Source organism: Caulobacter sp. SSI4214 (assembly GCF_012184455.1).
GTDB classification, from domain to species: Bacteria; Pseudomonadota; Alphaproteobacteria; order Caulobacterales; family Caulobacteraceae; genus Caulobacter; species Caulobacter vibrioides_E.
Genome location: NZ_SZWJ01000016.1, coordinates 1 through 57,671 on the forward strand (window position 1 = coordinate 1; position 57,671 = coordinate 57,671).

Here is a 57,671-nt window from a genome sequence, read left to right on the forward strand (position 1 = left end):
CGCCAAGGCCCTGGGCGTCGCGTCCGACGTCCAAGCGGTGGTCGCCGCGCTGGGCGACGCTGATCCCAATCACGCTCAGAAGCTGGCCGCCCTGTTCGAGCGCGGCGAGGCCTGCGCCTTCGAGGCGCGCGGCCAGACGGCGTCCGTGTCGGTGGAAGGCCGCGCGTCCGGCGCCCTGGCCTGGCTGCGCCTGACGGCCGTCAGCGGCGGCGACTCCGGCCTGCCCTCGGCGGCCCGTTTCGCCGCGTTCGTCGACAGCGTGGTCGAGCCGTGCTGGATCGCCGACGCCGATGGTCAGGCCCTGTGGGGCAATGGCGCCTTCGTCCGCGCCGTGGGGGCGAGCGCCGCCTCCGGACCGGCCCTGTCCGGCAAGAGCTTCGACCGCGCCGCCGACGCCATGGTGGCCGAAGCCGCCAGCAAGGGCGAGCGACGCGAGGCGGTCCGCTGGATCAATCTGGAGGGCCGCCGCCGGGCCTTCCGCCTGTCGGCCCAGCCGCTGGACGGCGGCGGGGTCGGCGTGTTCTGCGCGGACATCACCGAGATCGAGGACGTCCGCGACGCCTTCAAGAAACATGTCGCGGCGCACGACGAGACCCTGAACCATATCGCCGAGGCCGTGGCGATCTTCAGCGCGACCCGGCGGCTGTCATTCCACAACACCGCCTTCGCCGAGCTCTGGGGTCTGGAGCCGGCCTGGCTGGCGGACCGTCCGACTCACGGCGAGATTCTCGACCGCCTGCGTCAACGTCGGCGCCTGCCCGAGACGATCGACTACGCCAGCTGGAAGGCCGCCGAACTGGCGCGCTACGAAGCCTTGGGGCCGCAGGCCGACGACCCCTGGCACCTGCCGGACGGTCGCACCCTCAAGGTCGTGCGCCAGCCGCACCCCCTGGGCGGGATGCTGCTGATCTATTCCGACATCACCGGCGAGCTGCGCCTGAAGGCCCAGTACAACGCCCTGATCCAGGTGCAGCAGGCCACGCTGGACAAGCTGAACGACGCCGTCGCCGTGTTCGGCTCGGACGGCCGCCTGCGCCTGCACAACGAGGCCTTCGAGACCTTCTGGAACGTCAGCGCCTTCGCCCTGGAGGCGGCCGGCGACTTCGAGGGGGTGGTCGAGCTTTGCGTGCCGCGCCTGCACGACCTGGCCTTCTGGCGCGAGCTCAAGGGTCGGGTGGCCGATCCCGATCCGCAGATGCGGGCGCCGACCTCGGGCGAGGTCCGCACCTCCGACGACCGCATCGTCGTCTATCAGAGCCGGCCGCTTCCGGACGGCGCGACCCTGATCGCCTTCGCCGACGTCACCGACACCCGCGACCTGCAGAGCGCGCTGGCCGATCGCTCCGCCGCCCTGGCCGAGGCCGAGCGGTTGAAGCGCGATTTCGTCGGCAACGTGTCCTACGAACTGCGCACGCCCCTGACGACGATCATCGGCTATTCGGAGCTGCTGGAGCGCGCCGACGGCATTTCCGAGCGCGGCCGCAACCACGTGGCCGCCGTGCGCGCCGCCGCGACCCAACTGGCCCGCTCGATCGACGACGTGCTGGACATGGCCCAGATCGACGCCGGCGAGATGGCGCTGGAAATCGAGGACATCCGTGTCTCGGACCTTCTGCTCAACGCCCAGGAACGCGCCCTGAAGGACGCTCAGCTGGGCGCGGTGACCCTGGCGGTCGAGTGCGAGGAGGATGTCGGCTTGATCCGCGGCGACGGCAAGCGGCTGGCCCAGACCCTCGATCACCTCGTGGAAAACGCTTTGCGCCAGACGCCGCCCGGCGGCCGCGTCACCCTGTCGGCCCGGCGGGCCTTGGGCGAGGTGCGGCTGGACGTCTCCGACACCGGCCGCGGCGTGCCTTTCCACGTCCAGGCCCACATCTTCGACCGCTTCGTCGGCCGCGATCGCGGCGGACCGGGCCTGGGCCTGGCCTTGGTCAAGGCCCTGGTCGAGCTGCACGGCGGCTGGGTGGCGCTGGAGAGCGAACCCGGCGCCGGCTCGACCTTCACCTGCCATCTGCCGGAGAGCCAGCAGCCCGGCGCGATGCAGCCCGAACTGGGCTTTTAGAGCGAAGGGGCCCGCTGAGGCGCCGGCGCTGTCGCCGTGGCGCGAGAGGCAACATTCGACCGCGCGCCGCCCAATCCGCTAGCCTGGGTTGGCGCGTTCACAGCGGCCGGCGGGCTTGTTGGCGTTCTCGTCCAGCCCATTCTGATGCGTCGGATCATCGACGGCGCGTGGGGCTTGCGGTTCAACTTCGATCCGTCGGCCATCACCTTGGGGCTGATCGGCATGATGCTGATCATGGTGTCGCGGTTGTGGGTTCAATCCGTATGAGATCGACGCGACGCCCGCTGAAAGACCCCGAAGCCGACTACTTCGAGGAACCGTACGAACCCGCTCTAAATATGGGACTCTAGGCCTCTTTGGTCGCGTCGCGCGCTTCCAAGAGCTCGGCGGGCAGGCGCTGGGCGAGCAGAGCGGCCAGGAGCGTCATGCCCGCGTTGAGGACGACCAGCGTCTCGAATCGCAGATGCACGTGATCGATCAAGGCCGAGCCTAGCCAGTCGGACCCGAACAGGAAAAAGTTGCGCACGGCCATGAAGACCGCGAAGCCCAGCGCCTCGCTTCCGCGTGGGGTCGCGCGCACGGCCGCATGGATGATGACGATTTCGCAGAGCGCGGCGGCGAAGCCATTGATCGTCTCGATGATGAGAGCGTGGGCGAAGCTGTCGTAGAGGCGATACAGCAGAATCCCGCCAGCGCCGAACGCCAGGCAGACCCTCATCAGCCGCCGCAAGGCGAAGCGATGGGCGGCGAATAGGCCGTAGACGGCGGCCGCGGCCACCCCGCCGACGCCGCCGCAGAATGTCAGATAGCCCTGGTGCGGCGTGTCCAGGCGCAGACTGTTCTGCTGCAGGTAGAACAACGCCGTCTGGAGGCCCGGCGCCAAATAGTAGAGCGTCGCGAGCAAGGCGACGCTCCACAGGCCGCGGGCTCTGATCAGGGCGCCCAGCCGGCGGGCGATTCCGTCGCGCAGGGGCGTCGCGCGTGGCGGTCGCGGCGGCTCGCGCATCAACCAGGCCAGGGGCGCGATCAGCAGGGCGACCGCGCCGCCCGCCAGGGCGGTCCAGCCTATCGATAACGCGCCGAGATAGCCGCCCGCCAGACCCGAGATCAGCCAGCTGGATTGGTAGCCGGCGTTGCGAAGCGAGGTCAGTTGACCCGGGCGATCCACCGCCTGGGCGATCTCGACCATGTAGCCGCCGATCGCGGTGCTGGCGATGACGATCGCCAGATTCAGGGCCATGCAGACGGCCAGTAGAGCGCCGTAGTCGTGGGCGGCCGGCGCCAAGGCCGCCCAGGCCGCCGCCGCGATCAGGCCGCCAAGCGCCAGATAGCTCGCGCGTCGACTGCCGAGCAGCGGATAGGTGTCCGACAAGGCGCCGATCAGCGGCTTGAGGTACCAGGGCGCGCCGATCCAGAAGAAGAAGGCGGCGGCGGCGCTGCGATCGCTCTCCAAGGTGTTCTTGAGCAGGTTCTGCAGCGGTATGCGGCCCAGAACATTGGGCTGCGCGAGGGTCGTGGCCCAAAAGCCGATGAAAACCACCAGCCGCGTGGCGCCGAGCGAACGTGCGCTGGTAACAGCGAAGGGAGCGGCCAGGCGCTTGAACATGCGCCAGTCTAACGCGATGCGCGGGCCGCGCATCCGCTGTTTGACGGCGGGGGGCGGCGGATCGGGAAGCGCGCTCCCGATCCGCCTGGCAGGCCTAGAACTTGGCCGTGATCTTCGCGTAGATCCGCCGCGGCTGGTTGACGAACCAGTCATAACCCACGGCGTTGGATAGTCGTGGCGCTATGTAGCGGTTGTTGGTCACGTTATTGGCGTACAGGTCGAATCTCCAGGCCCCCAGCTCGTAGAACAGCCGCAGATCAAGTTCCTTGTTGTCGTTGATCAGGCTGGAGAGATCCGCGCCATTGTTGAGCTTGTAGGGCGCCCGCTTCTTGTAGATATAGCCGCCGCCGAAGCCAAAGCCCTTCAGGGGACCGTCCAGCAACTTGTAGGACGAGAATACCGATAGGCCGAGCGGCACTCCGAAGGGCGACTTCAGACCCTTGAGCGGCCCGGCGGTGTATTCGTTCTTTGTTGAAGAGGCCGAGGCGGTCAGGTCCCAGCCTGGCGCCAGCTTGCCTTGCCATTCCGCCTCGATCCCCCGCGCGCGCTGGGCGCCGGTGGACATCGAATACCGTGAGTGGTCCGGGTCCTGCTGGAAGGAGTTGGTGATCGAGGTCTCGAACACGTCGAGCGTCCAGTTGACCAGCTTGTTGGCGGACTGGCCCTTGACGCCGGCCTCCTTGGTCTCGCCCTTTTGCGGGCCCAGGAAAATGCCCGCGCCCGTCGGCGCGGCCGGATCATAGCCGTAGCGGTTCGCCGCCTCGAAGGTAGTGCCATAGCTCAGGTAGGCATGAAGACCGTCCCTGAGGGCGTAGTTGGCGCCCAGCTGATAGGTCCATTTGCTCTGGTCGGGGCGCGGGGTGGTCTTCGGCGCGTCGTCGACCGAACCCAGCGGCAGGCTGCAGCAGACCCGGCGCTGGCGCTGGGTGTCGTTGGACCAGCGCGCGCCCAGATTGAAGGTCAGTCGGTCGCTGGGGCGCAGGATGGCGCCGGTCTCGAACCCCGAATTGACCTCCTTGCGATTGTAGGCGACCGCGAAGCTGGCCGGGGCGTAGACCCCGCCGCTGGCGAAGCCCGAGACGCCGCCCGGATCGGGCAGCACCGACCAGTTGCCCTTGTAGATGTTGAAGCCGCTTGTCGCGCCGTCCCAATAGCGACCCAGGTAGGGGCTCACACCCAGCACGGACTCGGTATAGTCGGCGCCGAAGAACAGCGTCTGCTTGTGGCCGAACGCCTCGACGTCGCCAAACAGATTGACCTCGCCCGCCCACTGGTGGTCGCGCTCGGTGTCGAAATAGAGATAGACGTTGGTCGGCTGCGTCTTGTCGGTGGGCAGGGCGCTGAACGCGCCGACCCACAGGTACTTGTTGTCGTAATTGGCTTCGTTGTGCTCGGCCGCGATGCTCAGCCGCCAGTCGTTGTCGAAGCGGTGCTCGTACTTGAGCGAAGTGTCCAGCCAATGGCCCGCGTGCTTGGACCAGGGGGGCTGCAGGAAGCCGAGCTTCTTATAGGAAAGGTCGGGTACGGAATAGTTTGCCCCGTTGGCGGCGCCGCCCGGGCCGCTGGCGTTGAAGGCCAGCGGAATGCCAAAGCCCGCGCCGTCGTTGAGGTGGGTGTAGTTGAGCAGCCAGGTCAGGGTGTCCTTGTCGCTGATCTCGAACTTCAGGCTGGGGGCGATGGTTTCGTGCTTGCGCTTGAAGGTCTCGAAGCTGGCGCCTTCGTTGACGGCCGAGACCACCAGGCGGCCGTACAGGCGCTGATCGGCGGTCAAGGAACCGTAGACGTCGGCCTGTCCCTCGACGTGGTCGAACTGACCAAACGAAAGGGAGGCCGAGCCGCCGAAATCCTTCTTGGGTTGCTTGGAATTGACCAGCAGCGTGCCCGAGACGAAGCTTTGGCCATAGACGCTGGAGGACGCGCCCTTCAGAACATCGACGCTCTCGTAGGGCGAAAGATCGGCCGGCATTTCGCAGTTCGAGCGGAAGCCATTGATCTTGATGGGGAAGTTGCCGCAGGTATTGACCCCGCCAAAGCCGCGGAAATAGTTCTGGGTGACGTAGCCGCTGCCAATCGGCGTCGTGTACTGGCCGGAGTCCAGCTTTCCCAGGTCCGACAGGTTGTTGATGCCCGCGAACGACAGCTCGTCGGCGCTGAAGACCTTGATGCTCTGGGAGGTGTCGATGATGGCCTGGGGGGTCTTCGAGACCGAGGTCACGGTGGTGTTGAACCGCGTGGCCGTCACCGTCACCGCGTCGACCGCGTTATTGGACGGACTAGAGCTGGCTGCCGGCGTGGGAGACGCCGAGGCCGGCGCCGTCTGGGCGTGAACGGCGGGCGCGATCAGGGCGCAAGTCGTGCCGAGCAATAGGTCTCGAAGTAACGCCCTTTTACGGATGCTGTTCCTTAGTGCAACCATCGCGGTAATCACCCCCGGGGTAAGACTTTTGGGCGCCAAATGTCCGCGAACAAAGCAATGGCCGCAGTTTGGCAATTCCATTCCGCGATCAACGGCATGGGGGCCGCAAGTTCATTCTCGGGCTGATGCATTCTTTGCATGGCGCGCCTTTTGGACCCGTGCTGAAACCATGTGAAAGTGGTCGAGCAATGCAAATCACGTCGCGGGCGCGACCGGCTTGGGCTTGGCATGGTCGGCCGGCGGCAGGGCGGTCAGGCGCGGGTGGGGCATGCTGAATTCGGTGAAGCCCGTGACCTTGCCCGAGGCGTCGCGCTCGAAACGCACCAGATCGGCCTTGCTGCCGTCCTCCCGCAGCCGTCGGAAGGTGTCCTTGCCCTCCGGCCGCAAGATGTCGAGGCTCTCGGCCGGATTGGCCGATGGCAAGCTCATGAGCGCCAGCCCCCCGCTCCAGGGCGCCACGGCGATTTCGGATATCCACGGCTGACCCGAATAGACCCCTGAATAGGCCTCGAGCTCCGCGTCCGGCAGGCTCGGACCGCTGGTCGGCGCGGCCTTGCGGCGATCAAGCAGATCGAAGATCGCGCCGCTGTGGCCCCAGGCGTCGCCCATCCCCGCCATCATCACGACCACGGCGGTCTCGGTGGCCGGACGAAGACTCAGATTGGTCTTGTAGCCCGGACAGGCGCCGTCATGGCCCACATAGGTCGCCTCGCCCTTCTTCCAGACGTGAAAGCCCAGCCCCCAGCTGTCCTTCCAGTTGGGATCCAGGAACTGCACGCGTTGCATCTCGCGCAGGGTCGAGGCCTTCAGCACCTCCGTCTTTCCGGTGCGCAGCAGGCGAAACTGCCAGCGGGCGAAGCGGCTCAGATCCTCGGCCGACGAAACGAGCCCGGCGGCGGGCAGGACGCCGCGCGTGTCGAAGGGCGGCAGCGGCTTGATCTGGCCCTGGCGGTCGGGCGAGCCCCAGCCGACGGCCAGCCGCTGTCCGTAGAGCGCCATGGGCAGGCCGACATAGGTGTCCTTGAGGCCCAGCGGCGCCAGCACATTGGCTTTTACATAGTCGGCATAGGGCTGGCCGCTGACGGCGGCCACCGTGTCGCCCACCAGCGTCAAGCCGACATTGCTGTACTGGAAGTAGCGCGACGCGGGCCAAAGGGGCTGTTGCTTGGCCAGGCCGGTCTTGACCTCCTCCTCCGTCGGGAAGGTGAAGTCCGGACCGGACCAGTAGGGTTTGTCGAAGTCGCGAGGCAGGCCCGCCGAATGGGTCAGCGCCCCGCGCAGGGTGATCGGCACGCTGTCTTCGTCCAGCGGCTTGAGCTTGGCCCAGGGCAGGTAACTGGTCAGCGGCTCGTCAAGCCTGACCTTGCCGGCCTCCCACTGCTGCATCAAGGCCACCGATGTGAAGAGTTTGGAGATCGAACAGATCGAATACAGCGTATCGCTGGCGGCGGGCGTCTTGCGCGCGGCGTCGACGGTCCCGTAGCCGGCGGCGAAGACCATGTCGTCGCCCTGGGTGATCGTCGCCGACATCGCCGGAATACGGTGAAAGGCGCGTTCGCTTTCAAGCCAGACATCGACGACGCGCAAGACGTCGGCCGGGAGCGAAGTCTTGGTCGCCTCGGCGGGCTCCCGAGCCCAGGCCGCTAGTCCGGGCCACGCGGCCTGGGCCAGGATGGTCAACGCGGCCGCCGCGGTCCTCAACTTCATGCCCGATCCTCTGTTCGTTTCGCGGGAGCCGCCGATGAGCGGTCCCTGGCGAAGCTCACGATTAGGGCGGCGCCAAAATCGAAGGCAAAGCCTTTCAGGGCGTCATGCAATCTTTGCATAGGGCGTGGCGGGCGCCGCCTAGCCGAGCGCGCGAAGACGATTCCACACCGCTTCGATCCCCGGCAGGACGGACTCGATTTCGCGGGCGTTGGCGCGCCACTTGTCCGCCGCCGGAGCGGTTTGGGTATAGCGCGAGGCGGGCAGGGGCCGGCGCAGATGGGCGGCCAGGGACTCGTCCAGCGGCAGTCGCGCGAAGTCCATTAGACGCGAGACGGTTCCCAGCGGATCGGCCAACAGGTCGGCGTAGTTGACGCTGGTCCAGCGGTCGCGATCCAGGCCCTCGAGGTCGTCCAGGGCGATGGTGTTGGTCGAGCGCCATTGGAAGGCCGCGATCTCCTCCAGCCGCTGGCCCGCCATCGTCTCGTGGGCGGGCGGGAGCAGCAGCGACCAGGGATCTTGGAAGCCGTCGAGGCCGCGATAGGTGACGAAGCGTCCGGAGCGCCAGGCCTCCATGATGCTGCTGATGTTCTCGCGCGGATCGCGCCACAGGAAGATGAAGCGAGCCTGTGGAAAGAGCGCGTTGAAGAACGGAATGCGCAACGCGTTCTTCGGCGTCTTTTCCAGGAAGACCTCTCCGCCATCGCCCCGGGTTCGCGCGCCCGTCGCGTCGACCAGCCGCGCGGCGATCTGCTCGACCATGTGACGTCGGACCGTGGCGCTGGCGTGCCGAGCCGTCAGCCGGTTGGACGTGACGTCCGGCGCGCCGGGACGCAGGCTTGGCAAGCTCTCGACCAGCCAGTGCGCTTCGCCGCCCACCGTGCACAGGCCTTGGCTCTTGGTCAGGGTCTCGAACAGCAGCGTGCTGCCCGAACGGGGCGCGGCGACGATGAACAGCGGTCGCTCCAGGGCCGAGGGCGTCTTCGAGCCCGCCGCGCGCGCGGGTTCGCGCGAGGCCGGGGCGGGCGGGTCTCGGTCCTCGCTCCCCAACAGCTCAAGCAGCGGGGTCATATGGCGCTCATAGCGCCGCCAGCGGCCGATCGAGGTCTGATAGAGCGGCTGGCGCACCTGCCAGCGGCTGGGGGTCTGGACGGTGCGTTCGGTCTCCTGAAACGCCAGGCAAGCGGGATCCCAATCGAGTCCGCAATAGGTCAGCAGGTCGCGGATGACCGGTTCGGGATCGGCGACCAGCGCCTCGTAGCGCAACTCGTGGATCGGCATGGGTAGCACCGCCCGCCAGTGATCCATCAGCCGCTCGTGCTCCAGGAAATACCGGCCGAAATCGTCGAACCGGGTGGTGAAGTCATGGTCGAGCTCGAACAGTTCGACAAAGCACGACAGGGCCACGTCTCGCGGGTCTCGGCGGCAATGGATGATGCGCGCCTTGGGAAAGAGCTTGGCGATCAGCCCCAGATGCAGCGAGTTCAGCGGCATCTTGTCCGTCACGCGCGATGGCGCGGGACCCGCCAGTCGGTCGAGTTCGGCCAGATAGTCGCCGGCGAGTTCGGCCAAGCCGTCCAGGTCGGTGAGATCCTCGGGATAGTCGGGCGCCAGCATCTTCACCAGACGTGGAATGTCAGGCAGCTCGCCGGCCCCGAACACCTGGGGATGGCTGGCCAGGATCTGCTCGGTCAGGGTCGTGCCCGAGCGCGGCAGGCCGACGATGAACACCGGCCTTTCGGAGTCGCTGAGCGGCGCGGCTTCGGAAAAGGTCGCCGCGGTGAAGGCGGCCTTGAGGCGGGCCATCTGATGAACCACGGCGTCGAAGTCGAAGGCTGGGCGCGTGCGCGAGAAGGTCGCCTTGGCGCCGCTGAAGTGGTGGAAGGCCCGTTCGTGGTCGCCGGATCGCTCGTAATGCTTGCCCAGGCCGCGGTGCAGCTTGATGCGATCCTCGTCGCGCCCGCCTGGCGTCTTCAAGAGGTCCTCGGCCTGGCGCACCATCGCCGCGTCGGGAACGTAGTCGCGCACGCCAAGCACATTGGCCAGGGAAGGGGCGTGGCGCGGGTCTAGGCGCCGCACGGTCAGGTATTGCTCGATGGCCTCGGCGAACTGGCCGCGCTGCTCGAGCAGCAGAGCCAGATTGTGGCGGGCCGGGACGTGCGCCGGATCCAGGGCGATGGCCCGGCGGAACAGGGCGACGGCCTCGTCGAAGGCGTGATCCTCATTCAGGGCCTGGGCGAGATTATAGGCCGCCGCGGCCGAGTCTGGCCGTAGCTCGAGCGCGCGGCGATAGAGGGCGATCGCCTGCTGAAGGTCCCGCGTCAGCGTGACGTTGGCCAGGTTGTTGAGCGTGTCGGCGTGGTCGGGGGCGATGGCCAGGGCCCGTTCGAAAAGCTCGGCGGCCGCGCGCTTGTCGTTAAGCCGCGCATGGATCTGGCCCAGATGGTTGTAGGCGCGCGGATCGGTGGGGTCGCTCGCGATCGCGCGTTCCAGAAGCTCCACGGCTTGGCGCGAGTTGCCCGTTTGCTGGGCGATCAGGCCCATATAATGAAGGGCTCGCGCATGATCCGGCGTTCTGGCCAGCACCGCGCGATATACGCTGGCCGCGTGGGCGAGATCGCCGCGCTTGTGTCGATCGAAGGCCTGCTCGACCTGGCGATCGATCTCCGAGGGCGAGTACGTTGCGGTCTCAGGGTTCACGGCGAAGGTCACGAGCGAGGTTGAAAATGCGTGGGGCGTGGCGATGATCGCGAGCGAGCCGACCGTTCCATTGGGCAGGTTCGATTGCTCGGCCTTGACGCGCAAGGTGTTGGCGCTGGACGAGGCCGCTTGGCTGGCCGACGCGCGCCGCCAGAACGACTATGATGTCCACGCCCAGACCCAGTCCATCATCCTGACCTTCTGCGAAGGCTGGCCCGACGTTCGGATCTTTCGCGCCGCCGGCTGGGATCTCCTGGCCGAGGAGGCCCAGGATCTGATGGACCGCGTGATCGCCAAGCGCTACCCGCCGGGCGGCACGGTGCTGCGAGCCATAATGGCGCGCCTGCCGGCGGGCTGCCGCATCGCCCGCCACACCGACGGCCATCCGTCGTTCGCCGCGGCCCATCGCATCCACGTGCCGCTCGTGACCAATCCGGATGTCGAGTTCATTGTTGGCTCCGAGCGCATCCCGCCCAGGGCTCAATATGCGTTCGAGCTGAACAATCTGATGGCGCATAGCGTCGCCAACCGCGGCGACGCCGCCCGCATTCACTTCATCTTCGACTATGCGCCGTCTCTGAAAGCGGTCTGACGGGCGCGTCATCAGCTGAGGTGTTTCCAGCGGGTGGGCTCGTTGGCGGCTGGCAGGCATCGAAGAGCCGCGCCCCCGACGCGAGCGGTCGCCCCGCCCCGCCCCCCTGGCGACAGCAGCGACCAAAGTTCGGCCACCGCGGTCGATGTCGACCGGCGGTCGCGATGGGCGATGATCTTGAGATCCGCGCTCCAGCCTTCGATCTCGACCCGGCGCAGCGCGCCGCGCGGGGCCTCGTTGGCGACGCCGATCGGCAGCCAGGCCACGCCATGGCCGGCCATGGCCATGGCGCGCAACACGGCGGTGGACTCCGCCTCGAAGATCACCGGGCCGCGTGGGCGGGTCGGGGCGGCGTCCAGAAGAGCCTCGACGACCCGGGCGAAGGTGGAGGTCGGCGTGTAGGCCAGCAGCGGGACCGCGCGGCCTGACCGCTCCAGCCGTTCGGTGACCCAAGGGGCGGCGTAGGGAGCCAGGACTTCCTCCCCGATCTCGACACGCTCGTACTGGTCCTCCGGCAGGGTCACGCCGACAATCGCCGACTGGTAGGCGATAAGGATGTCAATGTCGGCGGTCATCAAGGCCGCGACGATGTCGTTGACGTCGCCGCTCACGATGTTCCAAGCGACGTCCGGGCCCACCGCGCGCTGCCAGGCGCCCCACCAAGCCGGCAGGCGCCCGGTGGCGAGGGAGTGAGGAAGAGCCAGGCTCAACTCGCGCCGCGGCCCGCTTGTCGGATCGTTCGACTGGGCGTCCGTGATCTGCTGAACGATCGCGGCGGCGCGCTGGCGGAAATTCTCGCCATCGGGAGTCAAGCGCAATGGGCAGGATGCGCGATCGATCAGCGACACCCCCAGCCACCATTCCAAGCCCCGAATGCGGCGGCTGAACGCCGCTTGGGAGATGTTGCGCAGGCGCGCGGCGCGGGTGAAGTTTCGGGTGTCGGCGACCGCCAGAAAGTCTTCCAGCCAACGCATGTCCATGGCGCCGACAAGGTCGCGTTGGGCTTCGGTTTCCATGCTTCAGAACGCCCTGGATCCCGCGACCGCCATCGCGGGCGCTCGGTTTTCCCGACCAGACCGCGATTGGCTCCACAGGCGATCGAGCAACGGAATCCGGGCCTGGCGATCACGGTAGGCGACAATGTTGAGCCGGGCGCTCCACTCGCCGGCGTCCAGGCGCCTCAGGGCGCCTGGCGGCGCTTCGCGCGCCACGCATTCGGGCAGCCACGCCACGCCGTGGCCGGCCACCGCCATGGCGCGAAGCACCGCCGAAGTCTCGGCCTTGAAGACAACGCGGCCGGGCATCCGGTGCGGCGCGTTGGCGATGATGGTCTCGACGGCGCGCGCGAACGATGAAGGCCGCGCATACATCAGCAGCGGCGCGGGCTCGCCCCGCTGGCCCGAGAGAAGGCCCGGACCCGCGAGCGCGGGCGCGGCATAGGGCGCCAGGATGTCCTGGCCAATCGCGAGCTGTTCGTAGAGCTCGGCCGGCGGACACATGCCCGGCGTGTCGGGCTGATGGCAGACGACCAGATCCGCGTTGCCGGTCATCAAGGCCGCCAGGCAGTCGGAGGCGTTGCCGCTGATCACGCTGTAGAGGACATCGTCGCCCGCCTCGGCCGCCCAGTCGTTCCACCACTGGGGGAGGGCCCCCGAGGCCAGGGAGTAGACCAGCGCCGCCCGCACCGGCTTCCGGCGGACCGTCCCGGTCTCGCCGATGCTCAGCCGCGCCTCGCCGATCTGCCGCATGATCTCCATGGCGCGTTCGCGAAACCGCTGGCCGTCGCGGGTCAGCCGAATGGGCGTGGTGGTGCGATCGATGAGCTGCGTGCGCAGCCACGATTCCAGCGTCTTGATCCGACGACTGAAGGCGGCCTGCGAGACATTGCGCAATTGCGCCGCGCGCGTGAAATTGCCGGTTTCCGCGACGGTGAGAAAATCTTCCAGCCAACGAGCGTCCATGAAGGCGCAGACCCCATAGCGCGTTTCGAAAGACGACACGCGACCCGACTTCGCGATTTGCTGGCTTGGGGAGTCAAGTTTGACCAAGGCGGCGGCGGCGGCTTTTGGCCGGATGCCATCTTAATCGGCGGGCTCGTCCATGAACCTGCGCGCGGGTTGATCCATTCCGTTGCACAGGGCCCTTCGGGAAATGCGAGCGGCGGGCGTAGGGATCACCCCGCGCATCCGGCGCAATCGCATCCAGATCATGTTCGGCGGGCTGAAGGGCTGGCGACGCGTCGCCACCCAGTACGACCGCCGCTCGACCGTCTTCCCCGGCGCGCGACACTCAGCGCCGGTGAACCCCACAGGCCATAATTGATCGAGATCAATTATGGCCTGTGTTGTAAATAATATTTCAATTGATGAATTTATAAATTTAGTACATTTCTAAATAATGTTCTTAAATTCCGCGTTTTTGGTTGAAATTAATCTAAAAGGAATTTTCGAAATGGCAAGTGAACTCAATAATAGAATTATAAACATATGCGAATACGGTTCATTTGTTCATTTCTGGGTGGGTGGTCAGAATATGCCATTCAAAGTATTTGTGGATGGTGTTGAGGGGGGCGAGGTTGCTGATTTTTCGGAGGCGCTTACGGGCCTCCCTCTGGAGAGTCAGGCTGCATTGACGTCGTGCTTCGAGGAAGCCGCCAAGCACCGCTCCGCTACCGGGGTTGAATTCATCTACAGATCGGTGGCGGGCAAGGATCGCTGGTTCCTTGCCAGGTTTCTGCCGTTACGGCCCGAGCGCGTCCTGTGCGCCTTTATGGACATCAGCGCGCTCAGGGTGCGTGAAGAGCGCACCGGGCTTATTCTCCAAGAATTCGCGCATCGTATCAAAAATACGATGACAATGGTTCAGTCGATCGCCCGTCTAACGCTTAAGGTGGACAGTTGGGATGCTCACGCGCTGCAGGCCTTCCAGGCGCGACTGATCGCGTTGGCGGGCGCCCATGATCTTCTGCTCCGCAACGATTGGCAGGGAGCTTCTTTGGGCGATGTCGTCAGAGAAGCAATCGGACCTTTCATAAGGCAACCCTCTTCTATCCATGTGGAGGGAAAGCAAGTGATCATATCGGCCCGCTTAGCCAAGATCATGATCTTGGCTATTCATGAGCTATGCACGAACGCGGTAAAATATGGCGCGCTTAGCGCGCCAGACGGTGAGGTGAGCATTTCCTGGAGGATTCACGAAGAGCAGGGCGTAACCATGATGCGTCTTCTTTGGCGTGAAACGAAAGGTCCAGTCATTAAGGCGCCCCCCGCGCGTCGTGGATTTGGGGCGAGGATGATCGAGGAGGTGCTTGGGCGTCAGACCGGGGTGGCGAGCCGTTTAAACTTTGCGCCCGAGGGCTTATGGTTCGAGCTGGCGGCCCCGCTTGTCTCCCCAGAGGACGCCTTGCCTCAGGCGATATTCGATAAGTTGAATGATGTTGACCTGACGGCCTGAAACTCCTGCAGCAATGACTGGAGTCCGTTCCTGCCAAAGGGCGGCCCGATGAAGCGACCGCGCTTCACCGAGGCCCAAATTATCGGGATCCCGCGGGGGCGGGAAGCCAGCGTGAGGGTGGCGGCCCGGCGCCGCGGGCGCGGGCTGAGTTCGCCGATCTTCTGCAATCGGCGGGTCAGGTGCGACGGGCCGGAGGTGTCGGAGGCGAGGCGCTTGAAGGCGCCGCGGGACGATAGCGCCAGCTCAAGCGCATGTTCGCCGACGCCATGCTCGACAATGTCGCGCTAAACTGGAAGCCTGGAGGCGCGGTCACGTCCGCGCTCGGGTCTAGGCCGGATGGCGCGCCACGGGGACGGATAGCGCCGCGCGCCGGCCTTTTGCCGACCACTCGACGAGGTCTGAATCAACCCAAAATAGATATAGTTTAGATTGCGGTGAATGTGGCGATTATTCAATTTAATCGCTTTGGATGCGGGCGATGCATAAAATGTAGAGGTAATAATGTCAAGCAATGGTGTAAAAATTGAGTGTTATGGCGACACTGATATAGAGCATTTTGTTTCAGGTTTATACGCGCCGGTAAAGGTTGTAAGTCGGGACGTTGTCGGATCGTCTGGGATGCGGGGATCCGTGACGAGGGTGGGCGGTAGTCGTATAGAGTATCATGAAATATTTGGGAATTTCGATTTAGTTTCCAGGGACTCTTTGGACGACACCATCTTTCTTATGGTTTTACGCGGCGGTCTCGAATTAAGTTTTCAGAATTCTGATTTACATCTAGAGACGGAGATGGCGGCCATCTACCGAGATCCGCGGAGCGTGAGGATGCGGGAGGGTGGGCGCCAGCTGTCTCTGATTATCCCCACCGCCCAGTTGCAGGCGGGTGTTTATCGGCTGCTCGACGGCAAGGCCGGGCGTCCCTTGGAATTTTCCAAGGCCGCGCTTTCAGCTTCGGCTTTGAGTAGCTTTGCCTCGGCTCTTCTGGGCTTGGAAAGCTCGCCACTTGTTCATCTGGCGGAGGATGTGCCCGGCCGGCGCAACGGCCTTGAGGAATTGATCATAGACTCACTAATATCAAAATTCCCAAATAACAACTCAGATCTGCTTGAACATGTTCCACACATCTCGCCACGCCAAGTAAAAAAAGCTCTGGAACTGATACATGGATCCCCTCGCCGTCAGAAGAGCCCCTATGAGCTTGCTTCGGCCAGTGGTGTAAGTACACGAGCGCTGCAATATGCCTTCAGAAGGAGTACGGGAAGGACGATCTCGGAGTATCAGATATTATTGAGATTAAAATATGCTAGGGATGATATCCTGAGAGACAGATCAAATAGTATCGAAGCGATATCGTCATATTGGGGATTTAAATCTCCATCGCATTTTTCGCAGCTTTTTAAGAGGGCGTACGGCATCTCGCCCTCTGTCCTTCGCCAGAAGCATTTCTAGGCGGCGTGGACGGAGTGCGCGACCGCGGCCGTCTGGGGTGCGACAGGGATAAAGCCGACGACGCGCAAGCGGCGGTGTTGTCGTGCCCGGCAACGAGCGTCCAACGCCGGAACTGGCGGCGGACCCGCGCCAGATCGACGCGCGATAGCGAGCCGCTTTCCGCCCCCGACATCGCCGGACGCGTTAGTCTGGTGCGGGACCGTCCCCGCTTCGCTCCGCCCCGATAGCGAGGGGGACTCCACAGGCGACGAGCATCGAACCTCGGCGGCCAGCCCAGGCTGCTCGCCCGTCGTGGCGATGCAAGACTGTCGTGCTGACGCACATTTCGCCTTCCCTCGCGCCAATAAGGACTATGCGAGGGTTAGTCGCCATTCCAGATGCTCGCGATAGTGGGGATCAGGTTCGCTAGCCGCGGCCTGGCCGGTGAATGAGCCGCGCGGGCCGCTTTCCCGCGAGCGTCTGGCCGCTCCGGAACGCCAAGAGCCGCCGCGTCCCCGTATCGGACCGAGGAGGTCGTCAGACGTTGACTTGGACACACATGGCTCGAAACGCTCCAGATTCTTTTACCTCTATCGAGCGCAGCTACATAAAGGCTGGCGCATTTTGTGGCCTCGCGGAGTTGCTTGAGGCGGATCGAGGTGTTTTCGAGGCGACGTTCCAGGAGGTTGGTCTGAGTCTCGCGGCGCTGACCGAGCCGGATCAGTATGTCAGCGTTCAGTCATTTGGGGCCGCTTTGCAACGACTCGCCGTGCGGCTCGACAAGCCGTCACTGGGGCTGGAGTGGGCGGCGTGGAGCAGGCCTTACTTTCCCCAGTTGGGGCCGATGATGCTTGCCGGCGCCGACGCCGCTACGTTGAACGAATGGATTGACATTACCGCGCGTTATTGGCCGTGCCATACCAATGCCTATCGCACACGCCTTGTCTGGGGCTCGGGCCGCACCGAGGTCGCCTACCGGTTCGAGCCTAGCGCCCTGACGCTAGAGCGTCGCCAGTTCATCGAGCATTTGGCCGCCCTCACCAGTCTGGCCTTCGAAACGCTCACCGGGATCAGGGATAACAAGCACGTCATTGTGCGATTCCGCCATGCTCGCCCGGTCGATACGACCCCGCATGAATCGATCTTCAACTGTCCGATCGAATTTAACGCGCCGCGCAACGAAATCGTGCTGGCCAGCGCCCAACTCCAGCTGCCGATTGTTCTTACGCCGCAGTGGAAAAAAAATTGCGCCATGCGGCGCATCACCGAGCGTATCGCCGAGTCCGCTGAAGTCCACAGCGATACCGTTAGCGCCCGCGTCGCTGTCGGCATTCAAGCAATGCTCGGCGTTGGATTTGTCAACCTTCAACGCCTCGCCGAGTGCATGAACTTTAGCGCCAAGACGCTTCAGAGAAGGCTTGCCGAGGAGGGCGCGTCCTATGGCGAGATCCTTGATGAGGTCCGTCGCGCCAAAGCCCTACGCCTTTTGGCGGAGACGGAGCTTTCGATGTGTCAGATCAGCTCTCAACTCGACTACTCCTCCGCGCCCGCGTTCAATGCGGCGTTCAGGCGCTGGGCCAACATGCCGCCACGCGCCTTTCGCCAATCAAGCAAGTGCGCCAATGGCGGCAAGTCACCGATTGGGCCGAGCCTCGCCCAGCCTTTGGCGGCGCAGATTGCGGAGTATGTGTCTCCAAAAATGAAGAATATTGTCTCAAAATAATAAAATGTAGGTACGGCTATATTAATTGGCATTATGGGTAACGGATGATGCATATTTTATGACAACGCCATTGTTGTCAGATTTGGGCGCGCCAACCTTCTCGCGAAATCCGAATCTCTAGGATTTTGGGCGTCGGGGTCGAGGGGGACGGAAGGGCGGCGGCGATTTCGCCGGCTGGGCGCGCCAAATCTCGCGTTTCTGGCCTGGCGCCTTCACGCGCTCGAGGCGTGCCACCGCCCGTCAGTCGCGGGCTTGGCCGAGCAAGGACATGAAAATATGGATGAACGGAGTCCGCAGGCTTCAGCCGAAATTGACCAGATCGAGGCCATTCGGCGTCGGCTTGAATTCATGCTCCTCACGCCGCAAGATCAAGCCGCTATCCGGACGCTGAAGGGTCTTATCGATCGAGAATTGCCGGTGGCGCTCGATCGCTTTTATGTTGAAGTGCGGCGTCACTCCGAAACCCGCCGCTTTTTTCAGTCCGACGAGCACATGGATGCGGCCAAAGCGGCGCAGACAGGCCATTGGATCAACATATCGAATGGCGACTTCACGGGGAGCTATGGCGAAAAGGTCCGTAAGATCGGTAGCGTGCATGCCCGCATCGGCCTAGAGCCAAGATGGTATATCGGTGGCTATGCGATTGTTCTCGACCATTTGATTAGAACAGCAATTTCCGAGAATTTCCCTACTGGCGGTTGGCTATCTAGCAAGCCTCAAATGACGCCGGCCGAATTTGGCCGTGCGCTTGGCAGTCTTGCCAAGGCTGTGCTTTTAGACATGGATCTAGCGATCTCGGTTTACCTTGAAGAGGCCGAAAAGGCCAAGCAAATCGTCCAGGCCGAGGCAATAGCGAAAGAACAAAACTCCGTTTGTGAAAGTTTTGGTTCGGTGATAAAGCGTATTGCTGAGCAAGACTTGACTTCTCGCGTTAGGGTGGACGTGCCGGAATCCTATCATGGATTGCGCGATGATCTTAATTCCGCGGTTGTAACATTGAGAGACGCCCTTGATGAAGTTGGGCGCAGCGCATCGTCGATCAATATCTCGGCCAGCGAGATACGCAACGCCGCGGATGATTTGTCTCAACGCACCGAGCAGCAAGCCGCCTCGGTTGAGGAGACCGCCGCCGCGCTCGAAGAAATCACGACAACGGTACGGGAGACGGCCAAACGCGCCGAGGCCGCGGGCTTGGTCGTCGAGCGCTCTCGGCAGAGCGCTGAACAGTCCGAGGCGGTCATGCGGAAATCGATCAACATGATGTCGGAGATCGAACGCTCATCGCGTCAGATTGGCAACATCAACGACACGATGGATGAGATCGCTTTTCAGACCAATCTGCTAGCGCTGAACGCCGGGGTGGAAGCGGCGCGCGCCGGTGAAGCAGGCAAGGGCTTCGCCGTGGTCGCCCAAGAGGTGCGCGTGCTCGCGCAACGAGCGTCCGAGGCCGCCAAGGAAATCCGCGGACTTATCACTGCCTCGGACCGGCAAGTTCAGGAGGGTGTCGCGCTGGTCGGCGAAGCAGGCATCGCCCTGCAAAACATTATCGCCGATGTACAGGAGATCGATCTACACGTCTCCGCCATTGTCGACGCCGCTCGCGAACAGTCACTGGGCCTTCAGTCCGTTAACAGCGCCCTCTCGATGATTGATCAAAATACTCAACAGAACGCGGCGATGTTTGAGCAGTCCTCCGCAGCAAGCCAAAATCTCGCTATGGAGACCAATCAACTCGATCGTCTCTTGAGCAGGTTCAAGCTGGGTGGGCAAAGCCGCCCACAGGTCACCGCGGAGAGCGAAACGCGCCTAGGGGCCCCCGTCAGGCTGCGCGCGATATGATCGAGCGGACGTCCGCCGCCAGCGCCAATGCGACAGCTTGGGGGCGCTAGAAGAAGGTTTTGGTCTCGTCGAAGTATCGCAGGAACGAAGATGAGACCAAAACCTTGCCGCGAAGGCGCCGCCCCGTCGGCGGGCGGTGAAGGATAAGGTCCTCGACGAGCGCGAGGAATGAATCGAGCGCGGACGCTCGCACGCCGGCGAGCTACGCAAGCGCCCGAGCCGGGGCGGCGATTGAGACGCTTGGACCGATGATCACGTCCGAGAGCATCGAGCGCATGGCCAGCGCCACCCGTGATGCTCTACGCGACCCCGAAGGGAAGTATCGCCGCGGCCAGGTGCGCGCGGTCGTTCAGCGTCGGGGCGCTCTCGACGACGGAGATCAAGGTCATGGGGGAAGGACCGAACGTCTCAGAACCATGGCCGCCTCGGCGGGCCATCACTCGGTTCTTAAGGAAGTTCGCGGTTCTAAACCGAAATGGCGCACCCGACACGATTCGAACGTGTGACCTTTGCCTTCGGAGTGGATTTTGGAGCTTTTCGCCACCATTCTCCAGGGCCGCTAGACGCCCTATATCGCATTGAATATGCTGGACAAAATGGCGATTTAGGCACACCATTTTCTCGCTATCACACGCCACGATTTCCGGAAGCATGCTGCCGCTGGGCTTCCGGATTTTCGAAGGCAAAGGTCAGCGAGGAGAGTAGAGGTGAGGCTGTCCATCCGAACCGTCGAGGGCCTGGAGCCAAGCGACACCGACTACTTTGTCTGGGATGACGAACTGCCGGGCTTTGGGGTCCGCGTGTACGCCTCGGGCCGCAAGACCTATCTCGTCCAGTACCGGTCGAGCCGGCGCACACGGCGCCTGACGCTCGGCATCCACGGCGCCCTTACGCCCGAGATGGCGAGGCGCGAGGCCAAGATTCATCTGGGTGACATCGCTAAGGGCGGTGACCCGGCCGAGGAGAAGAAGACCAACCGTAACGGCATGACCGTCCGCGAGCTCTGCGAACGCTATATGGAGGACGCCGAGATCGGCCTGGTCCCTGGCAAGCGGCGGATGCCGAAGAAGCCATCCACCCTCCAAGCTGATCGCAGCCGCATCAGCTCCCATATCGCGCCGTTGCTCGGCACGCGCCTGGTCAAAGAGGTCACGCGGGCCGACATCCATCAGTTTATGCGCGACGTCGCTCTTGGAAAGGCGCGCCGCGATCGCAAGACCAAGCTGAGGGGGCGTTCGATCGTGCGCGGCGGCCTAGGCACAGCCGGGCGAACCTTGGGACTGCTCGGCGGCATCTTCACCTACGCTCAGCGGATCGGGGTGATCGAGAACAATCCCGTCCGGGGCATCCCCAAACCGGCGGTGAACAGCCGCTATCGCCGCCTCAGCGCAGCCGAGTACCGGACCCTGGGTGAAACGCTGCGCGAGGCAGAGGAAGAGGGGCACAACGAGAAGGCCCTGACGATCATCAAGTTGCTGGCGCTGACAGGATGTCGGCGGGGCGAAATCGAGAAGCTGCGTTGGGAAGAGGTTGACGAGGCCGGCCGCTGTTTCAGGCTGGCGGACACCAAGGAGGGGCGTTCAATCCGGCCTATCGGCCCCGAGGTCTTTGCCTTGCTCAACCATCGCCGGCCCGCCGACGCCAGGGGTTACGTCTTTGAGGGCGACGTCGCCGGCAAGGCCTTTGACGGCGTGACGAAGGTGTGGGGCAAGACGATCCGCAAGCAGCTGATGGATGTGACGCCCCACGTGTTGAGGCACAGCTTCGCCAGCATGGCCAACGATCTCGGCTTTACCGAAGCGACGATCGCCGCGCTCCTTGGCCACGCCGCCGGCACCACGACCAGCCGCTACGTCCATAACCTCGACACCGCCTTGATTTCGGCGGCGGAGAAGGTCTCAGGGCATATCGCCGGTCTGCTGTTCCATGCCGACGAGCAGCAAGGTCTCAAGTCGCTGTTTGAAAAGTTCGGTGAAGCGACAGGGTCGTGGGGCAAGGCCGCTTAGGCCCTGGACGGCCTGTTAGCACCCTGTGGATCGGGTCGTGCTTTCGGGCGCAAGGATATCGGGATATCGGGCGCAGGTCGTGTCGGGACATCAGGCGCAGAGATTGCACCTAAGTCCTTTAGTGGCATGGGAAAATTCGACGTCTAACTTAAGAGTCTAACTATCTAACTTGTTGGTAGAGGGCCAAACGCCTGCACCAGGAGTGGAGGGCAATTGCTCGCCAACGACCTGGTCGAGCCATTCGCGCGAAGACCAGGTTGTAAAACGGCGCGAGAGCGCAGAATTACTGCGCTGGGCCCTTGCGCGAGCAGCAAAGGTCGTTGTTTGAGCCAGAAAAATCCTAGCGCCTTGGGTCCCGGAAGGCCCTGCGGCCCAGTTCAAGAACGGGCACAAGCGCAGCCAACAGCCCAACATCGCCGAGCGGCAATTTTCCTTGACTCTCTATTTTTTCCTTGTTTTGACGATTCCTCTTTTGTACTCTCTCTGCACCGAAAAGTGCCTCTCCGTTTGCCCGGCGAGGCGCTTTTGATTCGCGGGGTTGAGCTATGGACAAGGGCATCAAAAAGCTCCCTGAGGACCAAGCTGGTCGCGTCGAACTCGTCGAGCAAAACGAAATCGAAAAATTTACGCTGCGTCCTTCGCCTCGTGCAGTTGAGGAGATCGCTCGACTGGAAGAGTCCGCGTTGATGGCGGAACAGCGTCTGGGTATGTTCCTCGTTGGTTGAGGATTCGCCTCGCCACTACTGAGCGAGGCAATCCTTGCAGGCTCCCACGCAATTGGGGGTGCTAGCGACCACAGACGATTGGTCCAAACTCAAGGACCTTATCGATCCCACCGAAGACGTCGCGGTCCTTCAAAGCCTCCTAGCAACCTTCGAAAATATCGGCGCCAAAGGCTTCCTCCTTGAGGAGGCCTACATCGATCGCGACTTCTCGGCTGCCTACTCCGCCTTTTATGCGTCGGTGTTCTACCCCTACCTCAAGTACTGTCGCAGGCTGCACTTCTTCACATCCGACATGACGGCGCTGGCCGAGTTGACCTCGGCCGAAGCTGTCGCGCGGGACCTCGAAGAGCGCAACGAGCAGTATCTCGGATTTATCGTGCTGCGGCCGGTCAAGCATGCACCCGTCGGCATCGCCGTGGCCTCCACTCGGGCCATGTCCTTCGAGCCCAGTTGGCAGATCGAGCTCCGCGCCAGCTACGTGGTCCACGTGCTGGGCGCCGAGCTCAAGGTCGAGGGCTTCCCGCTGACGCAACAGGACACGCGGGTGGGTGCCTGTGCCCAAGCGGTCATCTGGATGGCGGGGCGCCATTTCCACAAACGCCACGGCGGTCCCTGGTTCTCGATGCCCGAGATCAACGAGGCGGCGCTCAAGCCGACCGACGGCGTGATCTCGCGGTCGTTGCCCGCCGGCTCGGAGTTTCTGACCCCGGACAATATCGTGCGCGCTTTGCGCGCTATGGACCGGCACCCAGTCGTCTACGCCGCCTCGCAGGACGAAGCCCGTAACCTCGTCTGGGTGCGGCCTGTTCACCAGATCCTCAGTCGCTACCTGGACTCGGGCATCCCCGTGATCGTGGGCCTTCGTCCACGCGCCGCGGCTGCGGTCGGCCACGCCGTGGTGGCAACGGGCCGCGTCGTGCAGGCGACGCCGCCGGAAGATCTGCCGCAGGATCCCACCAGCGCCGAGATGACCACGCACGTGCTGGTTCATGACGACCAACGCGGAGTCCATCAGCGCTTGCCTGTCCGTGCCGCGGACCGGACCGGTGACTATCCCTGGACGCTTGAGGAGGACGCGGCCTACCTGATCGTACCGCTGCCGCCTAAGGTCTTCATGACCGCCGAGGTCGCTGAGACGTTGGCACGCGATTACGTCGATGCGATCGTCGGCAGGGCCGACGAATATCGCCAGCGGGCCCAGAAGCCCGACGAGCCGCCGCTAGGCCCTGCTGCCGAGGTCGATTCAGAGTTCACTCAGACCCAGCAGGCCCGCTTGATCGCCCGCACCTACCTTACCTATGGCTGGAAATATAAGCGGCGCGCCCTGCGCAACCGCCTGCCCGCCGCCTTCAAGTCGGAGCTGATGCATAAGCAGTTCCCCCGATATGTCTGGGTGACGGAGTTCGCGCTCCCTGGCGATGTGAAGGGCTTCAATGTCTGCGACCACAAGGTGCGGGCCCACGTGGTTGTCGACGCCACGGGCAGCCGCTTTTGGGACAGCGTTCTGGTCGTCCAGGTTCCCGGCCTAAGCATGTTCTGGGCCTTCAACCCGGCGAGCCCGCCCACCTCCCAGCGCCTCATCTGGCGAGCCACCGATGAAGCTCAACCTTTTCTGCCGAAGGTGCGGGGGTGGGCGGACTACGAGGTCTGCGATTTACCGATCAAGCCGGCCTAGACCGGTCAGGAACTTCCACATCCGCCGCAGCCAAGACGGGTCGACCAGCGCGGGTTGCGGCGTTTCGACTTCGTCTTGGGTATCCACCGGCGGGTCGATGAGCCGCAGGTCGATCAGCGGATCACCGACCTGGTCGCTCGGGTAATGGCGGCAGGTCTTGTCGGCCACGGCCCGGAAACGATTGCTGGTGCGCACGGTCTGAGCGTCGCCGTCATATTCCAGATAGGCTCCGATTTCGCCTTGGCTGGCGCGCCAGGGCGTCAAGAGCTTGACGACTAGGCCGACTGCCAGGGACGCCAGGACGCCGTTGGGCCAAACCACCTGTGGCTTGCCGCCGGCCGCGCCGTAACGGGCCGCCTCCTCGCGCAGTCGGGCATCGGTCAGATACCCGGTGCACCACATGCAGGGCCCTCCGGGCATCGACAGGATCGTTTGGCCTGAGACCGAGAACCCGGTGTCTAGCTCGTGGACGTCCATGCCCATATCGACATAAGGGATCATCAATCTGCGGCAGAAGGCTTCCAGCTCGCTGCGCTGCGTGTAGGAATCCACGCCGCCGATGATGATGTCGCAGGCAGCCAGCGCGTCGGCCGCCTCCTGCCAGGTCGTGGGGATCGCCTGATAGTCGGCCTCGGGGTTGAGGCCGAGGTACACACGCTTGGCAATCAGCACTTTCAGGCGACCCGCGGCCACGTCCTCGACCGTCGCGCCGACCAGGCGATTGAGGTTGGTGTCCTCAACGGTGTCGAAATCGACGGCCGTGATGTGATGAACGCCCAGGTGCGCCAGCTGCTGGTTGACGTGGGATCCGCCGCCGCCCAGGCCCACCAAGCCAATCTGGACCGACTTAAGCACCGCCTCGCTGTCGGGGCCCAAGAAGCTTTGACGATCATGGCGGTTCATTGGAAAGCTCCTAACAAGTTGAGCTTGGGCCCGACCGCCGTGAAGCGGTTGATGGCGACGGCGTCGCCCAGGCGGTCGGTCCAAATCTGGCCGGCTGCGCCGTCGCGGCTCAGGACGATCGCCCCATGCGCCCGCTGCGGGCCAACGTTGAAAAAGTTGGGCACGAACTTGGCGTTTTCCCGCAGATCGACGGCGCTGAACCCGGGCTGGCCGCGATGATCGTGCATGTGCACGTGCAGGGCGGCCGAGCGCGTCTGTAGCGCCTGCTGAAGCGCTTTGCGGATGGCCGCCGGACCCATCATCGCGCCGACAGTGGGATCATCCAGATAGTCCTCATCGGCGATCGGCTGATAGGTGTGGGCCAGGATGGCCAAGTCCGCGCCCACCTTGGCTAAGCCCGCGAAGATGAAGCCCACCCGTTCGTGGGCGAACGGGTGGGGGCGCTCAAGATCGGCGCGGATCGCGCCGACCAGAGCCGAGGTCATTTTCAGGTGAGTTTTCATGCCAGCGCCGCCAAGTGATTGGCCAGGATCGCGCTCCAGGCCTGGGCCGCGGACACATAGCGCCACGACCAAGTGTGCCAGTTGCGGGTGAAGAGGGTGTGGGTCGACCAATTCTGACCCTTGCCCTCGACCGGTTCCGACAAGAAGAGGCGGGTGTCGTAACCGCCGTGCTCGTGCGGGCAGAGCAGGGCGTCACGGTGGATCAGCTTGCCGTTGCTGCGGATCGGCAGCTTGGGCAGGAAGACGTTGATCCGATCGCCATTCCCGAGCGCTTGCGCGCTCGGGAACACCGCCTTCAGCTTTTCGAACTCTTCGCGCGGGTTCACGACGAGCCCCCCTGACGGACGTGGCTGACCAGCTTCAGCCCGCAGACGACGTTGACGATTTCGCCCGGCTCGAGCGGGCGCAGGCCGTCGTGCTCGTCGATGATGTCGAGCTCCCAGCTGTCCTCCACGCCCAGCAGCGACTTGAGCTGCTCGGTCGTGTACTCGCCCGCCAGGATTTCGCGCGGCTCGAAGTTGAACTCGATCGTCACGTAGACCGGCGCCTCGACCGTGTAGAGGTGCTCGACGCCCTTGCCGTCCAGCTGCACGGTGTCGTTCGGACCGAGCTGCAGGTCGGGCTCGTGCTTGCGCACCAGCCAGACCTGACGGTCGGCCGGGACCTGGGCGATTTCGCGCAGGTCGGCCACCGAGATGGTCGCGGCGCCCCAGGGGTAGCGGCGTTCGTCGAGCACCCAGTAATAGAGGCGATCGCCGCGGAACGCGTAGAAGGTTTCGATCGGCGGCTTGCGCAGATCGACCTCCTTGGCGAGGTTGATCTCCTCGAGCATGCCATTGTCGTCGCGCTGGAGGAGCATGTGCTCGTCCGCGGGGCGGAGGCCGGCGAGTTCGAGGATGTCGCGCCCCTTCACCAGGGGATCGTGGGTTTGGAACGACTTGTGATTGACGACAACGTCGAACCGCTTCGGATGATTGCCATCGGCGGGCATGTTGTTAGCTCCTTTCCGGCGGGGAGGCCTTGGAGTTGGCGAAATCGACAACTAAGTTGCGTCGATAGTGACAAGATAGGAGGCATAGCGATCGTGTCAACATCACCATGGCGAATTCGACATGTCGGATAACGAAGACGACGCGTCAGCCATCTTCAAGGAGCGGCTGAAGCGCGCGCGGGACATGCGGGAAATGAGCCAGCAGGACCTGGCCAGAAAGACGGGATTGCCGCCCAGCTCGATTTCCCATTTCGAAAGCGGCGGGCGGCGGCCCTCGTTCGACAATCTGCGGCGCCTGGCTAATGCGCTTAGCGTCTCGACGGACTTTCTGATCGGACGGACCGACGACAAGGCCAATGAGCCGGCCTTGGCGGCCCAGAAGATCTACCGCAACCTCGACAAGCTGAGCGACTACGACCTGAGCATCGCCGACCAGTTCATCGAGGTGCTGGCCAACAAGGATCGCGAGGGAAAGAAAGAATGATCCGCAAGGGACCGCAGCTACAGATGGCGCGGTCCCGCGCCGCGCAGGTGCTCCAGGACTATGGCCTGGACCGCCTGCCGGTCGATCCGATCGCCCTGGCCCAGACCTGTGACATTCTCGTCGAGCCCAAGCCGCCGCAATACGACGGCTTCTCCGGCATGCTTGCCCGGGTTGGCGAGAGCTTCGGTATTCTCTACGCCACCTATGTGCCCAGCCTGGGGTTCCAGCGCTTCAGCGTCGCCCATGAGCTGGGGCACTACTTCCTGGACGGCCACGTCGACCAGCTGCTTGGCCGCGGTCCTCATGTCTCTAAGGCTAATTTCACAAGTTCCGATCCGTACGAGCTGGAGGCCGACACCTTCGCTGCCGCGCTTCTGATGCCCGAAGCCCTATTCAAGCTTGAGCTGTCGAAGCGCGACGAGGGGCTCGCGACGGTGCTTGCTCTAGCTGACCTCTGCCAGACTTCGGCGACAGCCACGGCTGTGAACTATGCACAACACACGCGGGCGGCCGTCGCTGTTGTCCAGAGCACTGACGGGATTGTCGACTTCTGCGTACTCTCTGAGGCCATGAAGGATGGGGCGGTCGGTTGGATCAAGCGGGGAGATCCCATACCGATGCGGGGTGCCACACGGTCGATCGCCAGTAATCGTAGCCGCGTTGACGCCGGCGCCCGAGACTTGGCCGACGTGCGACTGAACACTTGGTTCGAGCGCGCCACAGCGCTTCCGCTTCAGGAAGAGGCGGTCGGCCTTGGTCGTTATGGGAAGGTCCTTACGGTCCTCCACTGCGAGCGTCTCAGCATGGCATCGGACGGCTTCGACGATGAGGAAGAATCCGAAGACGAGTTGATCGAACGGTGGACTCCGAAATTTAAATAGGCGGGCCCAAAAGCTTAGGCAGAGACCCGATCACGATGGCCAGATAAAAGGACCGCCGTCAGTGTGCGGTTTGGCCGTTGATCGGCAAGGATTTTCTGCGCCGTCGCCTCCCATGGCCTGCCAGCGCATTTTCTAGAAGATGAGAAATTCCAATAGCATTTCCGCCATCGCGGGCGCGCTGGCGTATCCTGGCGCATAAGCCTTGGGGCTATGGGCTCGAAGAGGTCAGGAGGGCTTGTTGACTGATCTGATCGTCAATTGGGTTCAGACCCCTACAGGCGACGGCTGGGACGTCGAACCCGATGCGGAGGTTTGGGTGAGTGTCGCGGCGATTGAGGCGTCGTTCCGCCGGGGAGATCAATGGGTCGGCCCTGGCGGCGCTGGTGCTGGTCAGCCAAGCCGCTACGCAAGAATGGGCGAAACCATTCTCAGCGGTATCGACATCTGGATGCCCTACATATCGCTTGATGCTTCCGGGGAAGTTCGCTTCACGGACGGTCGCCACCGCTTTGCTTGGGTGCGCGACCACGGCGCCGAAGCCATCATGATCTCCACCGGGCCCGGTGAAGTTGCCGAATGGGAGCGCCGGTACGGAACGACCGCTCGGGTCTGCAAGGTGATGCTGCCGCTGGCGAGGGGTTAGGCAAAGGAGGGCGGTCTAGGGGCGCGTGAGCAAGCGACAAGCAAGGTCTCGCCCCGCCCATCGAGTTGCGAATGTGTCGGACACCACCTTCCAACGCCCGCCAGGATGGCCAGAACCATGGTTGGCGCCCATGCAGGAACACTCGCAAACCTCGCCCTCGGCGCTCCAACAGGCTGGCGCGCATTTCTCCTGCGCATGGTAGGGCTGGATGATATAGACCTTACCGAACCGCTGAAGGCATCGTTTGACCAACGAATTGAACCAAGCCTGCGGTAGCTCCCAGTACTTTTCATCCTTCAACCAAACTGGCTTGATGCGGCCCTCGCCGCGAAGCCATGACCGGTTTTCCGGAGCATAGGGCAGCCTTGCAAGGAGCGGATTTCCGGGGCCTCGGCGGTAAAGAACCGGGACCAACTGCTGGTTCCAAACCCGCTTTAAGCGCTCGTGAGACTCATCATCCATACGCATCCAGTCCGCGTAAAGGCTCAGCTTAGAACGAATTGGTTGCACGATATGTTGGGGTTGGCCAGCCGCCCGCCAGTCCCTCAAGGGCGGCTACGCCGTCGCCTACGGCGATGGCCTGGCGGCCACCCTTGACCGGCTGCCGGTCGCCTGGCTGTGGCTCGGCATGCGGCTTAAGCCGCTTCAGGGAACGTCTTCCCCGGCTGTTCAGCCATGGCGCCAGAAATCCCGACTCCGCTTATGGCTGCTGACTCAGAAGTGAATCGCAGCCCCTGGCTCTCGACTTGCAACCTTCGCTCGAAACCGGAAACTGGCCTGGATGAAGCAGAGCCTTGACCATCTCCCCGCTGGCAAGCGCCGCGAACTGGAGTTCGTGGTCGACAGCCTGCGCGCGGCGTTCGCTGGCGCCCTGGCGCACAGGACCATGCCGCGCTTTCGGAACGGCAAGCTGCTTAAGATCATCCTGTTCGGCAGCTACGCCCGTGGTGATTGGGTGGAGGATCCGGTCGGCCGGTACTTCTCCGACTTCGACATCCTCGTTGTCGTCAACCACGAGGACCTCACTGACGTCCCAGAGTTTTGGGCCAAAGCCGAAGAGGCGCTCGTCGAAGCCCTGGCCTCGGGACAACACCTGCGCACGCCCGTCAGCGTGATCTACCACGCCCTCGACGACGTGAATGAGCAACTGACGCTCGGGCGCTACTTCTTCACGGACATCGTTCGCGACGGCATCGTGTTATTCGAGGAGCCCGGACATCCGTTGGCGAAGCCGGCGCCGCTGTCGGCCGAGCAAGCACTTCAGGAAAGCCGGGACTATTACGAGGAGTGGCTTCGGAGCGCGGACAAGTTCTTCCTGGCCGCTCGGTATCTCGTGGAGAACGACGCCCCCAAGGAGGCGGCGTTTCAGTTTCACCAAGCGGCCGAGCGCCTCTATCACACGCTGTTTCTGGTCCTGACGCTCTACAGCCCCAAAACCCACAGTCTGAATCAGCTACGCAAGCTAGCCGAGGGCTTGGACCCCGCCTTGGCCCAGGTCTGGCCCGGGCAGAACAAGTTCGAGCGCCGCTGCTACGAGCTGATCCGCGAGGCTTATGTGAAGGCCCGCTACTCGCGCCACTACCACATCACCGCCGAGCAGCTGGCGTGGCTGGAAGAGCGGATTGGGATGCTGCGGAAGATGGTCGTTGAGCGCTGCGAGAAGCGTCTCGCTGAACTTCAGAGCGCCGCCTGATCGATCGCTGCGCCACGCGACAGACCGAGCGGAGTGTCCGCTAGACCAGGGTCAAACATGCGAGACATATTTTTTCTACCGCGCCGCGAGATTAACACTCCCATTGACACTTATCCCCAATTGATTCACGATTTGTTCACTGGATTGGCGCGAAAGGGAACTGATGAGGCGACAGTCGCCAAACCTCACCCTGAGCCTACCGCGGTGTGAAAACTGCCACCGCTACTGGCGCCCCGGTAAAGGTGTCTCTGGGCGGGACGCTTACTGCGCCCATTGCGCAAAGGGCCGGCGTGCAGCAGCGGTCGCACGCTTTGATCTCAAACCAATTACGAGCGCCGATCTAGAGGGACCTTACCTGCTGCCGCGTCGCCTGCGCCCAAGCTAGGCTCCGAAATACGCCTCAAGCTCTTTGTGCGCCTGGCGGCTGCCGACTATGCCCCCAGACCCGCCGAGCGTCATCTTCCGCCCCTTGCCCAATGGTTCGCTCCAAGCAGCCCACTCGTGCTTTCGCGGCGAATGACGGATCCATTCCACGACGATCCTGCGGGCTTTGGACGATTGCTCCCAGCGGATAAGGTCTGCTGTAACGCTCACAGACCATACCGGCGCCACAGGAAGCCGTGACAGCCCGCCGAGCGCCTGACCCGCCGTCTGGTAGCGGGATGCCGTGTCGTCGTTCATCATTTTACGAATGACGCGCCGCCACGCCTTCGGGACGTGAGGTAGCCACTTAAGGGTATCCGCAAAGCCGCCGTTCTTGATTATCGCCTTCGGCTCGATGCTCTCCTCATACCAGACCTTGCCGTGGATGAGGCGGTACAGGGTCATTCCGAAGGCCCAAACGTCGGATTTGGCACTCGTTCCCTTCCCAAGCCAGACCTCGTGCGCGATGTGGTCGGTGTACCCGGCCTGCGACGCGTAACCGAGAAGCAGGTTGTCCGTGACGAGTCCAAAGTCGCCGATCTGAGCGACGCCGGCTGCGTCGATCAGGATGTTCCCCGGCTTGATGTCTCGATGAAGCATGTTTCGTGCGTGAAGAGCTGCGAGGCCCATCAGCACTTCAGTGCCAGCCTTCCGCACGGCAGCCAGTGTCATTGGACCAGTTTCGAATGCACTCTGGAGCGATCCGCCGGGGCAAAAGGCCATGCAGAAGCGGATGCTGTTGCCGTCCGGCAGCTCCTCAATGTGATAGACCTGAACAACGTTGCGATGTGTGGCCTTTGAGAGATTCTGCGCTTCAGCAAGAAACCCCGTCTTGTATTCTTGCCACTCCTTATCTGTATGCGTGGGCTTTCTAGCCAGCACTTTTACGGCAACATCGCCGTGTACGCCGTCCTTGCCTAAGAACACGACGCCAAAGTGGCCATTTCCTAATTTGGCACCAATCTGTAGTGCCGGAACGACAGGTGCCATTACTTCCTCGAAGCGACGATCAGCATAGCCGCCTCGCGGCTGGTTTTTCTCAGCTTGCCACCTTCGGTATGTTCATCCCAGAAGTCGTCATCCTTGAGATACTCGTCCACCTTTCTCTTACCGTATGTGCGGCTAATCACAGCCTTGGAGAGGACCTTCACTCCGCAGACCGACGCCGCCGCCGCCATAACGACCCCGCGAACCTCCGCGCTCGTAAGAAGCCCGAGCTTGGCCGCTCCGGTTGGAAGGGCGCTTGCTTTCACTAGGGCGAGATCAACCTTGTGCTCGCGGACGTAATCGGCGCACTGCTGATGAAGAACCGCTAACGCCGGTGACCGGTCACCGTTCTGAAGCTTCCATGTGTCGTCAGCGATCACCTTGATTGCTTGGTCGCTATCCGTCGGCACCTCGGCATCGACGACAGTTACCGTCTCACCGACTACAACAAAGCTCACACATCTAGTAGCCATGCGTTTCCCCCAAATAGATTGCTGGTCTAACGCGTGGTGCGGATTGTGGAAAGCGCCGTCACAATCTCACGCTGCGCTGCCTTGCTTACTCTTCACGCGCGCCCCTAAGGCGCTTGGCGTGCTTCCGGATACGGGAACGTAGCGCGCATCCAGGGATAGTGAGGCGAAGTTAGGTGCTTCCGGCTTGCTTCCGGCGCAAACGAGCTGCCCGGCCGCATGGCGCGGCACTCGGTAAATCATTGATTTTGCAGATTAAAATGGCGCACCCGGCACGATTCGAACGTGCGACCTTTGCCTTCGGAGGGATTATCGCTGGCTCCGCCAATAAACGCCAGGAGCCGCCGATGACCGCCTATCTCCCTGTAATCGCTAAAGAATTTGATTTCGGCTTCCGCCGGAGGTACGCTTTGTCTCGCCACAGTTTTCGCCCGCTTGCTTACGTGATGCTTACGCGAGAGAGCGCTGTCGGGTCGGAGAAAGCCCATGTCTAAGCTCACCAAAAGGGTCGTTGACGCCGCTGAAAGCCGCTCCAAAGATTACGTCATCTGGGACGACGAACTCCCCGGCTTCGGCCTCCGCGTCTTCACGTCGGGCAAGCGCAGCTACGTCATCCAGTATCGCCTCGGCAAGCGTTCGCGTCGGTTCACGATCGGTTTGCATGGCATCTGGACACCCGAGCGCGCGCGCCAGGAGGCGAAGGTCCAACTGGGCCGCATCGCTCAGGGTGAAGATCCCGCCGAGGAGAAGCAGCTCGACAACAAGGCGATCACCGTCAAGGATCTGTGCGATCTCTACGTTGCTGATCTCAAGGCGGGCCTCATCCTGGGTAAGGGCGGCCGGCCCAAAAAGGCGAGTACGATCCTGTCGGACACCGGACGTATCGAACGCCACATCGTGCCTTTGCTCGGCACCCGCAGGGTCAAGGACCTCGTGAAGGCCGACATAACGAAGGCCCTGAAAGACATTATGGCCGGCAAGACCCGCTGCAGCGTCAAGACCAAGAAACTGCGTGGCCGAGCCATTGTTCGCGGCGGCGCTGGAACGGCCACCCGGACCATCGGGCTGTTCGGCGGCATCCTCACCTACGCGGTCGAAGCAGGCATCATCGATATCAATCCGGTCCACGGCGTTCGGCGGCCGAAGGACAACGTGCGCGGACGGCGCCTGACCGAGGCCGAATATCGCCTGCTCGGCGACATCCTGACCAAGGCTGCTGAGAACGGGAAGTATGAGTTGTCGGTCGACATCATCCGGCAGCTCTCTCTCACCGGATGCCGTCGGACCGAGATGATCACCTTGGCTTGGAGCGAGGCTGACACGGATTCAAGCTGTCTCCGGCTGATCGACAGTAAGGAAGGAAGCTCGATCCGTCCGATCGGCTTGCCTGTCGTGGAGTATCTCGAAAACCGCCGAAAGGAGCAGACCGGCACCTACGTCTTTCCCGGCCAGGGTGATGACAATGCGTTCGGGAGTTTCCCCAACCACTGGGAGCAGATATTCGCAGACACCGCGCTCGCCGACATCACGCCACACGTCCTGCGGCACAGCTTCGCCAGTATCGCCAACGATCTCGGCTTCACCGAAGTCACGATCGCCGCGCTGGTCGGGCATGCCAAGGGATCGGTCACGAGCAACTACATTCATACGCTCGATACCGCGCTCATCATGGCCGCCGACACTATCGCGGGCTACATTCAGGGGCTTCTGGATGGAATCGAGTTCAAACAGACGGCCTACGCCCTGGACCGCGACTCCCGGAAAGCCGCCCTCGCGCGGTTCCTTCAGAAGGCCACCGCTACGGACCAGGACACGGCCGAGGACGCGGAGCAGTTGCTTGCAGCTTGATCGCGCGATGTGTCTTTCAGTTATTGCAGTTAAGCCCCGCAACCCTTATATTGGCTGGTCAGGAGACACGATCATGGCCAGCCAAGTGGTTCAGTTCGCCGGTCTGTCCGACCGCGACCGCAAGACTGTGACGCCTCTGCCAACCTTGGCAGAGGGCGATCACGTGGAGCTGCATGTGCGCCGTCGCGATGGACGGGAGCAGACCCTGTCCCTTCCGCCGGCCGCCATCAGCGCCGTCGAGACGCTGCTGTCTCGCCTGCTGAACGGCGAGAGGGTCGCTGTGCTCACGGAAGATCAAGAGCTGAGCCCGACCGACGCATCGGTGATCCTGGGCATCTCGCGTCCGCTCGTCGTCCATCGGATGGACATCGGCGATCTGCCGTTCCGCTACGTCGGAAAGCACCGCCGGGCATCGCTGAAGGACGTGCTGGCTTTGAAGGAGACGCTGGACGCTCGCCAGAAGGCGATGGACGCACTGGCCGAGGACACAGAGGATCTTGTCGTCAATCATGGCCTCTAGACCGCCCATCGCGGTCTACGACGCCTGCGTCCTCTATCCCTTCCATCTGCGCAATGTGCTGATCCAGTGCGCCTTCGATGGCTTGGTCGCCGCGCGCTGGACCGACGACATTCACGCGGAATGGATACGCAATCTGGCCGCCAATTCTCCCAGCACACCGGTCGCGCGCTTCGAGACCACCCGCGACATGATAAAAGCCGTCCTGCCTGACGCCAATGTCGCCAACCATCGGAGCCTGATTCCGAGCCTTTCCTTGCCCGATCCGGACGACCGGCATGTGCTTGCGGCGGCGATCGCTGGCGGTGCCGAGACGATCGTCACTTGGAACCTGAAGGATTTCCCCGCTTCGCAGATCGCCCCTCACGGAATCGCCGCTGTGTCGCCCGACGCCTTCCTTTCGGCCCTGCACCGAGCCTATCCGAAAGCCCTTCTCAATAGTATCGCGCGGGCGCGCGAAAACCTCAGACGCACGACGCCATCCGTTGCGGAATTCATAGGCATTCTCGAACGGCAGGGGCTGGCCGAGTTCGCTCCTGTCCTGCGGCGCCGCAAATCGCACCTGGCCTGATCCCCCGCAGGGCTCGGAAGTTCCGCTTCGAGTTATCGCCGCACCGGCAAGGCCGCAGAATCATTCTTGACTCTGTGACCTGAAAATTAGAACAAATAGCGAACATGCCTACACCGCCTTCGGAGGTCAAGAACGCACTTGCGACCCGAGCCCGCCATAGAGTCCCTGCGCGCGCAGATCGAGAAGATCGAAGGCCGGAGCCGGCGCGCCAAATCGGTCCTTCCTTTCGGAATCACCGAGGTGGATTCGCGACTCCCGGGCGGCGGCCTTGCCCTCGGCGCGCTGCATGAAATAGCCGGCGGCGGCAACGGAGCGGTCGACGGAGCCGCAGCGGCTTCCTTCAGCGCGGGCCTCGCCGCCCGCACCAAAGGCAAAATCCTCTGGTGCATCACGCGCGCTGACCTATTCGCGCCCGCCATTGCCCAGGCAGGCCTCGCGAGCGACCGCGTGATCTACCTCGAAGCCGGCGACGACAAGACCGTCCTCGCCTGCATGGAAGAAGGATTGCGCCACGGCGGCCTCGGGGCCGTCATCGGCGAGGTCGCCCGCCTTTCGATGACAGCATCAAGACGCCTGCAACTGGCGGCCGAAGGCGCCGGCTCGCTCGGGATCGCTTTGCGGCGCTGGCGGCGACAGACAGAGGCGACGGATTTCGGCCAACCGACCTCTGCGATGACGCGCTGGCGCGTCTCCGTAATGCCCTCAACGCCGCTACCCGTTCCCGGCGTGGGCCGCGCACGCTGGCTGGTTGAACTCATCCGCGCCCGAGCGGGCGAAAGTGCAGATTTCGAGTTGGAGGCGTGCGATGACACGGGTCGTCTCGCTCTTCCTGCCGAACTGGTCCACAGACCGGCTTCGGCGGAAGGCTGGCGACGCGGCGCCTCCGGCTGAGGCGCCGCTCGTCCTGATTGGCCGCGACGGGAACAGGCGGGTGGTGCTGGCGGCGGATGCTGCGGCCCAGGCCGCCGGACTGCGCGCCGGCATGCCCGTCACTAAGGCACAGGTCCTGGTGCCGGCTCTTATCGTGCAGGATGCCCAGCCAGTAGCCGACGACGAGGCCCTTGAACGCCTCGCGGTGTGGCTCCTCCGCTATGCGCCTATCGTGGCTCCAGACCCGCCTGACGGCCTCATCATCGACTCGACAGGCGCTGATCACCTCCACGGCGGCGAAGCCGTCATGCTGGAGGGCCTGATCGGGCGCCTCGCCATGTCCGGGATCACCGCGAGAGGCGCGATCGCCGACACCTGGGGAGCAGCCCATGCGCTGGCCCGGTTCGTGGCGCAGCCTGCCGTCATCGCGCCGGAGGGTCACGGCCCGTCCGTCTTGGAGCGGTTACCGCTTGAGGCGTTGCGCATTCCAGCCGCGACCACTGCGGCGTTGCGCACACTCGGCTTTAGAACGGTCGGCGATCTTCTGGCGCAGCCGCGCGCGCCGCTCACCTTGCGCTTCGGCCCGGAACTCGGCCGACGCTTGGACCAGGCCTTGGGCACTGCGGCCGAACTCATCGAGCCGGTCCGGCCTGCCGATCTCATCGAGGTGCGCCGCGCCTTCGCTGAACCGATCGGCGCGGCCGAGACCATCGCCCGCTACATCGGCAAGCTCGTCAGCCAGCTTTGCGAGCGACTGGAGGAAGGCGGCCTAGGCGCACGCAGGCTCGATCTCATCTGCCACCGCGTCGACAGCCGGGCCCAGGCCGTGCGGGTCGGCATGGCCACACCGGTCCGCGACGCGAAGCGGCTGACGCGCCTCCTGTGCGACAAGATCGAGACCATCTCGCCCGGCTTCGGCATCGAGGTGATGACCCTCGCCGCGAGCGTCGCCGAGCCGCTTGTGCGCAGACAGATCGTCAGTTCTTTGGTTGAGGAGAGCGCCCCCGACGTCTCCGATCTCATTGACACCCTGATGAACCGCGTTGGCGAACGTGCCCTCTATCGGCTTGCCCCGGTCGCCAGCGACGTTCCGGAGCGGTCTGTCTGTCGTATCCCGGCGATGGCGGCCGAGACGGGAGTGGGCTGGCCCGGCCATTGGCCGAGGCCCTCGCGCCTACTGCCGACGCCCGAGCCGGTCGAGACCGTCGCGTTGCTCCCTGATCATCCGCCGGTCTCGTTCACCTGGCACGGAATTCGCCGCCGCCTTCGACGCGGCGACGGCCCGGAGCGCGTGTTCGGCGAATGGTGGAAGCGTGACGCCGAGCTGGCCGCCGTCCGCGACTACTTCCGGGTTGAGGACGACGCCGGCGAACGCTACTGGCTGTTCCGCGCCGGCGACGGCGAGGACACCGCCACAGGCTCGCACCGCTGGTTCATCCACGGAGTCTTCGGATGAGCGAGCCCCGCTACGCCGAGCTTCAGGTCACCTCGCATTTCAGCTTTCTGCGGGGGGCGTCGTCCTGTGAGGAGCTGTTCGCCCAGGCCGCGTTCGCCGGGATCGAAGCGCTGGCCGTGGTGGACCGGAATTCGCTCGCCGGCATCGTCCGGGCCCACGAGGCGGCGAAGACCACAGGCGTCCGCCTGATTGTCGGCTGCCGCCTCGACCTCGCCGACGGTATGTCAGTGCTGGTCTATCCGACCGACCGACCTGCCTATTCCCGTCTCTGCCGCCTACTGTCGCTCGGCAAGCGGCGCGGCGGAAAGGCTAAGTGCGTCCTCGAATGGGCTGATCTCGTCGCCTACGGCGAAGGCCTGATCGCCATCCTCGTGCCGGACCTTGCCGACGATGAATGCGGATTTCGGCTGCGCCGCCTGCGCGATGCGTTCGGCGACCAGGCCTACATCGCTCTGACATTGCGTCGCCGGCCGAACGACCAGCTCCGCCTGCACGAACTCTCGAACCTCGCCGCCCAAATCCGGGTCGCGACCGTGGTGACGAACGACGTCCTCTTCCACGAGCCCGCCCGTCGCATCCTTCAGGACGTCGTCACCTGCATCCGGCACAACCTCACGATCGATACGATCGGCGATCGTCGCGAACGCCATGCCGACCGCTACATCAAGCCGCCCGAGGAAATGCACCGTCTCTTCGGCCGCTACCCCGAGGCGCTTGCCCGAGGCTTGCAGATCGCCGACCGCTGCCGCTTCAGCCTCGATGAGCTGGCCTACCAATATCCCGAGGAGCGCGATGATCCCGCTCTTACGCCGCAGGAGACGCTGGCGAAGCTCACCTGGGAGGGCGCAGCCGAGCGTTACCCGGAGGGCGTGCCCGGCAGTGTGACTGCCGCGCTTCAGCATGAGCTGCGGCTCATCGAGAAGCTCGACTACGCGCCGTACTTCCTGACCGTGAACTCGATCGTCCGCTTCGCCCGTTCGAAGGACATCCTCTGCCAAGGGCGCGGGTCGGCCGCCAACTCTGCGGTGTGCTACGTCCTCGGCATCACGTCGATCGACCCGGGCCGCAACGATCTGCTGTTCGAGCGCTTCGTCAGCGAGGAGCGGCGCGAGCCGCCCGACATTGATGTGGATTTCGAGCATGAGCGGCGCGAGATCGTCATGCAGTGGGTGTTCGACACCTACGGCCGTGACCACGCCGCGCTCTGCTCGACCGTCATCCGCTATCGCACCAAGGGCGCGCTGCGGGATGTCGGCAAGGCGCTAGGCCTGCCTGAAGACCTGATCGGCACATTGTCGTCTCAAGTATGGGCCTGGTCGGAGGAAGGCGTCGAACCAAAGCAGGTCGAGGAACTGAACCTCAATCTCGCCGACCGCCGCCTTCGCCTGACGCTCGACCTCGCCCGGCAGCTCATGGGCGCGCCGCGGCATCTCAGCCAGCATCCCGGCGGGTTCGTGCTGACCCACGACAGGCTCGACGACCTCGTGCCGATCGAGCCAGCCGCAATGGTCGATCGGCAGGTGATCGAGTGGGACAAGGACGACATCGATGCGCTGAAGTTCATGAAGGTCGACGTCCTGGCGCTTGGGATGTTGACCTGCATGAAGAAGGGTCTGGACCTTCTGGCCGAGCATAAGGGGATCAATCTCGACCTCGCCTCCATCCCGGCCGAGGACCCGCGCACCTACGCGATGATCCGCAAGGCGGACACGCTCGGGACTTTCCAGATCGAGAGCCGGGCGCAGATGTCGATGCTGCCGCGGCTGAAGCCGCGCACCTATTACGACCTCGTCGTGCAGGTCGCGATCGTCAGGCCGGGTCCGATCCAGGGCGACATGGTGCACCCCTATCTTCGTCGCCGGGAGGGACTGGAGGCCGTCCACTACCCGAAGCCCGAGCTGGAAAAGGTGCTGGGCAAGACGCTCGGCGTGCCGCTCTTTCAAGAACAGGCGATGCGCGTCGCCATCGAATGCGCCGGCTTCACCCCCGGTGAGGCCGACATGCTCCGCAAGTCGATGGCCACCTTCAAGTTCACGGGCGGTGTTTCGCACTTCCGCGACAAGCTGATCGCCGGCATGGTTGCCAACGGCTACGAGGCCGCTTTCGCCGAGCAGACCTTCAAGCAGCTTGAAGGCTTCGGCTCCTACGGATTTCCAGAAAGCCACGCAGCCTCCTTTGCGCTGATCGCCTACGCCTCGGCCTGGCTCAAATGTTGGCATCCCGAAGTGTTCTGCGCCGCGCTGCTGAATAGTCAGCCCATGGGCTTCTACGCGCCTGCGCAGATCGTGCGTGACGCGCGTGATCATGGCGTCGAAATCCGTCCGGTCTGCGCCAACGCATCCCGATGGGACTGCACGCTCGAGCCCCCCGGCAGCGAAGAGCGGTTCGCCATTCGCCTGGGCTTGCGCATGGTCAAAGGCCTCGCCAATGCCCACGCCGCGGCGATCGTCACGGCCAGGGCGGATCAGCCCTTCGGCTCGGTAGACGATCTATGGCGCCGTGCCGGCATCCCCGTCGCGGCGCTCACGCTGATCGCCGAAGCGGACGGATTTCGACCGCCCTTCGGCCTGGCACGCCGCGAGGCGCTATGGGCGATCAAGGCTCTGCGCGATGAACCGCTCCCGCTCTTCGCCGCCGCGTCGGCCCGAGAGATGGAGATCGTGCCGGAGGTCACCGAGCCGGCCGTCATCCTGCGCCCCATGACGGCGGGCGGTGAAGTCGTAGAGGACTACCGACATGTCAGCCTGTCGCTGCGGGACCATCCGGTCTCGTTCCTGCGCCGGGAGCTGTGCCGTCGCCGCATGGTCACTTGCCAAGAGGCGATGGACGCCAAAGACGGCCGATGGCTAGAGGCAGCCGGCATCGTGTTAGTGAGACAGCGGCCTGGTAGCGCCAAGGGCGTCATGTTCATCACGCTCGAAGACGAGAGCGGAATCGCCAACCTCGTGGTCTGGCCCAAGGTCTTCGAGCAGAACCGCCGCACCATCCTGTCGGCCGGCATGATCGCCGTGCGCGGGCGCGTTCAGCGCGAAGGCGAAGTGGTTCATCTCGTTGCGCAGCGTCTGACAGATCTTTCCGTCGAGCTGGCAAGCGTCGGCGAGCGCGACACGGCCTTTCCACTACCACATGGGCGCGGCGACGAATTCCATCACGGCTCGGCAAGCCCAGACCCGCGCGGCCTACCGCCAAAGGGACTTCGGACCCGCGATATTTATATCCCCGACCTTCACATCGACACTATCAAAGTCAAAACGCGCGATTTCCGCTAGGGTGCGCCGAGCCACTGCGCTCAAGCGCTGCGCACTCTTCGGACACGACTGGTCGAACCCTCCATCGGACTTTGGGCGAAGATCGGCGTCGCACCTTCACGGCCGCTCGCATGGCGACGTAGCAAGGCTGACGTCGTGTCGCGGTCTGCCGCACGGGCAAACGCAAAGCCTTGCCCGACTTTGCAGCCCATCGACCAAAGCTGGCTCGCCTGAACTTCTGTTTCGATCCCCTCGGCCACGATCTCAATGCCGAGCTGCCGCGCGATATCGATGAGCCCCTCGACGATCACCATGCTTGGATCGTCCGGCCATAAACGACCAATGAAAGCCTGATCGATCTTGATGATGTCTACCGGGACGTTCAGCAGATGCGTCAGCGACGCATGTCCGGTTCCAAAGTCATCGAGCGCGACGCGGACGCCGGCGGCACGCAATGCCTCTATCTCCCGTGCTACGACGCGATCACTTCGGCCGATACATGCGTCCTCGCTCACTTCGACGATCAAACCACCGAGCGGGACGCCAGCGCGACCGAAGGCATCTTCGAGTTTTTGAGCCAGGCTGCCCGTATAGAAATCGGCGGTCGAAACATTGAGGCCGACCTGCTGGACGAGTAGACCCCGATCCCGCCAGAAGGCGATGTCCCGCGCAACCGTCACCGCAACACGTTGCGTAAGCTCCGCAGCGATATGGGCGTCGCTGGTCGCTTCCCGAAAAGCTAGGGCACTGACGAGTTCACCCGTCACGGTGCGCATGCGGCAGAGCGCCTCGAGCCCGACGATCTCGCCCGTATCGAGACCGACGATCGGTTGGTAATGCGTTTCCATGCGATCATCGGCGAGCGCATCGGCCACATCGCGTATCGCGTCCCGGCGCCGCGTGATCCGCGTGCCGATTCCCGGCCAGTAGCGTACGAAGCCGCCGCGCCCGGTCTCCTTGGCGTGATAGAGCGCGAAATCCGCGGCCTCGTTGACCGCCATGGCACTCCGTTCGGAGACACCCAGAACGGCGCCGCCGATCGTCGCACGAGGCGCCACGGCATGCCCCTCGCAATCGGCGCTGCGCTCCAATTCTATCAGCACGCGTTCCGCCGCCGCATTCAGATCGGCGAGCGAGCCGGGGTTCTGAATGATGACGGCGAATTCATCGCCGCCCAGCCGGAAGCTGACGTCGGGCGCCATCGCTCGCGCGATCCGGGTCCCCGCCGCCTTGATAAGAGCATCACCGGCCAGATGGCCGAACGTGTCGTTTACGATCTTCAGATTATCGAGGTCGATGATGAAGAGGGCCCAGGCCCCCGGGACGTCGCACGGAATCTGCGCCATCGCGCCGTTGTAGGCCGAGCGGTTGGGGAGTCCGGTCAACGCGTCTATGTTCGCGCGGCGCTCGCGGTCGACGGCTCGCTCATGCCGCTGAAGCGCAAGACCACAGAGATCGACACAGGCTTCCGCCAGCGCGCGCTCAGAAGCGCTCGGCGAGCGCGCTTGATCGCTGTAGAAGCCGATGACGGCAATGGCGTCACCGGCCGCGTTGACGACAGGGAAGGACCAGCATCCGCTCACGCCAAGGCCTTCTATGAGTCCCATGGAGCGGGCGCAGCGCAGATCACGTCGGATATCCTCAATGATGACGGGTTCGCGCAGATAAGCCGCAGCTCCGCAGGACCCGACCTCCGGGCCGACCATCATCCCATCCAGCGCAGAAGAATAGTCCGCAGGCAGACTCGGCGCTGCGAGCGGATGCAGAAGTCCGGCCTGATCGACCGTCAGGATCGAGCAGATCACGCCAGACATCAGTGTCTCTATGTCGGCACAGAGTTCGCGCGCCGTGTCAGCCACAGGTTCGCTGTTGGCGATCATCCGCAATATCTTGTTCTGGATATGCAACAACACGGTCGTCGCCCAACTCAACTGACACTTAGGGATGCGACTATAATAGTCGTAAGATGTGAAGTTCGGCTTACCCAACAAGATAAACATGGAGGTAATCATCGCTGGAGGGGAAAGCCTTCCCCTGCGGCCGAGCCTTTGGTCTCGACCGACCCCTTCTGCGGGGACACCCCGCAACACCCCTAGAGTGAGAGTGCGGACCGGCTTTGCCGTGACGGGTTGAGGACTGGGAGACAGGCTCCCGGCGCCCGTCGCGGAGATCCGCGATGTCCAGAAAAACCACATCCGCTCGCGCCGGTCAGGATCGGACGAGCCTTTATGACGAAATCACCGGCAAGATCATCTCCGAGCTGGAGGTTGGCCGCGTCCCGTGGGTCCAGCCATGGGGGACGGCGGCGGCGAAGGCGCCGCTCGCCATGCCGCGGAACGGCTCTACAGGCCGGCACTATTCCGGCATCAACGTGCTGATCCTGTGGGGCGCCGTCATTGAACACGGGTTTCCCGGGCAGAGCTGGCTCACCTTCCGCCAAGCACTCGCGCTCGGCGGCAACGTCCGCAAGGGCGAGCGCGGCACGACCGTGGTCTACGCCGACCGCTTCATACCTGACGACGAGAAACGACGCGCGCGAGACACGGGCGAAGACGCCAAGGCGATCCCGTTCCTGAAGCGCTTCACGGTCTTCAACAGCGCGCAGTGCGAGAACCTGCCTGAGGATGTCGCGATCGTCACTCCTCCCCCGCCGCCGGGCCTGATCGAACCCCGGGTCGAGGCGCTGATCCAGGCCACCGGCATCGATTTCCGCATCGGCGGCAACCGCGCCTTCTACGCCCCAGCGCTCGACTATGTGCAGGTTCCGCCGCCGCAAGCTTACTACGACCCGATCAACTGGCACCGCACGGCGCTGCACGAGATCGGCCACGCCAGCGGCCACGCCTCGCGGCTGGGCCGCGACCTGTCAGGCGGCTTTGGCACCAAGAAGTACGCGTTCGAAGAGTTGATAGCCGAGATGAACGCCGCCTTCTGTTGCGCCTCCATCGGCATCGTACCCACCGTCAGACATGCCGATTATATCGGTTCGTGGCTGGAGGTGTTGCGCGAGGACAATCGCGCCATCGTCCGCGCCGCATCGCAGGCGAGCAAGGCAGCAGACTGGCTGCTCGGCTTCCTGCCGGCCGACGACCAAGCCGGTCCTTCGATCGACAGGAGGGCGGCATGATCCTTCTCACCACCGAGCTGCGCGAGCAGCTCCTCGCCAACGGCCGCGATCGCGACGTTGATCCCATCCCCGTGGTGAAGTTTTTCAACCCCTTGGGCGAGGGGGTATGGCTGGCGACTGAACTCGATGCCGACGGCGACACACTGTTCGGTCTAGCCGATCTCGGCGAACCTGAATTGGGATCGTTCAGCCTGTCGGAAATGGCCGAGGTGAGCCTACCGCTCGGCCTTGGCATCGAGCGCGACATCCTGTTCGAGGGCCTTTTCCCGATCTCCGCCTGGGCCGAAGCGGCGCGAAGGACCGGAAGCATCCGGGCCGCCGAGCGCGTGCTCTACGCAGCTCATCGCGCCAGTCGCAGGGATGGCTAATGCGGCCTCTGCCGCCGGCCACATTCCACGTCCTATCAAGAGACGCCGCGCAAACGCGCGGCGTCTCTTCGCGTGGCCGGTTGCCCATTCTCTAGGCTAAAGACTCTCCTTCATCGTCCCCGCCCACGCGGCGAGCAGCATCCCTTCAAGGTCATTATCCTCCCCAACCACTACGCTGAACACAGCGAGCGTGTCGGCAAACTCTTCGACCTTGAGATGTCCGCGAGCCTGCAGCGCCGTGACCAACATCGTCAGCGCCTTGCCATTTGCGCCGATCATGGCGCGCTCCACCCGCGAAAGCCTCAGGTTCGCGCCTCGTTGCACTAGATTCGCAAACCAACGGCGCAATCCGCTTGGCGCGTCCTCAACAGCCGTCGTGCTCATTATCGTTCTCCGATTAACTCCAGCGTCGGCATCCCGCCCGACGAAGGGAAGTGACGTCGAACAGTATCTATGACGACTATTATAGTCGGGCTCGACATTCTCCAAAAGCGTTGGTGTCAAGACGAGCGTGAAGTCGTCCGATCGGTCGCTGGCCGACAGTGGAAGATGAGAGAGTCAGAGGAGGGCCGGGATTTCGTGACGGGTTGGAGGTCGAGAGAGAGGCTCTCGGCCGCCCGTCGCGGAGTAAATCCCGATGGCTAGTGCAGCTCAAAAGATCGTCCTGTCGTCTTCGCGCGACATCCCTTTCAACAAACTGGTCCTGAGCCAGTCGAACGTTCGGCGCGTGAAGGCCGGCGTCTCAATCGAGGACCTGGCGGCCTCGATCATCCGGCGCGGGCTTATCCAGGGTCTTAACGTCCGGCCCGTGGTCGATGGCGACGGCAACGAGACCGGGATGTTCGAGGTGCCCGCCGGCGGCCGCCGCTTCAGGGCGCTCGACCTGCTTGTAAAGCAGAAGCGCCTCGCCAAGACCGCCCTCGTGCCTTGCGTGGTGCGTCCGGTCGACGATCCGATCCTCGCCGAAGAGGTGTCCTACGCAGAAAATGCCGAGCGCGCCGCGCTGCATCCTCTCGACGAGTTCCGCGCCTTTCAGGATATGCGCCTCAAGGGCACGCCCGAAGAAGATATCGCCGCCGCCCACCGCGTCAGCGTTCAGGTGGTGAAGCAGCGGCTGCGCCTTGCAGCGGTCTCACCGAGGCTGCTGGACATCTATGCCGACGATGGCATGACGCTGGAGCAGCTCATGGCCTTCACCGTCTCGAACGACCATGTCCGCCAGGAGCAGGTCTGGGAGGCGATCAAGGACTCCTGGTCGAAAGAGCCGTACCAGATCCGGCGCATGCTCACCGAGACAACGGTGCGCGCTTCGGACAAGCGGGCCGTGTTTGTCGGGCTCGACGCCTACGAGGCGGCTGGCGGCGTCATCATGCGCGATCTCTTCCAGTCCGACGATGGCGGCTGGCTGCAGGACCCCGCGCTGCTCGACCGGCTGGTCGCCGAGAAGCTGAAGGCGACGGCAGGGACGATCGCCGCCGAAGGCTGGAAGTGGATCGAAGTGGCGGTCAGCTTCCCTTATGACGCCGCGCGGGGCCTGCGCGAGTTGCAAGGCGAACCGCTCGACATCTCGGCCGAGGAACAGGTCACCATCGACGCGCTCAACGCCGAATATCAGAAGCTTGAGGGCGAATATGAGGGCGCCGACGAGCTGCCGGACGAGGTCGACCAGCGCCTCGGCGAGATCGAGACGGCTCTCGCCGCGTTCGAGACCCGGCCGGTGCGTTTCGAGCCGGGCGACATCGCGCGCGCGGGCGTGTTCATCAGCATCGCCCATGACGGCAGCCTCGACATCGATCGCGGTTACGTGCGGGCCGAGGACGAAGCGCCGATCAAGCCCGAGGGCGAGGCCGGCGTGGAAGCTGGCGGCGATCCGGGCGAACCTGCGGTTCAGCGCGCGATCATCACCATCGGCGGCCAGCCAGCCGAACCCGAGGAGGACGAGGAGGACGACGTCATCAAGCCGCTACCGGAGCGTCTCGTGATCGAGCTGACGGCCTATCGCACACTCGCGCTGCGGAACGCCGTCGCGGAGAACCCCCACGTCGCCATGACCGCGCTGCTGCACAAGCTCGTCTCGGACAACTTCATGACCCGCATGTATACGGGCGCCATGGAAGCCGGGGTGAAGCACATTTTCTTCCCCGCCCAAGACGATGGGCTGAAGGACAGCCCGTCCGCGCGCGCCGTGCAGGACCGCCATACCGCATGGGCAGGCGACATCCCGAAGGACGACGACGCGCTGTGGGACTGGCTCTCGGGCCTGGACGATGCCAGCCGGATGGCGCTCCTGGCGCACTGCGTCAGCTTCGGCATCAACGCGCTCTATGAGCGGCCGAACCCGCACAGCGCCGGTGGCGTGTCCCAGCACACGCTCGACATGCGGCTTACCCAAGCCGACCGCCTGACCAAGGCGACCGGGCTCGATCTCGTCGAGGCTGGCTGGCGTCCGACCTTCGGCAACTATCTCAACCGGGTCACCAAGCCCCGCATCCTGCAGGCGGTTCGTGAGGGCGCCGGCGAGCAGGCCGCGCAGCTCATCGACCATCTGAAGAAGGGCGACATGGCCAAGGAGGCCGAGCGCCTGCTGGTCGACACCGGATGGCTCCCGGAGCCGCTCCGCCTGATTGCCGAGGCCGAGGCGTCCGCGCCGGAGATCCAGACCGGCGGCGAGGATGAGGGTGCTGCGCTGCCCGACTTCCTCGCGGGCGATGACGAGGAGCCCGGCGGCGAAGACGACGAACGCCACCTCGTCGCGGCCGAGTGATCGCTAGGGCGGAGCGGCTCCGGTCGCTCCGCCTAACCTTCCAACCAAGGAGCTGCGCCATGTTGCAATCCCCACCGGCGCCCCGACGCGTCGTCTTCCAATATCTCGTGCCCGTGCAAGTCGAGGTCGAGGACGGGCTCGTTGCCCGCGTTGCCGTCATCGACGAGACGCCGGTCCGCGATCCCATCGTCGTCGAGGGCGACCCCGCCTATCTCGACGATGCCGTGCGAGCCGCTGACGACGGCCAATCCTGGCCGTCCTGGCAGTTCGGCTACTAGCCCGACGACAATCCGAACCCTCCCGAGCCCGGCTCAGCGCCGGGCTTTTTCGTTTCTGGAGCGCGCCATGACCGACTTTCTCACCCGCTTTTCCTGCCTACTCGACGTCGGCACCCCCGCGAACGCTGTGCGCGCCTTCGACATCTACACCACGTTGATGGCCGAGAACGCCCGCGAGGACCCGCCGGCCGAGCCGTTTCTGCTCTCGCTGACGCCCGAATATGGGCCGGCCCGGCTCTGGCTGCGCGCCCCGGGCAGCGCCGACCAGCAACTCGCGATCACCTTCGTGACGCGCTGCGCCAAAGCCTTCGGGCTGACCGGGCGCTGGGGGTTTCAATGGGTCACCATCGCCTCCAACCCTGTCGTCGACGGGTTCTACGGGGGCGCCCATGTCCTTGAACTTTCAACTGGCGCGACGGTCGAGTGGCTGAGCACCCGACGTTGGCTCGCGGACCGCCTTGCCGACGGGGATGCCCGATGAGCATCCCCGATCATGCCCGCACCAACTTCCAAACGTTGCTAAACGCCGCGACCAGCGGTGACCTGGCGCTCATGGAAACCACCGAGGTCGCGACCGGCGAGACGCGCTACGTCATCTGCGCCGTGGGGCGCGAGGGTGATGACTATATGCTTACGCCCTTCGGTCACCTGGCCGACGGCAACCCCTTCGAGCTTTATCGTCCGCCGGAAGCCTGACCTGAGCGCGATCGCCGCCCCTACCAGACCGCGACCTCCCACTGGCCGTTGACCCGGGCGAAGCCGATCGGACGGTTCTGCGCAGCCGCACCGGTCTTCGCCGGGTCCATGACAAGCTGCGTCATACAGGTCACGCCGGGTCCGACACCGCCAGGCGAGCAATCGCCGAGCTTCAGCGTCGCCCGCTCCAGCGATGTGCCGGTGAACAAGCGATGGCGCCTTACCGCGGCCGTCGCTTCTTCCTCGCTCGGCTGCGCCACGCCGGCAGCGATGGCCGGCGATGCCGAGACTGGCGAAATCACCGGCCGGAGAACGAAGCCTGCGCCGAATCCGACTGCCAGGCATCCGGCCGCAATGATGCCAATCGCGCTTCCCTTCATGCCGCCTACCTTCCTCGCCAGGCGCGGCGAGCCTGTCGAAGGGCGCGCCGCGGCCAATTTTCCCAACTGAGACTAGCGTCCCATCACGTCCGCCGGAAGCCGGATCGATGACGACGCGCGTCGACCGCGCCAGAGTGAGGGGTCGGCCGGGACGGGTTGAGCCCGTCCGGTCGAGAGAGAGCGCCGGGCCGGCTCGCCCGTCTTTCGCTCTTTCGAGGTATCTTCCATGCTTCACGCTCCGGTCCAGGAACCCGCTTCGGCCGCCTCGCTCCCGCTCGCGTCCCACGCGCCGCCGGCCACCGCCATTCTCGCCGCCGCCGAATATCTCCTTCGGCATCTCGAACAGGGCCGGCCCATCGACGCCGCCATCCTGCGCTCCGTCATGGAACAGGCCTTTGGTGCGTCCGACACCAGCGGCGCCTGGGATTGGAAGACGGCCTACGAGGCTTGCGAGGCGGCGACCGTTCTGTTCCTGCGAAAATACGGAAAGCCGCTTTTCCGCAAGGCTGCGTCTCCGACTGCACGGCTCGCCGCGCTGGCCAAGATCGGCGGCCTGCTGCCGACCCACACGCGCCGGTCCGAGGAAACCCAGGCCTTTCAGCAATTCTCGACGCCGACGCCCCTCGGTCTGGCGGCGTTGACCGCCGCATCGCTCACACCTGCCGACCGGGTGCTGGAGCCCTCGGCCGGCACGGGCTTGCTCGCGGTCCTCGCTGAGATTGCCGGTGCTAATCTCATCCTCAACGAGCTCGCCGAGACCCGCGCCGATTTGCTCGCATCTCTCTTTCCAGCAACGACCGTCACGCGTTTCGACGCAGCCCAGATCGACGATCATCTCGATCGCATCGCCATCCCCAGTGTTGTCATCATGAACCCGCCGTTTTCGGTCATGGCGAACGTCTCGGGGCGCGTAGCCGATGCCGCCTACCGCCATATGACGTCGGCGCTGGCGCGGCTCGCGCCGGGCGGCCGGCTGGTCGCGATCACCGGCGCCAATTTCTCGCCCGAGCTTCCAGCCTGGCGGGACAGCTTCGTCCGCCTTCAGGAACGCGGTCGCGTCGTGTTCACCGCAGCGATCGCGGGCTCGGTCTACGCCAAGCACGGCACGACCATCGAGACGCGCCTGACCGTCATCGATAAGGCACCCGCCGAAATTGCGGCCCGCTTTCCCGAAACCGCCGGTATCGCGCCTGACGTGGCGACCCTGCTCGCCTGGATCGAGCGGCATGTCCCGCCACGGCTCGCAGTCACACTGCCGAAAGAAGCGCCCGAGTCCGCACCGCGCACCGTGCGCGGCTATCTCGCCCGGGCCGCGTCGGGCGCGCCCGCCCGACGCACTACGCAGATCGAGGGTGCGCCGCTCGACTATGAGACCGTGGAGTGGACGCCACCCGAGGGTGGCCGCCTGTCGGACTCGATCTACGAGTCCTATGCGCTGCAGTCGATCCGCATCCCGGACGCTCAGCCCCATCCCACCAATTTGGTGCAATCGGCCGCAATGGCGTCTGTCGCGCCACCGAAGCCAAGCTATTGCCCGACGCTTCCGACCGCGATCGTCACCGACGGCGTGTTGTCCGATGCCCAGCTCGAGACGGTCATCTATGCCGGCGAAGCCCATGGCGAATTCCTCGCCGGTGCCTGGACCGTGGATGAGACCGGCGATCTTGTTAGCGCCGCGCCGGATGACGCGCCGAACGCCATCCGCTTCCGCCGGGGCTTCATGCTCGGCGACGGGACCGGCGCCGGCAAGGGTCGCCAGTCGGCCGGCATCATCCTCGACAACTGGCTTCAGGGCCGCCGCAAGGCGGTCTGGATTTCGAAGTCCGACAAGTTGCTCGAAGATGCTCAGCGCGACTGGTCAGCCCTCGGCATGGAGCGCCTGCTGGTCACGCCGCTCTCGCGTTTCCCGCAGGGCACCTCCATCCGGCTTGGCGAAGGCGTCCTATTTACCACCTATGCCACGCTACGGTCCGACGACCGCGGCGAAAGGCTTTCGCGCGTCAAGCAGATCGTCGAATGGTTGGGCTCCGACTTCGACGGAGTGATCATTTTCGACGAGAGCCACGCGATGCAGAACGCCGGCGGCGGCAAGGGTGAACGGGGCGACGTCGCCCCATCGCAGCAAGGACGTGCGGGGCTGCGGCTCCAGCACGCGCTTCCGAACGCCCGGATCGTCTACGTCTCGGCGACGGGTGCGACCACCGTCCACAATCTCGCCTATGCCCAGCGGCTCGGCCTGTGGGGCGGCGAGGATTTCCCCTTCGCCAATCGCGCCGAATTCATCGAGGCAGTGGACAATGGCGGCGTCGCGGCGATGGAAGTGCTCGCGCGCGATCTGCGGGCGCTGGGCCTCTACACGGCCCGCTCGCTCTCCTATGACGGCGTCGAATACGAGCTGGTCGAACATCAGCTCACGCCCGAGCAGACGCGCATCTACGACGCCTATGCCGAGGCGTTCGCCATCATCCACAACCATCTGGACGCGGCGATGCAAGCCGCCAATATCACCGGCGACGGCGGCACGCTGAATCGGCAGGCGAAGTCGGCCGCGCGCTCGGCCTTCGAGAGCGCCAAGCAGCGCTTCTTCGGCCATCTTCTGACCAGCATGAAGACGCCGACGCTGGTGCGCTCGATCGAGCAGGATTTGGCCGACGGCCACTCCGCCGTCATCCAGATCGTCTCGACAGGCGAAGCGCTGATGGAGCGGCGCCTCGCCGAGATCCCGACCGACGGATGGAACGACGTCCGGGTCGACATCACACCGCGCGAATACGTCCTCGACTATCTCGCCCACTCCTTCCCGGTGCAGCTCTACGAGCCCTTCTCCGACAGCGAGGGAAATCTGTCGTCGCGTCCGGTCTATCGGGATGGCCAGCCCGTCGAGAGCCGCGAGGCCGTCGCCCGCCGCGACGAGCTGATCGAGCGGCTCGCATCGCTGCCCCCGGTCCCGGGGGCGCTCGACCAGATCGTCCAGCGCTTCGGGACGGACGTCGTCGCCGAAGTGACGGGACGCTCGCGGCGCGTGGTGCGCAAGGGCGAGCGCCTCGCGGTCGAGAACCGGGCAGCGTCGGCCAATCTGGCCGAGACGAGCGCCTTCATGGACGACCAGAAGCGCATCCTCGTCTTCTCGGATGCCGGCGGCACGGGTCGCAGCTATCATGCCGATCTTGCCGCCCGAAACCAGCGCCTGCGCATCCATTATCTCTTGGAACCGGGCTGGAAGGCCGATGCCGCAATCCAGGGTCTCGGTCGCACCAACCGGACCAACCAGGCGCAACCGCCGCTCTTCCGGCCGATCGCCACCGACGTGAAGGCGGAAAAGCGCTTTCTCTCCACGATCGCGCGCCGGCTCGACACGCTCGGCGCCATCACACGCGGGCAGCGCCAGACCGGCGGCCAGGGCCTGTTCCGGCCAGAGGACAATCTCGAAAGCCCCTATGCCCGCGATGCGCTGCGCCAGCTCTACCTGCTGCTCGTGCGCGGCAAGGTCGACGGCTGCTCCCTCGACCGCTTCGAGTCCGCCACCGGTCTCAAGCTCATGGACGATAACGGCATCAAGGACGAACTGCCGCCGATCACGACCTTCCTCAACCGCCTGCTCGCGCTGACCATCGAGCTTCAGGGCATTCTCTTCACGGCCTTCGAGCAGCTCCTCACCGCCAAGGTCGAAGGCGCGATCCGCAGCGGCGTCTATGACGTGGGGCTGGAGACGCTGCAGGCCGAGAGCTTCGTCGTTACCGACAGCCAGGTCATCCATACCCATCCTGGCACCAGCGCTGAAACCCGGCTGCTCACCATCATCCGGCGCGAACGCAATCGGCCCACCCCTCTGGCGGACGCACTCGATCATCTCTCCGATCCCCGCGCACGGCTGCTGGTCAATGGTCGGTCCGGCCGCGCCGCCGTGCAGGTTCCCGCCCCGTCGATCATGCTCGACGATGGCGAGATCGAGCGCCGCGTCTGCCTCATCCGCCCGATGGAGCACCACTATTCCCCGCTGCGCATGATGGACGAGAGCCACTGGGAGGAGGCCGATCGCGCCGCCTTCGCCGCAGCGTGGTGGGCGGAGCTGAACGACGTGCCGGAGTTCTCAGACAGCACCATCCATATCGTCGCCGGCCTGCTGTTGCCGATCTGGAAGCGGCTGCCGAACGAGTCGACCCGCGTCTACCGGCTTCAGACCGATGCCGGCGAGCGCATCATCGGCCGCCGCGTCTCACCCGCCTGGGCGGCGAACGCCGTCACCACGGGCGCCGCGTCGCTGACGCCGGAGCAGGCTTTCACCGCTCTGATGGACGGCAAGACGATCCTCGATCTCACTGGGGGCCTTCAGCTCCACCGCGCGCGCGTCATGAGCGCACAGCGACTGGAGCTGACCGGCTTCACCGAGGCGATGCGGGACCGCCTGCGGGCCTATGGCCTGTTCAGCGAGATCATCTCATGGAAGCTGCGCTTCTTCGTACCGGTCGACGTCGCCGGCCCTGCGGTGCTGGCCAAGCTGCTCGACACCTATCCGGTCGCCCGCATCTCCGAGCGGGAGGCTGCGTGATGGCACGTCAGGATGCTTCCGATCTTTCGCATCGTCTCGGCCGGCAAGCCGAGGCGGTGTGCCGCCGCTATCTCGGCAGTGGCCGGCGCGAGGGCGGCTATTGGCTGGTGGGCGATGTGCGCAACACGCCCGGCCGATCAATGTACGTCCGGCTCAAGGACTCGCCCAAGGGTCCAGCAGGAAAGTGGACCGACGCCGCCACGGGCGAACACGGCGATCTCCTCGACGTAATCCGCGAAAGCTGTGGCCTGGTCGACTTTAAGGACGTCGCCGACGAGGCAAGAACCTTCCTCGCAATGCCGCCACCGGAACCGGAGGCCCGTCAGCATCAACGGCAAAGCCCGGCGCCGCACGGCTCGCCCGAAGCAGCGCGCCGGCTGGTTCGCATGTCGCGGCCGATCTACGGCACGCTCGTACAGGCGTATTTGCGGGAACGCGGCATTACGGATTTGCGCGGAACCGGAAGCCTGCACTTCCATCCTCGCTGCTACTATCGACCCGACGAGCATAGCCCGACCGAGACCTGGCCCGCGATGATCGCAGCCGTGACCGACCTGCGCGACCGGATCACCGGGGCGCATCGCACGTGGCTCGATCCGCACCGCCGTGACAAGGCGCCTCTCGATACGCCGAGGCGGGCGATGGGCGATCTTCTCGGCAACGCTGTGCGCTTCGGCATCGGTGGCGAGGTGATGGCGGCTGGCGAAGGCATCGAGACCGTCCTGTCGCTCCGGCAAGTCATACCCGACATGCCGATGTTGGCAGCGCTCTCGGCGGCACACCTCGCCGCCATCCTGTTCCCCGACACGCTGCGGCGGCTCTACATCGTCCGCGACAACGATCCGGCCGGTGACGGCGCGCGCGACACCCTGATCGAACGAGCGAACGCAGCCGGAATCGAAGCGATCGTCATCTCGCCGGAGCTGGGAGACTTCAACGAGGATCTGCGTACGCTCGGCCTGAACGCACTGCGCATGGAAGCCCGTTTGCAGGTCGCGCCGCAGGACGTCGTCCGCTTCATGGCATTGGCGGCATAGCCGGCAGGAGAACGGGCCTGCGGTTAGCCGTCGTGCTCAGCGGATGCGGCAATCATCGGAGGGGACCGCGCCTCGGCCTTTGAGAGGGCGATCGGCCCACAAGCCGACCAACCGGGCAATGGCGGCGGCCGACTATTTTCCGGCGCGGCCTGAAGGCCGCTTTCCATCGCGAGGCAAAATAGGCGGCCTTAGCCATCAAGCCCTGCGCTTGCGCTCCGGGTGCCCGGCCGTCCGGCCCGTGGGCTTCGTCGCCATGAAGGCCGCGACGGTCGCGGTCCAACCGACGGAGCATCCCATGCGTGATCACGACGATTACGAACCGCACCACGAATCCTCACCCACCGACCATGTCCTCAACGAACTCCAGCTCCACGGCTACCGGACCTTCGCCGACGAGCCCGATCAACGGCTTCTGCCCGACGGCAACCAAGTCGCGGGCGCCGTCGCCGACATCTTCGACGCCCTGATTAGCACCTTGGAGGACACACGCCTCGAACCCGACCTCGACGATCTCCTCTGGTCGACCACCAACGTATTTCACCGCGCCACCGACCGGATCGGTCGGGAACTGGACGACAACGAGCAGGCCCAGAAGCGTGCGCAGCGGGAACAGGACGGCAGCGAAGTGAAGTCGGTCGAACTTGAGCGCCTGATCGCCGAGGGCATGACGCTGATCGAGCGCCAGAACGCATTCGAGCTGATGCGCGACCAGGCTGCCGAACATTACGAACGCCACGTCGGCAAGTCATGGCTTCCGCGCAGCGGATCGAAGGTCAACCATCGCAATCTGACCTCGGCGATGATCGACAGCCGCGACTTCCTGATGGCGAAGAAGCGCGCCGACCAGCAAGTGCTCCTGCCTCCCGGTCCGAAGATCGCCGTCACCGGCGGGCTGGACTTCAACGATCACCAGCTCATCTGGGCCAAGCTCGATCAGGTTCACGCGAAGCATCCCGACATGGTGCTGATCCACGGCAAATCCCCCAAAGGGGCCGAGAAGATCGCCTCCCTCTGGGCAAAGACCCGCAACGTTCCACAGATCGGCTTTGCACCCGACTGGACGAAACATGGCCGGGCCGCACCGTTCAAACGCAACGACGAGATGCTGCAGATCGTGCCGAAAGGCGTGATCCACTTCCCGGGCACCGGCATCAACGACAACCTCGCCGACAAGGCCAAGAAGCTCGGCATCCCGGTCTGGAGGTTCGGCGGCGCGTAAGCGCCGCCCTACCTCTAGCAAGAGCCGATCTCTTTCGATATCATGCACGGTGACGGGGATGGAGTTCCCCGATAACCGCCGTTCCGGCTGATGACTCCTACCAACACAGGCAACCCGCCTGTCGATGGTAGGTGTTCGCCTTCGACTTGCTGGTTGCCGCATGCACAGGGCAACCATGAACTATCTGATTGTTTTCATCGGCGCGGGGCTCGGCGGCATGGCCCGGCACGCGATCAACGTCACGGCCCTTCGCACGCTTGGCTCAAGCAGTTTTCCGTTCGGAACGCTGACCATCAACGTCCTCGGCTCGTTCCTGATGGGGGTCGTCGTCGAGTATTTCGCGCTCCGCAGCGGGCTATCCCAGCATGCGCGCCTGTTTCTCACGACAGGCATCATCGGCGGGTTCACCACCTTCTCGGCGTTCTCGCTCGAGGCAGCACTTCTGATCGAACGCGGACAGCACCTTGCGGCGTTCGCCTATGTCTCAGGATCGGTAGTGCTTTCCATTGGCGCTCTGTTTCTCGCGATAGCAATTCTTCGGAACGCATTCGCGTGAACATCGACCACGACCTCGCTCTGATCGGAGCGAACCACCCCGCTTCTATGCGCTAATCCTTGGCCGGACTGGTCGCTTGGCGCCATCAACCCGTAAAGGGTCGGCTATGCGCGCATGCCGCCGCTCCGGCTGCGCCTGCGCGGTGATTGCAGCGACCAGTCCGACACTTCGGGCGCCTGTCAGCGGGGGAGGGTCCTCCGCTCGAAGACAGGAGCCGATCCGATGTCCCCCAACGAAGCCCAAGCCTTCGCCTTCAGCCTCGCCACCACCCTCATGGCAGCCATCGTCATCTTCCAGGCCGGTGACGGCACTCTTTCGGTTACGCCCGCCAGCGAATACGACGGCAGCGCTTCGGAGATTGTCCATGAAATTGATCCGTTTGCCCCCTGACCCCGCAAAACCGGCTGCGCCAGGCGGAAGTCGCTCGCGATTTCCGCTCCCGGCGTCCTTTATCTTTCGCTATAGTGCGATCGCGCCGTGGTGGTGGTGGCAGGCGCAACCGTCGAACCTATTCGAACGGAGGCCACCGTCATGATCATCCTCGGAATACTCGGATCGCTCGCAGCCATCGGCGTGCTCTGCTGGCTGCTATTCACACTGGCTATTTTCGCCCTGCCGACGTTCGTAGGTGCAACCGTGGGCATGTGGGCGCACGGCAGCGGCGCAGGCGTTCTCGGCGGGATCGCCGTCGGCCTCGTCGCCGCGGCCGCGACCTTCGCCGCTGGTCAGCTCCTGATCACCTTCGTCAAACCAATGTGGCTGAAGCTTACCGTAGCGATCGTCTTCGTCGCCCCTGCCGCTGTTGCCGGCTTCCACGCCACCCACGGCATCGTGAAACACCTCATGCCATCTGAGGCATGGCAGATCACGTTCTCGGTCATCGGCGCTGTCGCTGTCGGCATCACCGCGCTTGTACGAGTTGCGGGAATGGCGGCGGCCCCGGGGCCTTCCGGCCGAGGCCTTGCACGGGCCTGATCTCCCATATTCCCGTCAAGGGGCCAGAGCTATGGGGGTGGGCCTTTTCGTCATCTCCTGTTGCGACGATAGGTCGATGAAGCGCGGATCGGCGCTGTCCTGAAGAAACGGCCCTCATTGAAGCGCTGACTGCGTGCGACCCGTGTCTTAGCGGCCGAGAGAATACCCGGTGAGGCACTCCCCTGCGAACGGCGGCTGAAGGTCAGGATAGCAGTGCTGGCCCCTGTCGTGAGATGGACGAAGCCGGTGACATGCCGACGCGCCGGTTTGTCGATGCAGGACGGCCGCCATCTCTTCCGTTATCTGACCGTGCCTCGACCGCTCCAAACGGCCTCTTCAATGGCCTGATCTGGCCGAAGGCCGGCTAAAGCCTCGATCGCCTATGACGCAACAGCCGCGTCAAACTTTCTTCCCCTGCCGGCTGCGCCGCCATTCCTCGCGAGACAAGAAAGCCCTCCTTAGCTGTCAGGCCCCTGCGGGGTGCGCCGTCGATCGCCTCCGGCCAACCGATCGCCATCGAGGCCGCAATGGTGCGGGCTCGGAAACGGAAAACGGAGACTTACAATGGCGACCATCGGCACCTTCAAGAAGACCGGCTCGAACGAGTTCACCGGCGAAATCGTCACCCTCAGCGTCCAGGCCAAGAACGTGCGCATCGTTCCCGACCAGCGCGCTACCGGCGAGAACGCCCCCAGCCACCGCGTCTTGGTCGGCCGCGCCGAAATCGGCGCCGCCTGGTCCAAGCGCTCCAACGAGGGCCGCGACTATCTGGGCCTCAAGCTCGACGATCCGAGCTTCAACGCCCCGATCTACGCCAACCTCTTCGACGACGAGGACAGCGACACCTTCTCGCTGATCTGGTCCCGCCCCAACGGGCGCCGGGGCGACTGACGCCCGGCGCAAGGCCCCGGCCGAAAGGCCGGGGCCTTCGGCGTCCAAAGCGACCGAATCAGTCACCGTGAAAGCGCCTCGCGGGCAGGCGCGAGAGCACGATTCGGATGGAAATATCATCAAGGGGCGACTATTATAGTCGTAGTTCTGGCGTGCGCGTAGGTCCAGATGGGAGGTGATCATGCATGATCACCGCCCGACAATCGCGGGCCGCACGCGCTTTGCTGGGTTGGACACAGGAGACGCTCGCGGACAAGGCCCGTGTATCCCTCACCGCACTCAAGCGATTGGAATCCGAGAGCAATCTCGGGATCTACGAAAGCACGCGCGACGAGGTGAGACGAGCCTTGGAACGAGATGGGATCGTCTTCTTGAGCTCCGACCAAGGCGTAGGGGTCATGCTTGTCGATCATA

The 57,671-nt window shown here is 64.2% G+C and carries 50 protein-coding genes and 1 riboswitch (1 of these 51 running past the window's edge); of the genes, 35 read left to right on the forward strand and 15 right to left on the reverse strand.

What is annotated here, in order from left to right; genetic code table 11:
• Together FCU40_RS06870 and FCU40_RS23510 are read left to right on the forward strand one after the other, a co-directional pair.
• Positions 1-2,062: ATP-binding protein (locus FCU40_RS06870; protein ID WP_168073898.1), on the forward strand; the 2,062-nt coding region annotated here is incomplete at its 5' end.
• Between the two features lie 144 nt (positions 2,063-2,206).
• On the forward strand, positions 2,207-2,329 hold the full coding sequence (locus tag FCU40_RS23510; protein ID WP_275052043.1) for a hypothetical protein: 123 nt from the start codon (positions 2,207-2,209) through the stop codon (positions 2,327-2,329).
• A gap of 79 nt (positions 2,330-2,408) precedes the next feature.
• On the opposite strand, the gene FCU40_RS06875 is transcribed toward FCU40_RS23510, so the two are convergent.
• From FCU40_RS06875 to FCU40_RS06890, 4 genes are all read right to left on the reverse strand, one after another.
• On the reverse strand, positions 2,409-3,668 hold the full coding sequence (locus FCU40_RS06875; RefSeq protein WP_168073899.1) for an MFS transporter: 1,260 nt from the start codon (positions 3,666-3,668) through the stop codon (positions 2,409-2,411).
• Positions 3,669-3,762: 94 nt separating this feature from the next.
• A complete protein-coding gene (locus tag FCU40_RS06880) occupies positions 3,763-6,033 on the reverse strand; it encodes a TonB-dependent receptor (RefSeq protein ID WP_168073900.1) in 2,271 nt (756 codons plus the stop codon).
• Between the two features lie 246 nt (positions 6,034-6,279).
• Positions 6,280-7,791, reverse strand: a complete 1,512-nt coding sequence (locus FCU40_RS06885) for a serine hydrolase (protein ID WP_168073901.1) — start codon at positions 7,789-7,791, stop codon at positions 6,280-6,282.
• A gap of 138 nt (positions 7,792-7,929) precedes the next feature.
• On the reverse strand, positions 7,930-10,593 hold the full coding sequence (locus FCU40_RS06890) for a sulfotransferase (protein ID WP_168073902.1): 2,664 nt from the start codon (positions 10,591-10,593) through the stop codon (positions 7,930-7,932).
• Between FCU40_RS06890 and FCU40_RS06895 the strand changes: the two genes are divergently transcribed.
• Positions 10,583-11,080 (forward strand): aspartyl/asparaginyl beta-hydroxylase domain-containing protein, encoded by a 498-nt coding sequence (locus FCU40_RS06895; RefSeq protein WP_241693563.1) that lies wholly within the window; start codon positions 10,583-10,585, stop codon positions 11,078-11,080. The two genes, FCU40_RS06890 and FCU40_RS06895, sit on opposite strands and share 11 nt — an antisense overlap.
• 11 nt (positions 11,081-11,091) lie before the next feature.
• Here the strand turns inward: FCU40_RS06895 and FCU40_RS06900 are convergent, their stop codons facing one another.
• Both FCU40_RS06900 and FCU40_RS06905 read right to left on the reverse strand, forming a co-directional pair.
• A complete protein-coding gene (locus FCU40_RS06900) occupies positions 11,092-12,096 on the reverse strand; it encodes a LysR family transcriptional regulator (RefSeq protein WP_168073903.1) in 1,005 nt (334 codons plus the stop codon).
• A 3-nt stretch (positions 12,097-12,099) separates the two neighbouring features.
• Complete coding sequence (locus FCU40_RS06905) at positions 12,100-13,080, reverse strand: LysR family transcriptional regulator (protein ID WP_168073904.1); 981 nt, start codon at positions 13,078-13,080, stop codon at positions 12,100-12,102.
• 151 nt (positions 13,081-13,231) lie between these two features.
• Between FCU40_RS06905 and FCU40_RS06910 the strand changes: the two genes are divergently transcribed.
• The 8 genes from FCU40_RS06910 (at position 13,232) to FCU40_RS06945 (ending at position 23,929) form a co-directional block, all read left to right on the forward strand.
• Positions 13,232-13,402, forward strand: coding sequence for a hypothetical protein (locus tag FCU40_RS06910; protein ID WP_168073897.1), 171 nt, complete (start codon positions 13,232-13,234; stop codon positions 13,400-13,402).
• Positions 13,403-13,477: 75 nt separating this feature from the next.
• On the forward strand, positions 13,478-14,533 hold the full coding sequence (locus FCU40_RS06915) for a sensor histidine kinase (protein ID WP_168073906.1): 1,056 nt from the start codon (positions 13,478-13,480) through the stop codon (positions 14,531-14,533).
• A gap of 501 nt (positions 14,534-15,034) precedes the next feature.
• Positions 15,035-15,982, forward strand: a complete 948-nt coding sequence (locus FCU40_RS06920; protein WP_168073908.1) for an AraC family transcriptional regulator — start codon at positions 15,035-15,037, stop codon at positions 15,980-15,982.
• 538 nt (positions 15,983-16,520) lie between these two features.
• A complete protein-coding gene (locus FCU40_RS06925) occupies positions 16,521-17,684 on the forward strand; it encodes an AraC family transcriptional regulator (RefSeq protein ID WP_168073910.1) in 1,164 nt (387 codons plus the stop codon).
• 252 nt (positions 17,685-17,936) lie between these two features.
• Positions 17,937-19,523, forward strand: a complete 1,587-nt coding sequence (locus FCU40_RS23515) for a globin-coupled sensor protein (RefSeq protein WP_168073912.1) — start codon at positions 17,937-17,939, stop codon at positions 19,521-19,523.
• Positions 19,524-20,230: 707 nt separating this feature from the next.
• Complete coding sequence (locus FCU40_RS06935) at positions 20,231-21,529, forward strand: site-specific integrase (RefSeq protein WP_168073914.1); 1,299 nt, start codon at positions 20,231-20,233, stop codon at positions 21,527-21,529.
• Between the two features lie 545 nt (positions 21,530-22,074).
• Positions 22,075-22,254 (forward strand): hypothetical protein, encoded by a 180-nt coding sequence (locus FCU40_RS06940; protein WP_168073916.1) that lies wholly within the window; start codon positions 22,075-22,077, stop codon positions 22,252-22,254.
• Positions 22,255-22,288: 34 nt separating this feature from the next.
• Positions 22,289-23,929 (forward strand): hypothetical protein, encoded by a 1,641-nt coding sequence (locus FCU40_RS06945; RefSeq protein WP_168073918.1) that lies wholly within the window; start codon positions 22,289-22,291, stop codon positions 23,927-23,929.
• Here the strand turns inward: FCU40_RS06945 and FCU40_RS06950 are convergent.
• From FCU40_RS06950 to FCU40_RS06965, 4 genes are read right to left on the reverse strand one after another with little or no spacing between them, the layout of a single operon-like run.
• Complete coding sequence (locus FCU40_RS06950; RefSeq protein ID WP_168073920.1) at positions 23,909-24,832, reverse strand: ThiF family adenylyltransferase; 924 nt, start codon at positions 24,830-24,832, stop codon at positions 23,909-23,911. The genes FCU40_RS06945 and FCU40_RS06950 overlap by 21 nt on opposite strands.
• Positions 24,829-25,335, reverse strand: a complete 507-nt coding sequence (locus FCU40_RS06955) for a hypothetical protein (RefSeq protein ID WP_168073922.1) — start codon at positions 25,333-25,335, stop codon at positions 24,829-24,831. The genes FCU40_RS06950 and FCU40_RS06955 overlap by 4 nt, the downstream gene beginning before the upstream one ends.
• A complete protein-coding gene (locus FCU40_RS06960; RefSeq protein WP_168073924.1) occupies positions 25,332-25,661 on the reverse strand; it encodes a hypothetical protein in 330 nt (109 codons plus the stop codon). The genes FCU40_RS06955 and FCU40_RS06960 overlap by 4 nt, the downstream gene beginning before the upstream one ends.
• Positions 25,658-26,326 (reverse strand): multiubiquitin domain-containing protein, encoded by a 669-nt coding sequence (locus FCU40_RS06965; RefSeq protein ID WP_168073927.1) that lies wholly within the window; start codon positions 26,324-26,326, stop codon positions 25,658-25,660. Before FCU40_RS06965 ends, FCU40_RS06960 begins: the two co-directional genes overlap by 4 nt.
• 121 nt (positions 26,327-26,447) lie before the next feature.
• Here FCU40_RS06965 and FCU40_RS06970 point away from each other — a divergent pair, with 121 nt between their 5' ends.
• From FCU40_RS06970 to FCU40_RS06985, 4 genes are all read left to right on the forward strand, one after another.
• Positions 26,448-26,810: a helix-turn-helix transcriptional regulator gene (locus FCU40_RS06970; protein WP_168073929.1), complete on the forward strand. Its 363-nt coding sequence runs from the start codon at positions 26,448-26,450 to the stop codon at positions 26,808-26,810.
• Positions 26,807-27,691 (forward strand): ImmA/IrrE family metallo-endopeptidase, encoded by an 885-nt coding sequence (locus FCU40_RS06975; RefSeq protein ID WP_168073931.1) that lies wholly within the window; start codon positions 26,807-26,809, stop codon positions 27,689-27,691. The genes FCU40_RS06970 and FCU40_RS06975 overlap by 4 nt, the downstream gene beginning before the upstream one ends.
• 238 nt (positions 27,692-27,929) lie before the next feature.
• A complete protein-coding gene (locus FCU40_RS06980) occupies positions 27,930-28,334 on the forward strand; it encodes a hypothetical protein (protein ID WP_168073933.1) in 405 nt (134 codons plus the stop codon).
• A gap of 781 nt (positions 28,335-29,115) precedes the next feature.
• Positions 29,116-30,027 (forward strand): HEPN domain-containing protein, encoded by a 912-nt coding sequence (locus tag FCU40_RS06985; protein WP_168073935.1) that lies wholly within the window; start codon positions 29,116-29,118, stop codon positions 30,025-30,027.
• A gap of 381 nt (positions 30,028-30,408) precedes the next feature.
• Here FCU40_RS06985 and FCU40_RS06990 read toward each other — a convergent pair whose 3' ends face one another.
• Both FCU40_RS06990 and FCU40_RS06995 read right to left on the reverse strand, forming a co-directional pair.
• On the reverse strand, positions 30,409-31,440 hold the full coding sequence (locus FCU40_RS06990; protein ID WP_168073937.1) for a serine/threonine-protein kinase: 1,032 nt from the start codon (positions 31,438-31,440) through the stop codon (positions 30,409-30,411).
• Positions 31,440-31,910: a hypothetical protein gene (locus FCU40_RS06995; protein WP_168073939.1), complete on the reverse strand. Its 471-nt coding sequence runs from the start codon at positions 31,908-31,910 to the stop codon at positions 31,440-31,442. Before FCU40_RS06995 ends, FCU40_RS06990 begins: the two co-directional genes overlap by 1 nt.
• Positions 31,911-32,393: 483 nt before the next feature.
• Between FCU40_RS06995 and FCU40_RS07000 the strand changes: the two genes are divergently transcribed.
• From FCU40_RS07000 to FCU40_RS07025, 6 genes are all read left to right on the forward strand, one after another.
• Positions 32,394-33,755 (forward strand): integrase family protein, encoded by a 1,362-nt coding sequence (locus tag FCU40_RS07000; RefSeq protein WP_168073941.1) that lies wholly within the window; start codon positions 32,394-32,396, stop codon positions 33,753-33,755.
• A 73-nt stretch (positions 33,756-33,828) separates the two neighbouring features.
• A complete protein-coding gene (locus tag FCU40_RS07005) occupies positions 33,829-34,275 on the forward strand; it encodes a DNA-binding protein (protein ID WP_168073943.1) in 447 nt (148 codons plus the stop codon).
• A complete protein-coding gene (locus FCU40_RS07010; RefSeq protein ID WP_168073945.1) occupies positions 34,265-34,843 on the forward strand; it encodes a PIN domain-containing protein in 579 nt (192 codons plus the stop codon). The genes FCU40_RS07005 and FCU40_RS07010 overlap by 11 nt, the downstream gene beginning before the upstream one ends.
• Positions 34,844-34,981: 138 nt before the next feature.
• A complete protein-coding gene (locus FCU40_RS07015; protein WP_168073947.1) occupies positions 34,982-35,734 on the forward strand; it encodes an ImuA family protein in 753 nt (250 codons plus the stop codon).
• A complete protein-coding gene (locus FCU40_RS07020) occupies positions 35,649-37,169 on the forward strand; it encodes a DNA polymerase Y family protein (protein ID WP_168073949.1) in 1,521 nt (506 codons plus the stop codon). Before FCU40_RS07015 ends, FCU40_RS07020 begins: the two co-directional genes overlap by 86 nt.
• On the forward strand, positions 37,166-40,438 hold the full coding sequence (locus FCU40_RS07025; protein WP_168073951.1) for an error-prone DNA polymerase: 3,273 nt from the start codon (positions 37,166-37,168) through the stop codon (positions 40,436-40,438). Before FCU40_RS07020 ends, FCU40_RS07025 begins: the two co-directional genes overlap by 4 nt.
• A gap of 20 nt (positions 40,439-40,458) precedes the next feature.
• Here the strand turns inward: FCU40_RS07025 and FCU40_RS07030 are convergent, their stop codons facing one another.
• Positions 40,459-42,330 (reverse strand): EAL domain-containing protein, encoded by a 1,872-nt coding sequence (locus tag FCU40_RS07030; protein WP_168073952.1) that lies wholly within the window; start codon positions 42,328-42,330, stop codon positions 40,459-40,461.
• Positions 42,331-42,593: 263 nt separating this feature from the next.
• Here FCU40_RS07030 and FCU40_RS07035 point away from each other — a divergent pair, with 263 nt between their 5' ends.
• Both FCU40_RS07035 and FCU40_RS07040 read left to right on the forward strand, forming a co-directional pair.
• Positions 42,594-43,544 carry a zincin-like metallopeptidase domain-containing protein gene (locus FCU40_RS07035; RefSeq protein WP_168073954.1) on the forward strand — a complete coding sequence of 317 codons (951 nt, stop codon included), beginning with the start codon at positions 42,594-42,596 and terminating at the stop codon, positions 43,542-43,544.
• Positions 43,541-43,912 carry a DUF2958 domain-containing protein gene (locus FCU40_RS07040; RefSeq protein WP_168073959.1) on the forward strand — a complete coding sequence of 124 codons (372 nt, stop codon included), beginning with the start codon at positions 43,541-43,543 and terminating at the stop codon, positions 43,910-43,912. Before FCU40_RS07035 ends, FCU40_RS07040 begins: the two co-directional genes overlap by 4 nt.
• A gap of 96 nt (positions 43,913-44,008) precedes the next feature.
• Here the strand turns inward: FCU40_RS07040 and FCU40_RS07045 are convergent, their stop codons facing one another.
• Positions 44,009-44,296, reverse strand: coding sequence for a hypothetical protein (locus FCU40_RS07045; protein WP_168073961.1), 288 nt, complete (start codon positions 44,294-44,296; stop codon positions 44,009-44,011).
• Positions 44,297-44,549: 253 nt separating this feature from the next.
• On the opposite strand from FCU40_RS07045, the gene FCU40_RS07050 reads away from it, so the two are divergent.
• From FCU40_RS07050 to FCU40_RS07065, 4 genes are all read left to right on the forward strand, one after another.
• Complete coding sequence (locus tag FCU40_RS07050; protein ID WP_168073963.1) at positions 44,550-46,676, forward strand: ParB/RepB/Spo0J family partition protein; 2,127 nt, start codon at positions 44,550-44,552, stop codon at positions 46,674-46,676.
• A gap of 59 nt (positions 46,677-46,735) precedes the next feature.
• A complete protein-coding gene (locus tag FCU40_RS07055; RefSeq protein ID WP_168073965.1) occupies positions 46,736-46,954 on the forward strand; it encodes a hypothetical protein in 219 nt (72 codons plus the stop codon).
• A 67-nt stretch (positions 46,955-47,021) separates the two neighbouring features.
• Positions 47,022-47,435 (forward strand): hypothetical protein, encoded by a 414-nt coding sequence (locus tag FCU40_RS07060; RefSeq protein ID WP_168073967.1) that lies wholly within the window; start codon positions 47,022-47,024, stop codon positions 47,433-47,435.
• On the forward strand, positions 47,432-47,650 hold the full coding sequence (locus tag FCU40_RS07065) for a DUF6117 family protein (RefSeq protein ID WP_168073969.1): 219 nt from the start codon (positions 47,432-47,434) through the stop codon (positions 47,648-47,650). The genes FCU40_RS07060 and FCU40_RS07065 overlap by 4 nt, the downstream gene beginning before the upstream one ends.
• 20 nt (positions 47,651-47,670) lie before the next feature.
• Here the strand turns inward: FCU40_RS07065 and FCU40_RS07070 are convergent, their stop codons facing one another.
• Positions 47,671-48,030 carry a hypothetical protein gene (locus tag FCU40_RS07070; protein WP_168073971.1) on the reverse strand — a complete coding sequence of 120 codons (360 nt, stop codon included), beginning with the start codon at positions 48,028-48,030 and terminating at the stop codon, positions 47,671-47,673.
• A 226-nt stretch (positions 48,031-48,256) separates the two neighbouring features.
• Here FCU40_RS07070 and FCU40_RS07075 point away from each other — a divergent pair, with 226 nt between their 5' ends.
• The 8 genes from FCU40_RS07075 to FCU40_RS07110 all read left to right on the forward strand — a co-directional run.
• Positions 48,257-52,579, forward strand: a complete 4,323-nt coding sequence (locus FCU40_RS07075; protein WP_168073973.1) for a strawberry notch family protein — start codon at positions 48,257-48,259, stop codon at positions 52,577-52,579.
• Positions 52,579-53,616: a toprim domain-containing protein gene (locus FCU40_RS07080; protein WP_168073975.1), complete on the forward strand. Its 1,038-nt coding sequence runs from the start codon at positions 52,579-52,581 to the stop codon at positions 53,614-53,616. Before FCU40_RS07075 ends, FCU40_RS07080 begins: the two co-directional genes overlap by 1 nt.
• A 295-nt stretch (positions 53,617-53,911) precedes the next feature.
• Complete coding sequence (locus FCU40_RS07085; protein ID WP_168073977.1) at positions 53,912-54,835, forward strand: DUF2493 domain-containing protein; 924 nt, start codon at positions 53,912-53,914, stop codon at positions 54,833-54,835.
• Positions 54,836-54,880: 45 nt separating this feature from the next.
• Positions 54,881-54,942: riboswitch (Fluoride riboswitch) on the forward strand.
• 68 nt (positions 54,943-55,010) lie between these two features.
• Positions 55,011-55,391 (forward strand): fluoride efflux transporter CrcB, encoded by a 381-nt coding sequence (gene crcB, locus FCU40_RS07090; RefSeq protein ID WP_168073979.1) that lies wholly within the window; start codon positions 55,011-55,013, stop codon positions 55,389-55,391.
• Positions 55,392-55,613: 222 nt separating this feature from the next.
• Complete coding sequence (locus FCU40_RS07095; RefSeq protein ID WP_168073981.1) at positions 55,614-55,781, forward strand: hypothetical protein; 168 nt, start codon at positions 55,614-55,616, stop codon at positions 55,779-55,781.
• A 141-nt stretch (positions 55,782-55,922) separates the two neighbouring features.
• A complete protein-coding gene (locus FCU40_RS07100; RefSeq protein ID WP_168073983.1) occupies positions 55,923-56,366 on the forward strand; it encodes a hypothetical protein in 444 nt (147 codons plus the stop codon).
• Positions 56,367-56,930: 564 nt separating this feature from the next.
• Positions 56,931-57,257 (forward strand): DUF736 domain-containing protein, encoded by a 327-nt coding sequence (locus FCU40_RS07105; protein ID WP_099957448.1) that lies wholly within the window; start codon positions 56,931-56,933, stop codon positions 57,255-57,257.
• A gap of 185 nt (positions 57,258-57,442) precedes the next feature.
• Positions 57,443-57,671, forward strand: partial view of a helix-turn-helix transcriptional regulator gene (locus FCU40_RS07110; protein WP_168073986.1) — the 5' portion only. The gene runs 14 nt beyond the window's last position; 229 of the gene's 243 nt are visible here — the first part of the coding sequence; its start codon is at positions 57,443-57,445; its stop codon lies off the right edge, out of view.

Coding starts and splice junctions, on each gene's coding strand:
- FCU40_RS23510 (WP_275052043.1), top strand. CDS start 2,207: ATGCGTCGGATCATCGACGGCGCGTGGGGCTTGCGGTTCAACTTCGAT.
- FCU40_RS06875 (WP_168073899.1), bottom strand. CDS start 3,668: ATGTTCAAGCGCCTGGCCGCTCCCTTCGCTGTTACCAGCGCACGTTCG.
- FCU40_RS06885 (WP_168073901.1), bottom strand. CDS start 7,791: ATGAAGTTGAGGACCGCGGCGGCCGCGTTGACCATCCTGGCCCAGGCC.
- FCU40_RS06900 (WP_168073903.1), bottom strand. CDS start 12,096: ATGGAAACCGAAGCCCAACGCGACCTTGTCGGCGCCATGGACATGCGT.
- FCU40_RS06910 (WP_168073897.1), top strand. CDS start 13,232: ATGCGAGCGGCGGGCGTAGGGATCACCCCGCGCATCCGGCGCAATCGC.
- FCU40_RS06915 (WP_168073906.1), top strand. CDS start 13,478: ATGTTCTTAAATTCCGCGTTTTTGGTTGAAATTAATCTAAAAGGAATT.
- FCU40_RS06920 (WP_168073908.1), top strand. CDS start 15,035: ATGTCAAGCAATGGTGTAAAAATTGAGTGTTATGGCGACACTGATATA.
- FCU40_RS06925 (WP_168073910.1), top strand. CDS start 16,521: ATGGCTCGAAACGCTCCAGATTCTTTTACCTCTATCGAGCGCAGCTAC.
- FCU40_RS06940 (WP_168073916.1), top strand. CDS start 22,075: ATGGACAAGGGCATCAAAAAGCTCCCTGAGGACCAAGCTGGTCGCGTC.
- FCU40_RS06950 (WP_168073920.1), bottom strand. CDS start 24,832: ATGAACCGCCATGATCGTCAAAGCTTCTTGGGCCCCGACAGCGAGGCG.
- FCU40_RS06955 (WP_168073922.1), bottom strand. CDS start 25,335: ATGAAAACTCACCTGAAAATGACCTCGGCTCTGGTCGGCGCGATCCGC.
- FCU40_RS06965 (WP_168073927.1), bottom strand. CDS start 26,326: ATGCCCGCCGATGGCAATCATCCGAAGCGGTTCGACGTTGTCGTCAAT.
- FCU40_RS06970 (WP_168073929.1), top strand. CDS start 26,448: ATGTCGGATAACGAAGACGACGCGTCAGCCATCTTCAAGGAGCGGCTG.
- FCU40_RS06975 (WP_168073931.1), top strand. CDS start 26,807: ATGATCCGCAAGGGACCGCAGCTACAGATGGCGCGGTCCCGCGCCGCG.
- FCU40_RS06985 (WP_168073935.1), top strand. CDS start 29,116: ATGAAGCAGAGCCTTGACCATCTCCCCGCTGGCAAGCGCCGCGAACTG.
- FCU40_RS06990 (WP_168073937.1), bottom strand. CDS start 31,440: ATGGCACCTGTCGTTCCGGCACTACAGATTGGTGCCAAATTAGGAAAT.
- FCU40_RS06995 (WP_168073939.1), bottom strand. CDS start 31,910: ATGGCTACTAGATGTGTGAGCTTTGTTGTAGTCGGTGAGACGGTAACT.
- FCU40_RS07000 (WP_168073941.1), top strand. CDS start 32,394: ATGTCTAAGCTCACCAAAAGGGTCGTTGACGCCGCTGAAAGCCGCTCC.
- FCU40_RS07005 (WP_168073943.1), top strand. CDS start 33,829: ATGGCCAGCCAAGTGGTTCAGTTCGCCGGTCTGTCCGACCGCGACCGC.
- FCU40_RS07010 (WP_168073945.1), top strand. CDS start 34,265: ATGGCCTCTAGACCGCCCATCGCGGTCTACGACGCCTGCGTCCTCTAT.
- FCU40_RS07020 (WP_168073949.1), top strand. CDS start 35,649: ATGACACGGGTCGTCTCGCTCTTCCTGCCGAACTGGTCCACAGACCGG.
- FCU40_RS07025 (WP_168073951.1), top strand. CDS start 37,166: ATGAGCGAGCCCCGCTACGCCGAGCTTCAGGTCACCTCGCATTTCAGC.
- FCU40_RS07035 (WP_168073954.1), top strand. CDS start 42,594: ATGTCCAGAAAAACCACATCCGCTCGCGCCGGTCAGGATCGGACGAGC.
- FCU40_RS07040 (WP_168073959.1), top strand. CDS start 43,541: ATGATCCTTCTCACCACCGAGCTGCGCGAGCAGCTCCTCGCCAACGGC.
- FCU40_RS07045 (WP_168073961.1), bottom strand. CDS start 44,296: ATGAGCACGACGGCTGTTGAGGACGCGCCAAGCGGATTGCGCCGTTGG.
- FCU40_RS07050 (WP_168073963.1), top strand. CDS start 44,550: ATGGCTAGTGCAGCTCAAAAGATCGTCCTGTCGTCTTCGCGCGACATC.
- FCU40_RS07055 (WP_168073965.1), top strand. CDS start 46,736: ATGTTGCAATCCCCACCGGCGCCCCGACGCGTCGTCTTCCAATATCTC.
- FCU40_RS07060 (WP_168073967.1), top strand. CDS start 47,022: ATGACCGACTTTCTCACCCGCTTTTCCTGCCTACTCGACGTCGGCACC.
- FCU40_RS07065 (WP_168073969.1), top strand. CDS start 47,432: ATGAGCATCCCCGATCATGCCCGCACCAACTTCCAAACGTTGCTAAAC.
- FCU40_RS07070 (WP_168073971.1), bottom strand. CDS start 48,030: ATGAAGGGAAGCGCGATTGGCATCATTGCGGCCGGATGCCTGGCAGTC.
- FCU40_RS07075 (WP_168073973.1), top strand. CDS start 48,257: ATGCTTCACGCTCCGGTCCAGGAACCCGCTTCGGCCGCCTCGCTCCCG.
- FCU40_RS07080 (WP_168073975.1), top strand. CDS start 52,579: ATGGCACGTCAGGATGCTTCCGATCTTTCGCATCGTCTCGGCCGGCAA.
- FCU40_RS07085 (WP_168073977.1), top strand. CDS start 53,912: ATGCGTGATCACGACGATTACGAACCGCACCACGAATCCTCACCCACC.
- crcB (WP_168073979.1), top strand. CDS start 55,011: ATGAACTATCTGATTGTTTTCATCGGCGCGGGGCTCGGCGGCATGGCC.
- FCU40_RS07095 (WP_168073981.1), top strand. CDS start 55,614: ATGTCCCCCAACGAAGCCCAAGCCTTCGCCTTCAGCCTCGCCACCACC.
- FCU40_RS07100 (WP_168073983.1), top strand. CDS start 55,923: ATGATCATCCTCGGAATACTCGGATCGCTCGCAGCCATCGGCGTGCTC.
- FCU40_RS07105 (WP_099957448.1), top strand. CDS start 56,931: ATGGCGACCATCGGCACCTTCAAGAAGACCGGCTCGAACGAGTTCACC.